51 protein-coding genes are annotated in these 57671 nt (G+C 55.4%); 17 read left to right on the forward strand and 34 right to left on the reverse strand.

The features are described 5' to 3' along the window. Positions 1 to 230, forward strand: a 230-nt coding sequence (locus EDF82_RS25525; RefSeq protein WP_227540156.1) for a hypothetical protein, incomplete at its 5' end; no start/stop codon positions are given. 3 nt (positions 231 to 233) lie between these two features. Here the strand turns inward: EDF82_RS25525 and gmhB are convergent. Then, positions 234 to 800, reverse strand: coding sequence for a D-glycero-beta-D-manno-heptose 1,7-bisphosphate 7-phosphatase (gmhB, locus tag EDF82_RS20705; RefSeq protein ID WP_123757389.1), 567 nt, complete (start codon positions 798 to 800; stop codon positions 234 to 236). Positions 801 to 989: 189 nt separating this feature from the next. On the opposite strand from gmhB, the gene metN reads away from it, so the two are divergent. The 6 genes from metN to proS all read left to right on the forward strand — a co-directional run bounded on the left by metN (position 990) and on the right by proS (position 6615). Next, positions 990 to 2021 carry a methionine ABC transporter ATP-binding protein MetN gene (gene metN, locus EDF82_RS20710; RefSeq protein WP_123757390.1) on the forward strand — a complete coding sequence of 344 codons (1032 nt, stop codon included), beginning with the start codon at positions 990 to 992 and terminating at the stop codon, positions 2019 to 2021. Continuing rightward, positions 2014 to 2667: a methionine ABC transporter permease MetI gene (locus EDF82_RS20715; RefSeq protein ID WP_041144154.1), complete on the forward strand. Its 654-nt coding sequence runs from the start codon at positions 2014 to 2016 to the stop codon at positions 2665 to 2667. Before metN ends, EDF82_RS20715 begins: the two co-directional genes overlap by 8 nt. Before the next feature lie 82 nt (positions 2668 to 2749). Then, positions 2750 to 3565 carry a methionine ABC transporter substrate-binding lipoprotein MetQ gene (metQ, locus tag EDF82_RS20720; RefSeq protein ID WP_123757391.1) on the forward strand — a complete coding sequence of 272 codons (816 nt, stop codon included), beginning with the start codon at positions 2750 to 2752 and terminating at the stop codon, positions 3563 to 3565. A 108-nt stretch (positions 3566 to 3673) separates the two neighbouring features. After that, positions 3674 to 4081: an Rcs stress response system protein RcsF gene (gene rcsF, locus EDF82_RS20725; RefSeq protein ID WP_123757392.1), complete on the forward strand. Its 408-nt coding sequence runs from the start codon at positions 3674 to 3676 to the stop codon at positions 4079 to 4081. Continuing rightward, entirely contained in the window at positions 4078 to 4785 is a 708-nt protein-coding gene (gene tsaA / locus EDF82_RS20730; RefSeq protein ID WP_123757393.1) for a tRNA (N6-threonylcarbamoyladenosine(37)-N6)-methyltransferase TrmO, read from the forward strand. The genes rcsF and tsaA overlap by 4 nt, the downstream gene beginning before the upstream one ends. 111 nt (positions 4786 to 4896) lie before the next feature. Continuing rightward, the gene (proS, locus tag EDF82_RS20735; RefSeq protein ID WP_123757394.1) at positions 4897 to 6615 is read left to right on the forward strand and encodes a proline--tRNA ligase; all 1719 of its coding nucleotides are present in this window, start codon (positions 4897 to 4899) and stop codon (positions 6613 to 6615) included. 80 nt (positions 6616 to 6695) lie between these two features. Here proS and nlpE read toward each other — a convergent pair whose 3' ends face one another. The 3 genes from nlpE to EDF82_RS20750 are packed head-to-tail and all read right to left on the reverse strand — an operon-like array spanning position 6696 to position 8392. Further along, positions 6696 to 7394 (reverse strand): envelope stress response activation lipoprotein NlpE, encoded by a 699-nt coding sequence (nlpE, locus tag EDF82_RS20740; RefSeq protein WP_123757395.1) that lies wholly within the window; start codon positions 7392 to 7394, stop codon positions 6696 to 6698. A gap of 42 nt (positions 7395 to 7436) precedes the next feature. Further along, a complete protein-coding gene (arfB, locus tag EDF82_RS20745) occupies positions 7437 to 7850 on the reverse strand; it encodes an alternative ribosome rescue aminoacyl-tRNA hydrolase ArfB (RefSeq protein WP_123757396.1) in 414 nt (137 codons plus the stop codon). Next, positions 7847 to 8392 carry a YaeQ family protein gene (locus tag EDF82_RS20750; protein WP_123757694.1) on the reverse strand — a complete coding sequence of 182 codons (546 nt, stop codon included), beginning with the start codon at positions 8390 to 8392 and terminating at the stop codon, positions 7847 to 7849. The genes arfB and EDF82_RS20750 overlap by 4 nt, the downstream gene beginning before the upstream one ends. Before the next feature lie 196 nt (positions 8393 to 8588). On the opposite strand from EDF82_RS20750, the gene EDF82_RS20755 reads away from it, so the two are divergent. Both EDF82_RS20755 and rof read left to right on the forward strand, forming a co-directional pair. Then, positions 8589 to 8789, forward strand: a complete 201-nt coding sequence (locus EDF82_RS20755) for a YaeP family protein (protein WP_123757397.1) — start codon at positions 8589 to 8591, stop codon at positions 8787 to 8789. Then, complete coding sequence (gene rof / locus EDF82_RS20760) at positions 8776 to 9036, forward strand: Rho-binding antiterminator (RefSeq protein ID WP_123757398.1); 261 nt, start codon at positions 8776 to 8778, stop codon at positions 9034 to 9036. Before EDF82_RS20755 ends, rof begins: the two co-directional genes overlap by 14 nt. A 15-nt stretch (positions 9037 to 9051) precedes the next feature. Here the strand turns inward: rof and tilS are convergent, their stop codons facing one another. From tilS to rpsB, 20 genes are all read right to left on the reverse strand, one after another. Beyond that, positions 9052 to 10353 carry a tRNA lysidine(34) synthetase TilS gene (gene tilS / locus EDF82_RS20765; protein ID WP_123757695.1) on the reverse strand — a complete coding sequence of 434 codons (1302 nt, stop codon included), beginning with the start codon at positions 10351 to 10353 and terminating at the stop codon, positions 9052 to 9054. Between the two features lie 69 nt (positions 10354 to 10422). Next, a complete protein-coding gene (locus tag EDF82_RS20770; RefSeq protein ID WP_123757399.1) occupies positions 10423 to 10812 on the reverse strand; it encodes a VOC family protein in 390 nt (129 codons plus the stop codon). A 60-nt stretch (positions 10813 to 10872) separates the two neighbouring features. Further along, positions 10873 to 13011, reverse strand: coding sequence for a lysine decarboxylase LdcC (locus EDF82_RS20775; RefSeq protein WP_123757400.1), 2139 nt, complete (start codon positions 13009 to 13011; stop codon positions 10873 to 10875). 113 nt (positions 13012 to 13124) lie between these two features. Continuing rightward, complete coding sequence (gene accA, locus EDF82_RS20780; protein WP_045859732.1) at positions 13125 to 14084, reverse strand: acetyl-CoA carboxylase carboxyl transferase subunit alpha; 960 nt, start codon at positions 14082 to 14084, stop codon at positions 13125 to 13127. A gap of 12 nt (positions 14085 to 14096) precedes the next feature. After that, complete coding sequence (dnaE, locus tag EDF82_RS20785) at positions 14097 to 17579, reverse strand: DNA polymerase III subunit alpha (protein ID WP_123757401.1); 3483 nt, start codon at positions 17577 to 17579, stop codon at positions 14097 to 14099. Positions 17580 to 17616: 37 nt separating this feature from the next. Next, positions 17617 to 18213 carry a ribonuclease HII gene (gene rnhB, locus EDF82_RS20790; RefSeq protein ID WP_123757402.1) on the reverse strand — a complete coding sequence of 199 codons (597 nt, stop codon included), beginning with the start codon at positions 18211 to 18213 and terminating at the stop codon, positions 17617 to 17619. After that, positions 18210 to 19358: a lipid-A-disaccharide synthase gene (lpxB, locus tag EDF82_RS20795; RefSeq protein ID WP_123757403.1), complete on the reverse strand. Its 1149-nt coding sequence runs from the start codon at positions 19356 to 19358 to the stop codon at positions 18210 to 18212. The genes rnhB and lpxB overlap by 4 nt, the downstream gene beginning before the upstream one ends. Continuing rightward, positions 19358 to 20146 carry an acyl-ACP--UDP-N-acetylglucosamine O-acyltransferase gene (lpxA, locus tag EDF82_RS20800; RefSeq protein ID WP_123757404.1) on the reverse strand — a complete coding sequence of 263 codons (789 nt, stop codon included), beginning with the start codon at positions 20144 to 20146 and terminating at the stop codon, positions 19358 to 19360. The genes lpxB and lpxA overlap by 1 nt, the downstream gene beginning before the upstream one ends. Positions 20147 to 20149: 3 nt before the next feature. Then, positions 20150 to 20605: a 3-hydroxyacyl-ACP dehydratase FabZ gene (gene fabZ / locus EDF82_RS20805; protein ID WP_004858132.1), complete on the reverse strand. Its 456-nt coding sequence runs from the start codon at positions 20603 to 20605 to the stop codon at positions 20150 to 20152. A gap of 170 nt (positions 20606 to 20775) precedes the next feature. Next, positions 20776 to 21801: a UDP-3-O-(3-hydroxymyristoyl)glucosamine N-acyltransferase gene (lpxD, locus tag EDF82_RS20810; protein ID WP_123757405.1), complete on the reverse strand. Its 1026-nt coding sequence runs from the start codon at positions 21799 to 21801 to the stop codon at positions 20776 to 20778. Between the two features lie 3 nt (positions 21802 to 21804). Beyond that, entirely contained in the window at positions 21805 to 22290 is a 486-nt protein-coding gene (gene skp, locus EDF82_RS20815; protein ID WP_123757406.1) for a molecular chaperone Skp, read from the reverse strand. Between the two features lie 122 nt (positions 22291 to 22412). Further along, a complete protein-coding gene (gene bamA, locus EDF82_RS20820; protein WP_123757407.1) occupies positions 22413 to 24842 on the reverse strand; it encodes an outer membrane protein assembly factor BamA in 2430 nt (809 codons plus the stop codon). Between the two features lie 31 nt (positions 24843 to 24873). Continuing rightward, positions 24874 to 26226 carry a sigma E protease regulator RseP gene (gene rseP, locus EDF82_RS20825; protein ID WP_123757408.1) on the reverse strand — a complete coding sequence of 451 codons (1353 nt, stop codon included), beginning with the start codon at positions 26224 to 26226 and terminating at the stop codon, positions 24874 to 24876. Positions 26227 to 26237: 11 nt separating this feature from the next. Next, positions 26238 to 27095, reverse strand: coding sequence for a phosphatidate cytidylyltransferase (cdsA, locus tag EDF82_RS20830; RefSeq protein WP_123757409.1), 858 nt, complete (start codon positions 27093 to 27095; stop codon positions 26238 to 26240). 12 nt (positions 27096 to 27107) lie between these two features. Next, entirely contained in the window at positions 27108 to 27866 is a 759-nt protein-coding gene (gene ispU, locus EDF82_RS20835; protein ID WP_123757410.1) for a (2E,6E)-farnesyl-diphosphate-specific ditrans,polycis-undecaprenyl-diphosphate synthase, read from the reverse strand. A 251-nt stretch (positions 27867 to 28117) separates the two neighbouring features. Further along, positions 28118 to 29320 carry a 1-deoxy-D-xylulose-5-phosphate reductoisomerase gene (gene ispC / locus EDF82_RS20840; RefSeq protein WP_123757411.1) on the reverse strand — a complete coding sequence of 401 codons (1203 nt, stop codon included), beginning with the start codon at positions 29318 to 29320 and terminating at the stop codon, positions 28118 to 28120. 228 nt (positions 29321 to 29548) lie between these two features. Continuing rightward, a complete protein-coding gene (gene frr / locus EDF82_RS20845; RefSeq protein ID WP_004858114.1) occupies positions 29549 to 30106 on the reverse strand; it encodes a ribosome recycling factor in 558 nt (185 codons plus the stop codon). Positions 30107 to 30256: 150 nt separating this feature from the next. Further along, positions 30257 to 30982, reverse strand: coding sequence for a UMP kinase (pyrH, locus tag EDF82_RS20850; protein ID WP_123757412.1), 726 nt, complete (start codon positions 30980 to 30982; stop codon positions 30257 to 30259). Between the two features lie 146 nt (positions 30983 to 31128). After that, on the reverse strand, positions 31129 to 31980 hold the full coding sequence (tsf, locus tag EDF82_RS20855) for a translation elongation factor Ts (protein ID WP_123757413.1): 852 nt from the start codon (positions 31978 to 31980) through the stop codon (positions 31129 to 31131). Positions 31981 to 32100: 120 nt separating this feature from the next. Then, positions 32101 to 32826: a 30S ribosomal protein S2 gene (gene rpsB, locus EDF82_RS20860; protein WP_100682499.1), complete on the reverse strand. Its 726-nt coding sequence runs from the start codon at positions 32824 to 32826 to the stop codon at positions 32101 to 32103. A 325-nt stretch (positions 32827 to 33151) separates the two neighbouring features. Between rpsB and map the strand changes: the two genes are divergently transcribed. From map to EDF82_RS20880, 4 genes are all read left to right on the forward strand, one after another. After that, positions 33152 to 33946 carry a type I methionyl aminopeptidase gene (map, locus tag EDF82_RS20865; protein WP_123757414.1) on the forward strand — a complete coding sequence of 265 codons (795 nt, stop codon included), beginning with the start codon at positions 33152 to 33154 and terminating at the stop codon, positions 33944 to 33946. Between the two features lie 201 nt (positions 33947 to 34147). Then, positions 34148 to 36811, forward strand: coding sequence for a bifunctional uridylyltransferase/uridylyl-removing protein GlnD (gene glnD, locus EDF82_RS20870; protein WP_123757415.1), 2664 nt, complete (start codon positions 34148 to 34150; stop codon positions 36809 to 36811). A 34-nt stretch (positions 36812 to 36845) separates the two neighbouring features. Beyond that, the gene (gene dapD / locus EDF82_RS20875; RefSeq protein ID WP_004872026.1) at positions 36846 to 37670 is read left to right on the forward strand and encodes a 2,3,4,5-tetrahydropyridine-2,6-dicarboxylate N-succinyltransferase; all 825 of its coding nucleotides are present in this window, start codon (positions 36846 to 36848) and stop codon (positions 37668 to 37670) included. 111 nt (positions 37671 to 37781) lie between these two features. Further along, a complete protein-coding gene (locus EDF82_RS20880) occupies positions 37782 to 38171 on the forward strand; it encodes a DUF3461 family protein (RefSeq protein ID WP_004858100.1) in 390 nt (129 codons plus the stop codon). A gap of 68 nt (positions 38172 to 38239) precedes the next feature. Here the strand turns inward: EDF82_RS20880 and cdaR are convergent, their stop codons facing one another. From cdaR to dgt, 3 genes are all read right to left on the reverse strand, one after another. Beyond that, positions 38240 to 39397 (reverse strand): DNA-binding transcriptional regulator CdaR, encoded by a 1158-nt coding sequence (cdaR, locus tag EDF82_RS20885; protein WP_123757416.1) that lies wholly within the window; start codon positions 39395 to 39397, stop codon positions 38240 to 38242. Positions 39398 to 39586: 189 nt separating this feature from the next. Continuing rightward, positions 39587 to 41026 carry a serine endoprotease DegP gene (gene degP / locus EDF82_RS20890; RefSeq protein WP_123757417.1) on the reverse strand — a complete coding sequence of 480 codons (1440 nt, stop codon included), beginning with the start codon at positions 41024 to 41026 and terminating at the stop codon, positions 39587 to 39589. A 134-nt stretch (positions 41027 to 41160) separates the two neighbouring features. Beyond that, positions 41161 to 42675 carry a dGTPase gene (dgt, locus tag EDF82_RS20895; protein WP_123757418.1) on the reverse strand — a complete coding sequence of 505 codons (1515 nt, stop codon included), beginning with the start codon at positions 42673 to 42675 and terminating at the stop codon, positions 41161 to 41163. Positions 42676 to 42759: 84 nt separating this feature from the next. Between dgt and mtnN the strand changes: the two genes are divergently transcribed. The 3 genes from mtnN to EDF82_RS20910 all read left to right on the forward strand — a co-directional run bounded on the left by mtnN (position 42760) and on the right by EDF82_RS20910 (position 45005). Then, positions 42760 to 43458 (forward strand): 5'-methylthioadenosine/S-adenosylhomocysteine nucleosidase, encoded by a 699-nt coding sequence (gene mtnN, locus EDF82_RS20900; RefSeq protein ID WP_123757419.1) that lies wholly within the window; start codon positions 42760 to 42762, stop codon positions 43456 to 43458. Then, positions 43451 to 44251, forward strand: a complete 801-nt coding sequence (btuF, locus tag EDF82_RS20905) for a vitamin B12 ABC transporter substrate-binding protein BtuF (RefSeq protein ID WP_123757420.1) — start codon at positions 43451 to 43453, stop codon at positions 44249 to 44251. Before mtnN ends, btuF begins: the two co-directional genes overlap by 8 nt. 130 nt (positions 44252 to 44381) lie before the next feature. Further along, positions 44382 to 45005, forward strand: coding sequence for a TRIC cation channel family protein (locus EDF82_RS20910; RefSeq protein WP_123757421.1), 624 nt, complete (start codon positions 44382 to 44384; stop codon positions 45003 to 45005). A gap of 57 nt (positions 45006 to 45062) precedes the next feature. Here the strand turns inward: EDF82_RS20910 and erpA are convergent, their stop codons facing one another. Together erpA and clcA are read right to left on the reverse strand one after the other, a co-directional pair. Continuing rightward, a complete protein-coding gene (gene erpA / locus EDF82_RS20915; protein ID WP_123757422.1) occupies positions 45063 to 45407 on the reverse strand; it encodes an iron-sulfur cluster insertion protein ErpA in 345 nt (114 codons plus the stop codon). An 81-nt stretch (positions 45408 to 45488) separates the two neighbouring features. Then, positions 45489 to 46907, reverse strand: a complete 1419-nt coding sequence (gene clcA, locus EDF82_RS20920; RefSeq protein ID WP_123757696.1) for a H(+)/Cl(-) exchange transporter ClcA — start codon at positions 46905 to 46907, stop codon at positions 45489 to 45491. A gap of 178 nt (positions 46908 to 47085) precedes the next feature. Between clcA and hemL the strand changes: the two genes are divergently transcribed. Beyond that, positions 47086 to 48366, forward strand: coding sequence for a glutamate-1-semialdehyde 2,1-aminomutase (gene hemL / locus EDF82_RS20925; protein WP_123757423.1), 1281 nt, complete (start codon positions 47086 to 47088; stop codon positions 48364 to 48366). A 45-nt stretch (positions 48367 to 48411) separates the two neighbouring features. On the opposite strand, the gene fhuB is transcribed toward hemL, so the two are convergent. The 5 genes from fhuB to mrcB form a co-directional block, all read right to left on the reverse strand. Further along, positions 48412 to 50394 carry a Fe(3+)-hydroxamate ABC transporter permease FhuB gene (fhuB, locus tag EDF82_RS20930; protein ID WP_123757424.1) on the reverse strand — a complete coding sequence of 661 codons (1983 nt, stop codon included), beginning with the start codon at positions 50392 to 50394 and terminating at the stop codon, positions 48412 to 48414. Next, a complete protein-coding gene (gene fhuD, locus EDF82_RS20935; RefSeq protein ID WP_123757425.1) occupies positions 50391 to 51281 on the reverse strand; it encodes a Fe(3+)-hydroxamate ABC transporter substrate-binding protein FhuD in 891 nt (296 codons plus the stop codon). Before fhuD ends, fhuB begins: the two co-directional genes overlap by 4 nt. After that, on the reverse strand, positions 51281 to 52078 hold the full coding sequence (fhuC, locus tag EDF82_RS20940; RefSeq protein WP_123757697.1) for a Fe3+-hydroxamate ABC transporter ATP-binding protein FhuC: 798 nt from the start codon (positions 52076 to 52078) through the stop codon (positions 51281 to 51283). Before fhuC ends, fhuD begins: the two co-directional genes overlap by 1 nt. 46 nt (positions 52079 to 52124) lie before the next feature. Continuing rightward, positions 52125 to 54332: a ferrichrome porin FhuA gene (gene fhuA / locus EDF82_RS20945; RefSeq protein ID WP_123757426.1), complete on the reverse strand. Its 2208-nt coding sequence runs from the start codon at positions 54330 to 54332 to the stop codon at positions 52125 to 52127. A 231-nt stretch (positions 54333 to 54563) separates the two neighbouring features. Next, the gene (gene mrcB / locus EDF82_RS20950; RefSeq protein ID WP_123757427.1) at positions 54564 to 57116 is read right to left on the reverse strand and encodes a bifunctional glycosyl transferase/transpeptidase; all 2553 of its coding nucleotides are present in this window, start codon (positions 57114 to 57116) and stop codon (positions 54564 to 54566) included. Between the last annotated feature and the right edge of the window lie 555 nt (positions 57117 to 57671).

The raw sequence follows: 57671 nt of genomic DNA on the forward strand, positions 1-57671 counted from the left end.
CTGATAAATTGTTAAAGAGCAGTGCGACGGCGCTTAGCGCTCTGTCGCGAGGTGGCGTATATTACGCTTTCCTCTTTCAGAGTCAACCTCATTTTCAGAAGTTTTCTCTTTCAACCCGGCGGCTTGTTTGCCGTTGTTCCGTGTCGATGGAGGCGCATTATAGGGAGCCAGCCGGGAATGACAAGCGGAAAAATGCATTTTTATTTCAACCGCTCATCTTTTATACGTAACGCTTATTTTTGCTGCTTTTTGATAGCTTCAGGCAGGTCTGCCAGGCTATTCAGTACCCAATCAGCGGCATTTTCCGCTTCTGGCGTGACGGGCTTGCCGGTACGAACCAGCACTTTAGTCCCTATAGAAGCAGCAGCTGCAGCCTGCATATCTTCAATTTTATCGCCAACCATATAAGAAGCGGCCATATCAATATGAAGGTAGTCACGCGCAGAGACGAACATCCCCGGGTGCGGCTTACGGCAATCACAGGTCTGGCGATACTCTTCCACCGTCCCCTGCGGGTGATGCGGACAATAATAGATACCGTCCAGGTCAACACCGCGATCGGCCAGTGACCAGTCCATCCATTCCGTCAGCGTTTCAAACTGCGCTTCCGTAAACTTTCCGCGCGCGATGCCGGATTGATTGGTGACCACCACCAGGGCGAATCCCATCTCCTTTAATTGACGCATCGCATCAATGACGCCATCGATAAACTCAAAGTTGTCGATTTCGTGGACATAGCCATGATCGACATTAATTGTGCCGTCACGGTCGAGAAAAATTGCGGGTACTGACTTTGCCACCGTAATGCTCCTGATAAAGGCTAGTCTGATTAGTATCGCATGTTTCGCTATGCAAGAAAGTGCTCATTATTCAGCAGCTGGATTGATTTAGACGTCTGGATGCCTTAACATCCATTTCATTGACAGGCATCGCCTGGACACGGCAGAAGAAAATGCCACGGCAAACGGCTAAACGATAATAAATAACTGATGATTAAACTTTCGAATATCACCAAAGTGTTCCAGCAAGGGAATCGCACCATACAGGCGCTGAACGATGTCAGCCTGCATGTCCCTGCCGGACAAATTTATGGCGTCATCGGCGCATCTGGTGCTGGTAAAAGTACGCTCATTCGCTGCGTTAACCTGCTTGAACGCCCGACAGAAGGTAGCGTTCAGGTTGGCGGCCAGGAACTGACTGCGCTTTCTGAAAAAGAACTGACCCGCGCACGTCGCCAGATTGGCATGATTTTCCAGCACTTTAACCTGCTGGCTTCCCGTACCGTTTTTGGCAACGTCGCGCTGCCGCTGGAGCTGGACAACACCCCGCAGGCAGAAATTAAACGTCGCGTGACCGAACTGTTGGATCTCGTCGGCCTTGCCGATAAACATGACAGCTACCCGGCCAACCTTTCCGGCGGGCAGAAACAACGTGTCGCGATTGCACGCGCCCTGGCAAGCAACCCGAAGGTGCTGCTGTGTGACGAAGCCACCAGCGCCCTGGATCCGGCAACCACGCGTTCCATCCTTGAACTGTTGAAAGATATCAACCGTCGCCTTGGCCTGACGATTCTGCTGATCACCCACGAGATGGACGTCGTCAAACGCATCTGCGATTGCGTCGCGGTCATCAGTAACGGTCAGCTGATCGAGCAGGATACGGTGAGTGAAGTCTTCTCTCATCCGAAGACCCCGCTGGCACAGCAGTTTATTCAGTCCACGCTGCATCTGGATATTCCGGACGATTATCAGGCCCGCCTGAAGCCAACCGCGCAACCGGATAGCGTACCAATGCTGCGCATGGAGTTTACCGGCCATTCTGTTGATGCCCCGTTGCTCTCTGAAACCGCCCGTCGCTTTAATGTGAATAACAACATTATTAGCGCGCAGATGGATTACGCCGGCGGCGTGAAGTTCGGCATTATGCTGACCGAGATGCACGGCACGCAGGAAGATACCCAGGCCGCTATCGCCTGGTTGCAGGAACACCATGTAAAAGTAGAGGTACTGGGCTATGTCTGAGGCAATGATTTGGCTGCTGTTGCGCGGCGTATGGGAAACGCTGGCCATGACGTTTGTCTCCGGCTTCTTCGGTTTTGTCCTCGGCCTGCCTGTCGGCGTGCTGCTGTACGTGACCCGTCCAGGACAGATTGCGGCCAACGCGAAGCTTTACCGGACGCTCTCCGCGCTGGTTAACATCTTCCGTTCTATTCCTTTCATTATCTTGCTGGTGTGGATGATCCCATTCACCCGCGTGATTGTCGGTACCTCAATCGGCCTGCAGGCGGCGATTGTGCCGCTGACGGTTGGCGCCGCGCCGTTTATCGCCCGTATGGTGGAAAACGCGCTGCTCGAAATCCCGACCGGGTTGATTGAAGCTTCCCGCGCAATGGGCGCAACACCGATGCAGATCGTTCGCAAGGTGCTGCTGCCAGAAGCGCTGCCGGGGCTGGTGAACGCCGCCACCATCACCCTGATTACCCTGGTAGGTTATTCCGCCATGGGCGGTGCGGTGGGTGCCGGTGGTCTTGGGCAGATTGGCTATCAGTACGGCTACATCGGCTACAACGCAACGGTAATGAATACGGTACTGGTATTACTGGTTATTCTGGTTTATTTAATCCAATTCTCTGGCGATCGTATCGTCCGGGCTGTGACTCACAAATAACACACAACACACCATCATTCGGGCCGTCTCTGGGCGGTCTGATGACTCGTGTACACAAAGACTCTTACAGAAAGGAAATAACATGGCCTTTAATTTCAAAACCTTTGCGGCGGTCGGCGCGTTAATCGGTTCTCTGGCTCTGGTGGGTTGTGGTCAGGACGAGAAAGACCCGAACCATATTAAAGTCGGCGTCATTGTGGGTGCAGAGCAGCAGGTTGCTGAAGTTGCCCAGAAAGTGGCGAAAGAGAAATACGGTCTCGACGTAGAGCTGGTGACCTTTAACGATTACGTTCTGCCAAACGAAGCGCTGAGCAAGGGCGACATCGACGTCAACGCCTTCCAGCATAAGCCGTACCTCGATCAGCAAATTAAAGACCGTGGTTACAAGCTGGTTGCCGTCGGCAACTCCTTTGTCTACCCGATTGCCGGTTACTCTAAGAAAATCAAATCTCTGGACGAACTGCAGCCGGGCTCTCAGATTGCGATTCCTAACGACCCGACCAACCTCGGCCGCTCCCTGCTGCTGCTGCAGCAAGTGGGTCTGATCAAACTGAAAGAAGGCGTTGGCTTGCTGCCGACCTCTCTGGATATCGTTGAAAACCCGAAAAACCTGAAGATTGTTGAGCTGGAAGCACCGCAGCTGCCGCGCTCTCTGGATGATGCGCAGATCTCTCTGGCGGTGATCAACACCACCTACGCCAGCCAGATCGGTCTGACTCCGGCGAAAGATGGTATCTTCGTTGAAGATAAAGACTCTCCGTACGTGAACCTGATTGTTGCTCGCGAAGACAACAAAGATGCCGAAAATGTGAAGAAATTTGTTCAGGCATACCAGAGCGATGAAGTTTACGAAGCGGCGAACAAAATCTTTAACGGCGGTGCTGTGAAAGGCTGGTAATCTTTTTTCACCGTAATATCATTCAGGACGGGCTTTATGCCCGTCTTGTCATTTATGCAAGCGCCTGATTCAATAGCGCCCTGTTTGATTATTTTTTGAGGAATTCCTATGCGTGCTTTACCGGTCTGTTTGTTAGCGCTCATGTTAAGCGGCTGTTCAATGCTAAGCAGATCTCCCGTCGAACCTGTACAAAGCACCGCAACGGCACCCGCTAAAACGGAAACGGCAAAACCGAAAGCACCGCGTCCGGCGCCGGTAAGAATCTATACCGATGCATCCGCACTGGTCGGCAAGCCTTTCCGCGATCTGGGTGAAGTGACTGGCGAATCATGCCAGGCCAGCAACCAGGATTCGCCGCCAAATATCCCGACCGCCCGCAAGCGTCTGCAAATTAACGCCGCTAAAATGAAAGCTAACGCGGTCCTTCTGCACAGCTGTGAAGTCACCAGCGGTACACCGGGATGCTATCGTCAGGCCGTTTGTCTGGGTTCCGCGCTTAACGTTTCGGCGCAATGAGTGCTTTCCAGTTCGCGCAGATAGGCGTGATTCGTTCGCCCTATAAAGAAAAGTTTGCCGTGCCGCGCCAGCCAGGGCTGGTCAAAAATGGTGGTGGCGAACTGCATTTGCTGCCGCCCTATAATCAGGCGGACGCCGTTCGCGGTCTGGAAGACTTTAGCCATCTGTGGGTGCTGTTTGTCTTCCATCAAACAATGGAAGGTGGCTGGCGCCCTACCGTGCGCCCTCCCCGTCTCGGCGGGAATGCGCGGATGGGCGTGTTCGCCACGCGTTCAACGTTCCGCCCGAATCCCATCGGGATGTCGCTGGTCGAACTCAAAGGCATCCGCTGCCAGAAAGAGCAGGTTATCCTGCAGCTCGGGAGCCTGGACCTGGTGGATGGCACCCCGGTGGTGGATATCAAACCCTATCTGCCGTTTGCCGAAGCGCTGCCGGATGCCAGCGCCAGCTATGCCCAGCAGGCGCCGCTGGCGGAAATGACAGTAAGCTTTACGCCTGAACTGGACACGCAGCTTGTCGCACTGGAAAAGCGCTATCCACACCTGAAAGCGTTTATCCGTGAGGTGCTGGCGCAGGATCCGCGTCCTGCCTATCGTAAAGAGGAAGAAGCAGGAAAAACCTATGCCGTCTGGCTGCTTGATTTCAACGTCCGCTGGCGTGTTATCCCGTCGGGTTTTGAAGTCTTTGCCCTTGAACCACGGTAATTTTATTTTCCTCTCTTTTGGCATCTTTGCCACACTGGTAAACTAAACCACTTTTTTTGTTTCAGGCTGGTCCCCAGCCTGTTCCGATCGTCCAAATGGAACCGTAACAACATGCGTACTAGCCAATACCTGCTCTCCACACAAAAGGAGACACCTGCCGACGCCGAAGTCATCAGCCATCAGTTGATGCTGCGCGCCGGGATGATCCGTAAGCTGGCCTCCGGGTTGTACACCTGGCTGCCGACCGGCGTGCGCGTCCTGAAAAAAGTCGAAAACATCGTGCGTGAAGAGATGAACAACGCCGGTGCAATCGAGGTGTTAATGCCGGTAGTTCAGCCCTCTGAACTGTGGCAAGAGAGTGGTCGTTGGGAACAGTACGGCCCGGAACTGCTGCGTATTGCTGACCGTGGCGACCGTCCGTTTGTCCTCGGTCCGACGCATGAAGAAGTGATCACTGACCTGATCCGTAACGAGCTGAACTCATACAAGCAGCTGCCGCTGAACTTCTTCCAGATTCAGACCAAGTTCCGTGACGAAGTCCGTCCGCGTTTCGGCGTAATGCGTTCCCGTGAATTCCTGATGAAAGATGCTTACTCTTTCCATACCTCTCAGGAATCTCTGCAGGAAACCTACGACGCGATGTACGCCGCCTACAGCAAAATCTTCAGCCGTATGGGCCTGGATTTCCGCGCGGTACAGGCTGACACCGGTTCTATCGGCGGTAGCGCATCGCACGAATTCCAGGTGCTGGCGCAGAGCGGCGAAGATGACGTGATCTTCTCCGACAGCTCTGATTTCGCCGCTAACATCGAGTTCGCAGAAGCCGTCGCGCCAAAAGCGCCGCGCGCCGCTGCTACCCAGGAGATGACCCTGGTCGATACGCCGAATGCGAAAACCATCGCCGAGCTGGTCGAACAGTTCAATCTGCCGATTGAAAAAACCGTCAAAACGCTGCTGGTTAAAGCAGTTGAAGGCGGCAGCTACCCGCTGGTTGCGCTGCTGGTTCGCGGTGACCACGAGCTGAACGAAGTCAAAGCGGAAAAACTGCCGCAGGTTGCCAGCCCGCTGACCTTCGCGACCGAAGAAGAGATCCGCGCCATCGTTAAAGCCGGTCCAGGTTCTCTGGGTCCGGTGAATATGCCGATTCCCGTGGTTATCGACCGTACCGTTGCCGTCATGAGCGATTTCGCTGCCGGCGCCAATATCGATGGTAAACACTACTTTGGCATCAACTGGGATCGCGATGTCACCACGCCGGAAGTCGCAGACATCCGTAACGTCGTCGCAGGCGATCCGAGCCCGGATGGTCAGGGCACGCTGCTGATTAAGCGCGGCATCGAAGTCGGTCACATCTTCCAGCTGGGGACCAAGTACTCCCAGGCGATGAACGCCTCCGTACAGGGCGAAGATGGCCGTAACCAGGTCCTGACCATGGGTTGTTACGGTATTGGGGTGACGCGTGTCGTTGCGGCAGCCATTGAGCAGAACTTTGACGATCGTGGAATCATCTGGCCTGACGCAATTGCACCGTTCCAGGTCGCGATCCTGCCGATGAACATGCACAAGTCTTACCGTGTGCAGGAACTGGCAGAGAAACTGTATGCCGAACTGCGCGCGCAGGGCATTGAAGTGCTGATGGACGACCGTAAAGAGCGTCCGGGCGTCATGTTTGCTGATATGGAGCTGATTGGTATTCCGCATACCATCGTGCTCGGCGATCGTAACCTCGACAACGACGATATCGAATATAAATATCGCCGTAATGGCGAGAAGCAGCTGATTAAAACCGGTGACATCGTGGACTATCTGGTTCGCGCTATCAAAGGCTAATCCCGCTGATGAATGTAAAAGGCCCCGCATCTGCGGGGCCTTTTTTATATCCGTGCTACCGGTATTACAGCCATGACCGGTTACTGATTACAGTCTTTACCCGGGACAAATTTAATATCTTTATCCGCCTTCAGGGTTTTCACCATTTCGCCGCTGTCAGGATTGGCTTCCAGGGTAAAGTGCCCGTCCACCACCAGCAGTACCGGACGCGTTTGTGTGCCGCGAGCCGCTGCATAATCACGTTCCAGCTGCGCATTGTTCGCCACCGCAACCCGTTTTCCGGTCGCACAATCAGTGAAGGTCGCCGCATCCGCCATATAGAAATACATGCCGCGCATGGTCATCGGCGTGGTCGGCAGGCTGGCTTTGACTGATGTCAGGGTATAGTTCAGCGTCGACTCAATCGGATTGCCTTCACGATCGAGCATATCCAGCGAGTCTCCCTTCGCACGGTAATAGGATTTCTCGCCTTTGCTGTCGGTCAGTACCAGCTTATCCGCGGTACGCGCCCAGGTGCCGTATGAGGCAAATGATGACGGCTCACGGCTGACCCCTTGATAGCGTTCGTTCATCACCCAGCTACCGTCTTTTTCGAGGAACAGCGTGGTTTCGATGCCTTCACAATCAGCGCAGGGCAAAACACCGCGCCAGCTTTGCTGCATCGGCTTCAGCTCTTCCATCGGTGCGGGCTGCAGCATCTCGACATCCGAACGATGGTTACAGCCAAATAGCGCAAAGAGCGAACACGCTGCTACCACTGAGAGTACGATTTTCTTCACTGTTAATTCCTTATAATCCATTCCACCGGTTCGCCATAGCGCTTACTGACGAACTTTCCCACGCAGTGCTTTGACTGAGGATTTTTGCGCTTTCGAGGCAAGGCGCCGCTCTTTTGACGCCCGAGTCGGCCGGGTCTCACGGCGGCTTTTTTGCACTACGGTTAATTCTTTAATTAACGCAACCAGGCGAGACAGCGCCGCTTCGCGATTCATTTCCTGACTGCGGTATTCCTGAGCCTTAATAATAACCACACCGTCGGCAGAAATTAAGTGGTGACTGGCGGCCAGCAGGCGTTCTTTATAATACTCAGGCAGGCTTGAAGCTTTAATGTCAAACCGCAGATGGATGGCGGTTGACGCCTTATTGACGTGCTGACCGCCCGCGCCCTGCGCGCGGATCCCCGACAGGGTCACCTCTTCGTCGGGAATAGCAACGCTGCGGCTAATCATAATCATGCTGGCGGTTGCCACGCCGTTAAATTAATTTCCAGATTATTCTTAGCGTCCGATAACCAGATGCTGCCGTCCTGGATCGTGGCCTGTAATACCATCGAGCGATCGGCAAATGCGCTGAGCTGGGCCAGCTGAGCATCATCCAGATACCATACCGTCAGCTTGCTGAACTGCGCCATTTTACTCTTATTTTGCTGCCACCAGATTTCCGCCGCCCGGCTATTGTAGGTAAACAACACCACTTCCTGCGAACGCGAGCAGGCTTTTTTAATCCGCCGCTCATCCGGTAAACCGAGTTCAATCCACAGGTCAACGCCGAGATGATCGTTGAGCAACCATAGCTCCGCCTCATCATCAGACGACAAACCGCGGGTAAACTGCAGACGCTCGTCGGCGTATTTGATCCACGCCAGCAGGCGTAACATCATGCGCTCCTGGGTTTCCGACGGATGCTGTGCCAGCGTCAGGCTGGCATCCAGAAACTGGTTGCGATCCAGATCGGCGACGTTCACCGTTGCCTTATAAATTGTCGCTTTCAGCGCCATGAATAAACTCCCGAAAAAAATGGCGTACATTGTAGCGAAACTCACGACAAAAGGCTGCCGACAATCCGCGGTCCCCTTTTCATCCTGCTGATATTGCTTAAATGACTATGGTATAGTCACCTTGCTAAACAGAGTGTATCTTCGTAGGCTTAAACTTGCATCCCACGGTTGAGTCAGCATACTGACAGGAGGGAATGTGGAGCAATATTGTGAGTTAATACGCAAGCGATATGCGGAAATAGCCAGCGGAGACCTGGGGTATATCCCGAATGCGCTGGGTTGCGTGTTGAAAGTATTGAATGAAATTGCGGCGGATGAGGCCCTTTCGGAGTCAGTCAGGGAAAAGGCCGCGTATGCGGCAGCAAACTTACTGGTGAGCGATTATGTCAATGAATGATACTTATCAACCCATCAACTGTGATGATTATGACAATCTCGAGCTTGCCTGCCAGCACCATCTGGTGCTTGTTCTGACGCTCAAAGACGGCGAGCAGTTGCAGGCTAAGGCCACCGATCTTATCTCGCGCAAAAATATCGAGTATCTGGTGGTGGAGCTGAGCGGGAATGCTCGTGAGCTACGTCTGGATAAAATCGCCAGCTTCAGCCACCCGGAAATCGGTACCGTGGTGGTGAGTGAGTCCTGAATAAAAACGGGTGGCTCAGCCGCCCGTTTTCCTCCACATCAGTTGCATCCCCTCGCCTTCCCTCACTTCCCCTTCACGGGTGACAAACAGTGCATCCGCCGCGGCAATCAGCGTATCGCCGTAAAACAGCAGCGGCGTAGTATCGCGACGCCAGGGAGCAACACCCAACTCCTGCCAGATTTTCTTCAGCTTGCGCCCACCGTGACGACCAACAATATGCAGATGGCCGCTGGCACGAAAGCGCACCGTCACCACCTCTTCCGGGCGCGGCCTACGCAATGGCCCGCCGCCTGGCAATGCCAGCTCGCCCAGGCCTTCCGGCAGCGCTAATGGCTGACGATAATCGGGCCACGGCACGATGAGATCGGCCTGACCAGGCAGGTATCTCACCCACCACAGACGCTGCTGATAGCGACGTACGCAAAAGTCCCCAAGCCGCAGGCAGGGAAACGCATCTTCGCGCGCCAGGGCCACTTCACGCCAGATACGCTCCGGAACCTCGCGGGAGGGCATCGGCGCGTGCTGTCCTGCCAGCCATCGCCGCAGCAGCGCCGCGCGCCGTGGCGCGCTCATGGCGGCCAGCGGTTCGATAGCCAGCGAGCCGTCAGCGGCCACCAGCCTGGCCAGATCTTCGGCCAGCAGTTCATCCAGCAGCTGTTCCTGCTCGCCGCACAGCCCGGCGCTGCGGGCCACCGCTTCGCTAAAGTGAGGCCAACGGGCGTTTAGCTGCGGGACCACCCGCAGACGAAGAAAGTTACGATCGTAGGCATCATCCTGATTGCTCTCATCCTCAATCCACTGGAGCTGATGGCTTAGGGCCCACTCTAGCAGCGCCTCACGGCGGCTGTTCAGCAGCGGACGCAGCAGCCGGGTATCGGCAAATTCAGAGGATGCCGCCATCGCCGCCAGCCCGGTCGGGCCGCTGCCTCGTTTGAGCGCCAGCAGGAAGGTTTCACACTGGTCGTCGAGATGCTGAGCCGTCACCAGCACCTCGCCCGGCAGCAACGCCGCCCGGAAAGCCTGATAACGCGCCTGTCGGGCATGCGCCTCCACGCCGAGCCCCTCATCTGTCAGGGTCACACGCTCAACCACCAGCGGCACCTGCCACTGCTGACAAACCTGCTGGCAGTGCGCCACCCAGCTGTCGGCATTGGCGCTCAGACCATGGTGGATATGGATAGCCCGGAGCTGCAGCGTCGGGTCCCGCTCACGCCAGCAGACCAGCTGATGTAAAAGTACCGTCGAATCCAGGCCGCCGCTGAAGGCGACTAAAAACTGGCGGTACGGTTGAAGGCGTTGCGCAATATCGGGCGTCATCATCATGATAGTGCTGGCTGGGGAGAGATAGTCCGGCACGTTACCGGGCAGGACTTACTCTGACAAGGGTTACTGTTGATAAATCTCGAGCGGCAGACCGTCGGGATCGCTAAAAAAGGTAAAGCGTTTACCGGTAAAGGGATCGATACGCACCGCTTCACAGGCCACGCCGTGTGCCTCCAGATGGGCAACCGCCGCATCGATGTCATCCACGCTAAACGCCAGATGACGCAGGCCGCAGGCTTCCGGGCGGCTGGGTCGGGCCGGCGGGAACGGGAAAGAGAACAGCTCAATCACATATTCGCCGTTCAACGCCAGATCGCCCTTCCAGGAATCACGCGCTTCGCGGTAGAACTCGCTCTGCAACGTAAAACCCAGGATATCGCAGTAGAAGGCTTTGCTCTGCGCATAGTTGGTGGCGATGATGGCAATATGGTGAACCCGTTTTAAACCCAGCATGTCTACTCCTTCTGTTATTGCAGACCAGGTTACTCGCGCCGCTCATCGCGGCGCAAGCCGTTAGTCATTTTTTAAGACTCGTACCCGGTATACGCCATCCTCGTCACGCTTCGCCCCGTGGATATCGGTTTCAAAGCCGGGATAATGGCGGCCAATCGAGCAGAGCATCAGCAGGAAATCGAGTACCGTCCGGCTTTCTTCGGTAATCATCTCGCCTGGCATCAGCAACGGCACGCCCGGCGGATACGGCAGGATCATATTTGCCGAGATCCGCCCGACCAGATTTTCCAGCTCAATGGTTTCCACTTCACCTTTAATTTGCCGCTGCCAGGCCTTATTCGGCGTCATCTTCATTTCCGGCAGAACATCAAAGGCGCTGAGCATCAATTGCGGCAGCTGGTGCTGACGGATCAGACGGTGGATCCCCTGCGCCAGATCCTGAATCCGCATATTGCGGTAGAAGTCAGGATCTTCTGCGTAGAGATCCGGCAGCATATTCTTCACCCGCAGGTTAAGATCGTAGGCACGCTTAAACTCGGTCAGGCCGCGTAGCAGCCCCATTGCCCGGGTTTTATCGATGCCGATACTGAACAGAAACAGCAGGTTATAGGGGCCGGTTTTCTCCACCACCACGCCGCGCTCATCGAGGAATTTCGCCACCAGCGCGGCGGGAATACCTTCATCATCCATCTTGCCTTGTTCATCCATACCCGGCGTCAGGATCGTCACCTTCACCGGGTCGAGGAACATATGATCGTCGTCAGCATCGCTAAAACCGTGCCAGCGCTCACCGCTTGCCACCGGCCAGCACTGCGCCTGTTCAATATCTTCCGGCTGCCAGATATCAAAGAACCAGCCGTCAGACTCTTCGCGCAGGCGCTGAACCTCTTTGCGGAAGTCGAGCGCCCGCTCGATCGAACGCTGGATCAAGCGTTTACCGGAGTTGCCACGCAGCATCGCCGCCGCGGTTTCTATCGAGGCGACAATGGGATAGCTCGGGGACGTTGAGGTATGCATCATAAAGGCTTCATTAAAGGTATCTTCGTCGTAACTACCTTTAATGTGAATAAGCGACGCCTGCGACAGCGCTGCCAGCATTTTGTGCGTGGATTGCGTTTCGAAGATCACCTTGCCGGGAATGCGATCGCCGCTCATTCCGCTCTTCCCCTGGTAGATCGGGTGGAAGTGGGTATAGGGCACCCAGGCAGAATCAAAATGGATCGACGGCACATCAAGCGTCTCTTTGATCCAGGTGGTGTTATAGAGCAGGCCGTCATAGGTGGAGTTGGTGATCACCGCATGCACCGGCCACGCTGCGCCCCCCGTCCCGTTGACCTTTTGCTGAATGCTGTCGCGGGTAAATTCACGTTTCGGTATCCCACCGAGAATACCCAGCGCATTGCGAGTCGGTTTCAGCCACAGCGGAACGACGTCGCTCATCATCAGCAGATGCGCCAGTGACTTATGGCAGTTACGGTCGATAAGCAGCGTGCTGCCAGCCGGCGCTGAGTACATGCCAACAATTTTGTTCGAGGTCGAGGTCCCGTTGGTCACCATGTAGCTCTGTTCCGCGCCAAAAGCGCGAGCGATATACTCTTCCGCTTCCAGATGCGGGCCGGTGTGATCCAGCAACGACCCCAGCTCGGTCACCGAAATAGAGACATCGGCTTTGAGCGTATTGCCACCGAAGAAGTCATAAAACAGGCAGCCAACCGGGCTTTTCTGGTATGCGCTTCCCCCCATATGCCCTGGCGTACAGAAGGTATATTTCCCCTCCTCCACATAATTGAACAGCGCTTTGGTAAACGGCGGCGTGATGTTATCCAGATATTCGCGGGTGTACTGGGCGATGCGGGTGGCTATCTCTTGCGCCAGACCCAGCGCATATTCGAAGAACCACAGCGTCATGCGCAGATCCTGGCTGCTGACGTCCATCGTCGAGTGCGCGTTGATAAAGGCATAAAGCGGGAGGTATTCGTTCAGTTGATTGATATCGCTGCACAGATCGACGTTGTACTCATCCCAGTCAAAGATGACTCCGCAGATCCGAGGATTATGTTCAATAAACTGCAGCAGGTCGGCGCTGTTTTGCGGCCAGATGGTCTGAAAGCCTTGCCGTTGCAGGGCAGCTTCCAGCTCTTTGATCGGTTCGTCTTTATGGTAGACGCCGTGTGGCCCCATGATGGCGATGATATTCACGCTTTCCTCCTGGAATTAACCTAAGTCAGGCATCATATCAATCGCGCTGGCGTATCGCACATAAAAAAGGGGCCGGAAAATCCGACCCCTGATCGCGTTAAGCCTGGCGATTATCAGGCGTAACCGTAGCTCATCAGACGCTGGTAGCGACGGTTTAACAGCTCTTCTTCGCTCAGCGTATCGAGATCCGCCAGATCGGCCAGCAGCTGCGCCTTCAGGCTTGCCGCGATGGCTTCCGGGTTGCGATGTGCGCCGCCCAGAGGTTCCGGAATAATGGAGTCGATAAGCTTCAGCTCTTTCAGACGCGGGGCTACGATCCCCATCGCTTCGGCAGCCAGCGGGGCTTTATCGGCGCTTTTCCACAGAATGGATGCGCAGCCTTCCGGTGAAATAACCGAGTAGGTGCTGTACTGCAGCATGTTGACCTTGTCGCCAACGCCGATCGCCAGTGCGCCACCGGAGCCACCTTCACCAATAACGGTACAGATGACCGGCACGCTCAGACGTGACATTTCGCGCAGGTTACGGGCAATCGCTTCAGACTGGCCGCGCTCTTCTGCACCGACGCCCGGGTAAGCCCCTGGGGTGTCGATAAAGGTGATGATCGGCATTTTAAAACGCTCGGCCATCTCCATCAGACGCAGCGCTTTACGGTAGCCTTCCGGTGCCGGCATCCCGAAGTTGCGACGAATTTTTTCTTTCGTTTCGCGCCCTTTCTGATGGCCGATAATCATCACCGGACGCCCGTCCAGACGCGCAATACCACCGACAATAGCTTTGTCGTCAGCGTAAGCACGGTCACCAGCCAGCTCGTCAAACTCGTCGAAAGCCAGGCGGACATAATCCAGGGTGTACGGGCGACGTGGATGGCGAGCCAGTTGAGCAACCTGCCATGCACCAAGATCGGCGAAGATTTTACGCGTCAGTTCTACGCTTTTTTCACGCAGACGATGCACTTCTTCGTCGATGTTAATATCGAGTTTCTCATCCTGACGGCTTACGGCAGTCAGGGAATCGATTTTCGCTTCCAGCTCTGCAATCGGCTGTTCAAAATCAAGGAAATTCAGACTCATAGTATTCCTGTATTAGTCAAACTCCAGTTCCACCTGCTCCGAGCCGATAAGGCCACGCAGATCGTTGAGTAAACGATCGCTCGGAGAGACGCGCCATGTTGCGCCAAAACGCAACCGCGCGCGTGCATCCGCCCTCTGATAATAGAGGTGTACTGGAATAGTTCCCGAACGGTGGGGTTCCAGAGACTGACGGAGTCGGTTTAAAAGCTGGTCATCAATTTGCCTGTCCGTCAGCGAGATAGCAAGCCCGCGAGCATATTTTTCCCGGGCTTCGTCAATGTCCATCACTTCACGGGCGGTCATTTTAAGCCCCCCGCTGAAGTCATCAAAGCTGACCTGTCCGCTGACGATAAGTATGCGGTCTTTTTCCAGCAATTGCTGATATTTATCCAGCGCGTCGGTGAATAACATCACCTCCAGACGCCCGGAACGGTCATCCAACGTACAGATGCCGATACGATTACCACGCTTGGTGACCATTACCCGCGCGGCAATCACGAGCCCCGCCGCCGTGGTCACTTTACCACGATCGGTCGGATGCATGTCTTTGAGTCTCACGCCACCCACGTAGCGCTCAATCTCTTTCAAATACTGGTTGATGGGGTGTCCCGTCAGATACAGACCGAGCGTTTCCCTTTCCCCGTCCAGCACCACCTGCTCCGGCCACGGCTGGCAGTTGGCATAAGACTGCTCGATCTGTTCTGGCTCTTCTGCCAGCACCCCAAACATATCTGCCTGGCCAATCGCCTCGGCTTTCGCATGTTGATCGGCGGCCTTGAGCGCATCACTCAGCGAATTCATTAACGCTGCACGATGCGGGCCGAGGCGGTCAAATGCCCCGGACATAATCAGTTTTTCCAGGATCCGACGGTTCAGTTTTTTGATGTCGGTACGGGCGCACAAGTCGAACAGCTCGCGGAAATAGCCGCCCTCGTTACGCGCTTCAATAATCGCTTCAATGGGGCCTTCGCCGACGCCTTTAATCGCGCCGATGCCATAGACTATCTCACCGTCATCATTGACGTGGAAATGGTACAGCCCGGAGTTAATGTCCGGCGGCAGGATTTTCAGCCCCATGCGCCAGCATTCATCCACCAGCCCGACCACTTTCTCGGTGTTATCCATATCCGCGGTCATTACCGCCGCCATAAATTCCGCCGGATAGTGCGCCTTTAACCACAGCGTCTGGTAAGAAACCAGCGCGTAGGCAGCCGAGTGCGATTTGTTAAACCCATAACCGGCAAATTTCTCTACCAGGTCGAAGATTTTCATCGCCAGCTCGCCGTCGACGCCGTTTTTCTTCGCCCCATCCTCGAAGGTCCCGCGCTGCTTGGCCATCTCTTCGGGTTTTTTCTTACCCATTGCACGACGCAGCATATCCGCGCCGCCCAGCGTGTAGCCGGAAAGCTCCTGGGCGATCTGCATGACCTGTTCCTGGTACAAGATGATGCCATAGGTTGGCTCAAGTACCGGTTTCAGGCATTCGTGTTGCCACTGCACGTCAGGGTAAGAGATCTCTTCGCGGCCATGCTTACGGTCGATAAAGTTATCTACCATCCCCGATTGCAGGGGGCCGGGGCGGAACAGCGCCACCAGAGCGATCATATCTTCAAAACAGTCAGGCTGCAGGCGCTTGATCAGGTCTTTCATGCCGCGCGATTCAAGCTGGAATACCGCGGTGGTTTCCGAACGCTGCAGCATATCGAAGCTTTTCTTGTCATCCAGCGGGATCGCTGCAATATCCAGCGGCGCTTCGCCTTGCTTCTCCCGCCGCTTGTTGATCATCTCCAGTGCCCAGTTGATGATGGTCAACGTACGCAGGCCGAGGAAGTCGAACTTGACCAGTCCGGCGTATTCCACGTCGTTTTTGTCAAACTGGGTCACCGGATGCAGCCCGGCTTCATCGCAATACAGCGGGGCGAAATCGGTAATTTTGGTCGGCGCGATAACCACGCCCCCGGCATGTTTACCGGCGTTACGCGTGACGCCTTCCAGTTTTCGCGCCATGTCGATCAGCGCTTTAACTTCTTCGTCAGCTTCGTAGATTTCCGGCAGCTGCGGCTCGGCTTCAAAGGCTTTCGCCAGCGTCATGCCCGGATCTGGCGGCACCAGTTTTGAAATACGGTCTACAAACCCGTACGGGTGGCCAAGCACGCGCCCCACGTCACGGATAACCGCTTTCGCCGCCATCGTACCGAAGGTGATGATCTGCGATACCGCGTCGCGGCCGTACATGTCCGCCACGTGCTCGATAACCTGGTCGCGTTTCTCCATGCAGAAGTCGACGTCAAAGTCGGGCATCGAGACACGTTCCGGGTTGAGGAAACGTTCGAACAGCAGATCGAATTCCAGCGGGTCGAGATCGGTAATTTTTAAGGCGTAAGCAACTAATGAACCGGCACCAGAACCACGGCCTGGCCCGACCGGCACGCCGTTATCCTTCGACCACTGGATAAACTCCATGACGATCAGGAAGTAGCCGGGGAAGCCCATCTGGTTAATCACCTGGAGCTCAATGTCCAGACGCTCATCATAGGCGGGACGCTTCTCCGCGCGGACAGCCGGATCCGGGAACAGGAATTCCAGACGCTCTTCCAGACCTTCTTTCGATTTCAGGACCAGAAAATCTTCCGTCGTCATCTCCCCGGTCGGGAACTGCGGCAGGAAGTATTCGCCTAAACGCACGGTCACGTTGCAGCGCTTGGCTATTTCGACGGTATTTTCCAGCGCCTCGGGAATATCGGAGAACAGCTCGCACATTTCGTCTTCGCTGCGCATATATTGCTGCGGCGAATAGTTACGTGGGCGTTTCGGATCATCGAGGGTAAAACCGTCATGGATCGCAACGCGGATCTCATGGGCATCGAAGTCGCCGGTTTCCAGAAAGCGTACGTCATTGGTGGCAACAACCGGCAACCCGCGCGCTTCGGCGAGTTGCACAGCGGCATGCAGGTAGGCTTCTTCATCGGCACGGCCGGTGCGGATCAGCTCCAGATAGTAGCGGTCCGGGAAATGTTCTTCGTAGAAAGCGACGCACTGTTCGACCAGCGGCATGTTGCCACGCATCAGACTGATGCCGACGTCACCTTTGCGGGCGCCGGAAAGCAGAATCAGCCCTTCCTGGTGTTCAATCAGCCAGTCGCGATCGATACAGGGCCCCAGCGCGCCGTAGCCGCGCTGGTAGGCACGGGAAATCAGCAGCGTCAGGTTTTGATAACCGGTATTGTTGGCCGCCAGAACCGTTAATTCGGTGAGCTCATCACCCATCAGCTCGCTCTGGACGTGAAAATCTGCCCCGACGATCGGTTTCAGCCCTGCGCCATGTCCCGCGCCGTAGAACTTCACCAGACCACAGAGGTTAGTAAAATCGGTGATCGCCAGCGCAGGCATACCCAGTGAGGCCGCCTTTTTTACCAGCGGCCCGGTTTTTGCCAGCCCATCGATCATGGAATAGTCGCTATGCACCCGTAGGTGGACGAAACGTGGTTCAGACATCTTCAGATTCCGGTTTACTTATTTCTCGACACAAGAATCAGGACGCAAGGCCCAGCGCGCGTTTTACCGGGCCAAAACTACGCCGATGGTGTTCGGTTGCGCCATGTTCGATCAGTTTTTCCAGATGGAAAGCGGTAGGATAGCCTTTATGCTGCGCAAAGCCATATTGCGGAAATTCGAGATCCAGAGCGGTCATTTCCGCATCGCGCACGACTTTAGCCAGAATAGACGCTGCACTGATTTCTGCCACCCGGCTATCGCCTTTGACTACCGCCTGAGCAGGCACAGGCAGCGACGGGCAGCGGTTGCCATCAATCAGCACAAACTCCGGCACCACAGTCAGGCCAGCAACGGCACGCTGCATTGCCAGCATCGTCGCATGGAGAATATTCAGCTCATCAATTTCATGGGGTTCCGCGCGTCCCAGACTCCAGCACAGCGCCTTTTCTTTGATTTCGTCGAACAGCGCCAGTCGACGCTTTTCGCTTAATTTTTTCGAGTCGTTGAGGCCCACAATCGGCTTTTCCGGGTCAAGGATCACCGCGGCGGTGACCACCGCGCCAACCAGCGGCCCACGGCCTACTTCGTCAACGCCGGCCACCAGGTGGGTATGCGGGTAAACAAACTCAATCATTTTGCTAACTCCAGTACTGCGTCCGCTGCCTGCTCATCCGCATTGCAACGAATCTGTTGATGCAGCGCCCGGAAGGTGTCGTGCATATCATGGCTGGTCTTGCCGTCAGCCAGCAATGGCCGCAGCGCATCGGCAAGCAACTGCGGCTGGCACTCGTCCTGCAGCAGCTCTTTCACCAGTTCCCGCCCGGCCAGCAGATTCGGTAAGGAGACATAGTCAGTTTTCACCAGCCGTTTCGCCAGCCAGAAGGTAAATGGCTTCATGCGATAGCCCACTACCATCGGGCACTTGGCCAGCATGCACTCCAGCGCCGCGGTGCCGGAGGCCAGCAGCGCCGCATCGCTGGCAATCATTGCATCGCGCGCCTGCCCATCCAGCAGATGGACCGTGAGCTCCGGGGCCGTTTCCGCTTTAATGCGTTCAAACTGCTCCCGGCGTTTCGCATTCACCAGCGGCACCAGTACCTGCAGGTCAGGGTAATCCTGACGTAAAATTTGCGCGGTTTTCAGGAAGTCAGCGCTGAGCATTTCCACTTCAGCGCCACGGCTTCCCGGCAGCAGCGCCAGGCAGTGGACATCCCGCGCAATACCTAAGCGGTCACGTGCGGCGTCTTTGTCCGGATCCAGCGGCATCGCATCGGCCATCGTGTGGCCGATAAACCGGCAGGGAACGTTAAACCGGTCATAAAACGCTTTTTCGAAAGGCAGAAATGCCAGCACCAGATCGGTCGATCTGCCAATTTTGAAAACACGTTTTTGTCGCCATGCCCACACCGACGGGCTGACGTAATGAATCGTCCTGATACCCTGCTTTTTCAGGTTACCCTCAAGGGTAATGTTAAAATCAGGGGCATCAATTCCAACGAATACATCGGGCTGCAGCTCGGTAAATCGTCGGGTCAGATCGGCACGAATATGCAGCAGGCGGCGCAGCCGTCCGAGCACTTCAACAATGCCCATCACGGCCAGCTCTTCCATTTCGTACCAGGCTTCACAGCCTTCGGCCTGCATAAGCGGTCCCGCCACGCCAACAAAGCGAGCATCGGGGATACGAGCTTTGAGCGCGCGGATCAGACCTGCACCAAGAATATCGCCGGAGGTTTCTCCGGCGACAAGGGCAATCGTCAGGGGACGCTGTGCAGACATTAACGAATCAGGCCGCGTGTAGAACGGGCAAAGAAATCGAAAAATGGCTGTACTTCAGGATGCTGAACTGCCAGTTCGGCGATTTCCGGTTTGACTTCGTCCAGCGTTTTGCCGCTGCGATACAGCAGTTTATAGGCGTTACGAATCGCGGTAATCGCTTCGCGGCTAAAGCCACGGCGCTTCAGGCCTTCAATATTGACGCCATATGGCGTCGCGTGGTTGCCCTGAGCAATCACGAACGGCGGTACGTCCTGTGCGACGCCGGAGCAGCCGCCAACCATGACGTGCGCGCCGATGATGCAGAACTGATGCACGGCGGTCATGCCACCGATGATAACGAAATCATCCAGTGAAACATGCCCGGCCAGCGTGGCGTTATTCGCCAGAATACAGCGGTCGCCGACCGTGCAATCGTGTGCAACGTGCGCGTTGATCATCAGCAGGTTATCGCTGCCCACCTTCGTTAATCCACCGCCCTGTACTGTACCGCGATGAATGGTGACGCTTTCGCGGATGCGGTTGCGATCGCCAATTTCCACTCGAGTCGGTTCACCAGCGTATTTCAAATCCTGGTTAACTTCACCGATGGAAGCGAACTGATAGATCTCGTTATCACGGCCAATTTTGGTGTGGCCATTAACAACAACATGAGACTTCAGTACGGTGCCTTCACCAATTTCGACGTGAGCACCAACAATACAAAACGGGCCAATGTGAGCGTTAGCACCAATAACGGCGCCCTCTTCCACAATAGCAGTAGGATGAATAAAGGCGGTTTTATCAATCACGTATCAGGCCTCCCGGCTACGCGCACACATCATCGTTGCTTCGCAAACCACTTTACCGTCAACCAGCGCCACACCTTTGAAACGCGTCAGGCCACGGCGGGTTTTCTCGAAAGTGACTTCCATAATCATCTGATCGCCAGGTACTACCGGACGTTTGAAACGCGCTTCATCGATCCCTGCGAAGTAATACAGTTCGCCAGGTTCGAGTTTACCCACGCTTTTAAATGCCAGAATACCCGTGGCCTGCGCCATCGCTTCCAGAATTAACACGCCAGGTAAAATCGGCTTACCAGGGAAGTGCCCCTGGAAAAACGGCTCGTTAACAGAAACATTTTTTACTGCGCGCAGAAAACGGCCTTCTTCAAAATCCAGCACACGGTCTACCAGCAGGAACGGGTAACGGTGAGGCAGAAGTTCCAGAATCTCTTCAATATGCAGAGTATGAGTTTCAGTAGTCAAAATACTCTTCCTGTCTAAATATACTAAAAGGCAATAATAACACGGCCTGCTGCAATCTTATGAATGCAACAGGCCGAAAATTTTTACACGCCACCTCTTAAGCCACATCGTTGTCAGCCGTAGCAGCCGCCCCGATGCTGCTTGCATGATGGTGTGTGGTAACAGAGGCGTTAATCTTGCTGATTAACCTTCCGTTCAATTGATTTGAGGCGTTTGCTTATCTCGTCAATGTTCATCACCAACGCTGCGGTTTTACGCCAGACTTTGTTCGGCTGCAGCGGAATACCTGATGAATAGACGCCAGGCTCGGTAATAGGACGCATCACCATACCCATTCCGGTGACGGTGACTTTATCGCAGATTTCCATATGCCCGTTAATGACGCTCGCGCCGCCAATCATGCAGTAACGGCCAATTTTCAGGCTGCCTGCCATGATCACACCGCCAGCAACGGCCGTATTGTCACCAATCACAACGTTATGCGCAATCTGGCACTGATTATCAATAATCACGCCATTACCGATGACGGTATCATCCAGCGCACCACGGTCAATGGTCGTACAGGCACCAATCTCCACGCGATCGCCAATAATCACGCGACCTAACTGTGGGATCTTCACCCAGTTACCACGATCGTTGGCATAGCCGAAGCCATCTGCGCCAATCACCGTACTGGACTGGATCAGGCAATTCTCACCGATCTCAATCTCATGGTAAACGCTCACGTTGGCCCACAAATGGGAGCCAGCGCCAATTTTGGTCTTTTTACCGACGAAGCACCCGGCACCAATCACGACGTTATCGCCAAGCTCAACATCAGATTCGATAACGGCATTCGGGCCGATGGCAACGTTTTTACCGAGCTTCGCCGTGCTATCAATCACCGCACTGGGTGCGATATTCTGCGCCGGCTGCGGCGTAGTATCCAGAATTTGAGCCATGCGCGCGTAGGTCAGGTAGGGGTTACGCACTACCAGCGCGGCGCCTTGGGCAAAGGGTAAATCGTCCTGCGTCATCACGACGGCAGAAGCCTGGCATGCGGCCAGGTGTTCACGGTATTTAGGATTAACCATGAACGTAATATGGCCTGCTTTGGCAGTCTGCATGGACGCAACACCGGTGATGACGATATCGCCATCACCGTGTAATTCTGCATCCAACTGCTGCGCAAGATCAGCCAGTCGAATTGAAGGCATTACTTATTTAACCTGTTTCAGCACATCAGCGGTGATGTCTTTCACATCGCTGCTGTTGTATGCAACGGCATTAGAATCAACAACCAGGTCGATGCTCTGGCTGCTCGCTACGCTTTTCACAGCGGTCTGGATACGGTTAACCAGTTTGCCACGTTCTTCGTTGGAACGACGTGAACGATCCTGCTCAAAAGACTGTGCTTTTTGAGAGAAAGTCTGGCGCTGAGCCATAACGTCTTTTTCCAGCTTGGTACGGTCGGCACCCGGCTTCATAGACTGCAGACGCTGCATTTTGGACTGCAGGTCGCCTTCCATACGCTGCAGCTCGCTTGCGCGGCCTTTGAACTCATTTTCCAGCGTATTAGAAACACCCGTTTTCTGGGCTACCTGTTGGAACAGGCTGTTCATGTTAACCATTGCAATTTTATCTGCCGCCTGCGCGGAAGTTACCATTGCCAAACCCAGACCTGCAGCTAATAACCACTTTTTCACAATTAACTCCTTACCATCCCATGAGTACCCAGGGGTACCGTTATTTGCGTGGCCAGGCGATAACCGCGGTTATCGCCTAAAGTCAGCGCTATACTGCACTTACATTCCTTTGCTGCCGACAATTACCAGGTTTTACCAATGTTAAACTGGAACTGCTCGGCCTTGTCTCCATCGTACTTTTTGAACGGTTGGGCGTAGGAGAAGACCAACGGCCCCAACGGCGACATCCACTGTACCGCAATACCGGCGGACATACGGATGTTGCTCGGGTCACCGTAATCCGGATAACCCGCATAAGCGCTTGAATCCCAGTGTGTATCCCACACGGTACCCATATCCCAGAAGAACGAGGTACGGACCGAGTTAGCATATTTATCACTGATAAACGGTGTCGGGGTGATCAGCTCAAGGCTGGCCACGGCCATGGCGTTACCGCCCACCGCATCATCCGATTTACACGGCGCAGATTCAGTGCTCTTACAGTTGCTGTCATAGTTGTCATCGTCATCATGACGATTGCTGGCCGGGAAATATACCGCTTTCGGGCCAATGGTGTTCGACTGGAACCCACGTACGGTGCTTGAACCACCGGCGTAGAAGTTCTCGTAGAACGGCATTTCTTTACCGCCAATACCGTCGCCATAACCGAAGCGGGTACGTCCCAGAACAACCCACTTGTGGTCGTTATCGATCGGCACGTAGGTCGCGGTATCCAGCGTGGCTTTGTAGTATTCGTTATCAGAACCTGGAATGGTCACTTTACCATTCAGGTTGACTCGCGAACCTTCCGTCGGGAAGAAGCCGCGGTCGAGTTTGTTATAGGTCCACCCGTAGTTGAAGGTGAAGTCGTTCGCGCTGAATGAGTTGTTATCATCCGTCGTGCCCGGGTTCTGACCCATTGAGTTCAGGTAACGCCACATCGACACCTGCGGTTGCATGTTGGACAAGGAGTTATGGACATAACCCAGGCCTGCACGCAGGGTGTTGTATTCGTTAACCGGGAAGCCCAGCGTGACGTCTGTACCATAGCTTTTGTTGGTATAGTCAGACAGGTCCGCATCGTTCGCGTCGAAGTCGTTATAGAAGATACGACCACCGAGGCTCACGCCATCCACGGTGAAATACGGGTTGGTTACCGACAGTTCAGTATAGGTCTGATAATCGTTTTTGGTGCCGTTAATTCCAACGGAATAGCCGGTACCTAACCAGTTGTCCTGCTGAACGCCAGCCTGGAAGCTTACGCCACTTTCCGTACCGTAACCGATACCGAAGTTGAAGCTACCGGTGTTACGTTCTTTGACCTTATAGACAACATCAACCTGATCCGGGCTACCTGGTACGCGCTGCGTATCGGTATCTACCGTTTCAAAGTAGCCTAAGCGATTCAGACGATCTTTACCCTGATCGACCATATCGCTACCCAGCCAGGCCCCTTCCATCTGACGCATTTCGCGACGCAGAACGGAGTCTTTTGAAGTGTCGTTGCCTTCGAAGCGAATTTTACGCACGTAGTAGCGGTTGCCCGCGTCAACATTGACGTGCAGCTTCACGGTCTTATCGGTGTCGTTGATTTCCGGCTGAGACTGTACGCGCGGATAGGCGTAACCGTAGCGACCGAGGAGTTTCTTAATATCATTCTCCATTTTGGTCACTTTGGCGCCGTTATACAGCTCGCCCGGCTCCACCTTGGTCAAGGCTTCGATTTCCGCCGAATGGCCTGCCAGATCGCCCGTCACCTGCACACCAGAAAGCTTGTACTGCTCGCCTTCTGTAATGTTGACGGTGATGTAGATGCCTTTTTTATCTGGCGTCAGGCTCACCTGCGTGGAGTCGATGTTGAAACGTGCGTAACCGCGATCCAGGTAGTAGCTGCGCAGAGTTTCGAGATCCCCTGCCAGTTTCTGTTTCTGGTATTTACGGTCGCCGACCACGTTCCACCACGGTACTTCATCACGCAGCTGGAATGTTGAGATCAGTTCATCGGTGCTGAATGCATGGTTACCGACAATGTTAATCTGCTGGATTTTCGCCGAAACGCCTTCCTGGAACACCAGTTTCAGGTCGACACGGTTACGTGGCAGCGGCGTGACGACAGCTTTTACGCTGGCGCTGTATTTACCGACGCTGTAGTAGAAATCTTCCAGCCCTTTCTCGATATCAGCAAGCGTCGTGCGGTCAAGAGATTCCCCGACGCGAACACCGGATGCCTCAAGGTTTTGCTTGAGCATGTCATCCTTCACCGACTTGTTACCGGAGAAAGTGATGCTGGCAATCGTTGGGCGCTCTTTCACCTGCACCAACAGGGTATCACCATCGCGCAGGACGCGGACGTCCTCAAAGTTGCCAGTGGCAAACAGAGCACGGATGGTGTTACTGATATCATCATCGGTTACCGTATCGCCAGGACGCACTGGCATACTGAGGAGGGCCGCACCAACAGCGACACGCTGCAAGCCTTCGAAATGAATGTCCTTCACCACGAACCCTTCAGCACCGTATACGGTTGCGCTGCTAAACAGCAGCGACGCTATGAGCAACTTTTTCATCGCCATCGTTATTATGCGTTCTTCCTAACAAACTCTCTTACAACCGAGAGAAATCATTGAAAAGTGCAAGCCCCATTAACAACACCAGCAGTATTGAGCCAATGCGATAACTAAAGTCTTGAACTCGCTCGGATACCGGCCCGCCCTTCAGTTTTTCAATTGCCAAAAACAGCAGGTGTCCCCCGTCCAGGACGGGAAGCGGGAACAGATTGATTATCCCGAGGTTCACGCTAATCAGCGCGAGGAACATCAGATAATAAATCAACCCAAACTCCGCTGACATTCCAGCCCCCTGGGCGATAGAAATCGGCCCGCTGAGGTTGTTCAGTTTGACATCACCGGTTATCAATTTACCCAACATCCTGACCGTCAACGACATCAGTTGCCAGGTTTTATCCGTGGCTTCAGCAATGGCCGCAAACGGCCCATACTGACGCACTGTCTTATATTCATCGGGCAGCGGAATGACCTTTGGTACCACTCCTGCAAACCCTTCAGCCTTACCTTTTGCGGACTTCGTATCAGGCGTCAGCGTAACAGATAAGGGGGTCCCCTGTCGCTCAATGTCCAACACCAGCGCCTTGCCTGGGTTGTCACGCACCAGATTAACAAACGTCATCCACTGCGTTAACGGCTGGCCATCGACTTTAACGATCCTGTCGCCCGCTTGCAAACCAGCCTTCTTCGCAGCCGAGTTTGCCTGTACTTCCGCCAGAACCGTATCAATCTGCGCGCTGCGAGGCTGAATACCTAACGACGCTACCGGATCTTGTTTATCCGGCTCGAAAGCCCAGTGCCGCAGATCGAGGATTTTATCCTGACGCTGGCTGCTGCCGAAAGGGGCGACCGAAACTATTGTTTGCTCATCGCCAATCTTCGTCACCAGCGCCATACGCACGGCATCCCAATCAGGCGTTTCGATGCCATCTATCGCTTTAAGTTCCGTTCCTTTTGCAATTTGTGCGTGTGCAGCAATCGAATCGGGTACTATTTCGCCAACGACAGGGCGAACGCCGGGGACGCCTATAATGAAGACCAGCCAGTAGGCAAAGATGGCAAAAATGAAGTTGGCGATAGGCCCGGCGGCGATTACTGCCGCCCGCTGGCCCACGGTTTTGTTGTTAAACGCGTAGTGGCGCATCTCTGGCGCCACCGGCTCGACGCGTTCGTCGAGCATCTTGACGTAGCCACCGAGTGGGATAAGCGCGATGACGAATTCCGTCCCCTGCTTGTCGCTGCGTCGCCATAACGCTTTACCAAAACCAATGGAGAAGCGTTCAACGCGGATGCCACAGCGACGAGCCACCCAGAAATGACCAAACTCATGCACGGTGATCAATACGCCCAGCGCAATGATAAAGGCAGCCAAATTCCAGAGTACGCTTAGCATAAAACCTTCCGTCAAATCGTCCTGAAGACCAACAATAGCAGACAGGCAAACACCGGTACCGCCGCCGTCAGGCTGTCGATACGATCCAGTATTCCACCGTGTCCGGGAATCAGATGACCGCTATCCTTAATGCCGGCCTCTCGCTTAAACATACTCTCTGTCAGGTCACCCAGTACTGATGCCAGCGCGGCGACCACAGAACAAATCAGCAGTACCGTTGGGGTCACATCGAGATTTGCCCACAGACCGTAGGCCCAGGAGATCACCGCGGCGGTCACCAGGCCACCGAAGAAGCCCTGCCAGGTTTTCCCCGGAGAGACCTTAGGTGCCAGCTTGTGCTTACCGAACAGCTTGCCAAACATATAGGCACCGGAATCGGCACCCCAGACAAGAATCATCACGTACAGCAACCACAGTGCGCCGCTGTAGTGGTTATCGGCATAGTGCCATGCGCGTAACGCCAGCATGCCCCAGAAAAAGGGAACGATGGTCAGAATGCCGAAGATCAGGCGCAGAACTTTAGAGTTCCGCCAGAACGCGGCAGATGCCGGGTAAGACAGCACCAGCAGCAGCGCCACAATCCACCAGCCAAACGACGCCCACAGCGCCCCCTCAACCAAAGGCTGATGTACGTCATAGTGGTATTCTGGCATCAGGAAAAGCATCAACGCTAACAGCAGGCCGCAAAGCAGCGCCAGCCAGATGCGTTGTGAGGTAGAAGTGAAACCGCTAAATTGTCCCCACTCCCAGGCAGCGAGCATGCAGACAACCAGCGTGACAATAGCAAACCCCGCCGGCGGCAACAGAAAAAGCGCCGCAATTACCGCGGGAATTAAGACCAAAGCCGATATCAGGCGATACTTCAGCAAAAGTGACCCCCATCAGGCATGATTGCCACCCGGCTCAGTGCCGCCGAAACGACGCTCTCGATTAACAAAGGCATGAAGTGCACCTTCAAAGTCCTGTTCAGCAAAATCGGGCCAAAGAACATCGGTAAAGTAAAGTTCGGCATAGGCAATTTGCCAAATCAAAAAATTACTGATGCGATGCTCTCCCCCGGTCCTAATAACTAAATCTACAGGTGCCAGCTCATGCATGCAGACCTGCTGACTCAGCATGTCTTCGGTGATCTGTGCGGGCTGAAGTAACCCTTTCTGTACCTGTTCAGCCAGATGGCGGACACCCTGAGTAATATCCCAGCGCCCACCATAGTTCGCGGCAATATTCAGCGTTAAGCCTGTATTGTTTTCCGTCAACGCTTCCGCTTTGCGGATACGCTCCTGTAGACGGGAATTAAAACGCGTTGTATCGCCGATAATCCGCAGACGGACGTTGTGCCGGTGCAGACTTTTGACTTCGCTATCCAGTGCCCAGACAAACAGTTCCATCAATGCAGTAACTTCCTGCGCGGGGCGGTTCCAGTTCTCACTGCTGAATGCGTATAGCGTTAACGCTTCAATACCATTGTTCGCCGCGAAAGAAACGGCACGACGAACCGATTTCGCCCCGGCTTTATGGCCGAATGCGCGAATTTTTCCTTGTTGCTTAGCCCAGCGACCGTTGCCATCCATAATAATGGCGACATGACGGCAGCCATGAGCAAGCGACCCTTCGCTGACAGTGTGATTAGCAGACAACATATATGCGTTTTAAGTCCATAATAAGGATTAGCCAAGCCACTAAACGCAAGCAACAGGTCAGCGCTGTATACGCATTTTTATCCAGTGCCGAAGCTGCAGCTAATCGCAGAGAACAACCAAAAGCTTTACGCAAAAAAGCCGTGTTTTTCCACGGCCACCGAAATCTATTACATCAATATGTAACGATTGGGTGGCGCAGACTATATCACTGAAGCCCAGCGCCCACAAATATCACAGCGTGTCGCTGAGGTTCAGACCCGCGTTATCAGACGTTTAATCTGTTGCTGTGCGGTCACCCTGGCATGGGCGTCGATCGCCAGTACTTCCTCAATGCTTTGAGGCTCATCCAGCGCCAGTTGATCCAGCACGCCCTGGTTGATCGCGGCAATGTCGGTGAAGCGAATCTCTTGCGCCAGGAAGGCAGCGACGGAGATTTCGTTTGCCGCATTCAGCGCCGTGGTTGCCGCCTGACCATGCTCAAATGCATCCATCGCCAGTTTCAGACAGGGGTAACGTCCATAATCCGGCGCGGAAAAGCTCAGGTGACTCAACTGACAGAAATCTAACGCCGGCACACCGGAATTGAGGCGCTCTGGCCACCCCATCGTATGGGCGATAGGCGTGCGCATGTCTGGTTCGCCAAGCTGCGCAATCACGCTACCGTCAAGATAACGCACCATCGAATGGATCACGGATTGCGGGTGGATCAGTACTTCCATCTGCCGGGCCGAGGCGTTGAACAACCAGCGGGCTTCGATATATTCCAGCCCCTTGTTCATCATGGTGGCGGAATCCACGGAAATTTTGCGTCCCATTGACCAGTTAGGATGGCGGCAGGCCTGATCCGGCGTCATTGCAGCCAGATCGGCTATTGCCGTCTCCCGGAAAGGACCACCCGAACCGGTCAGCAGAATCGACGAAACGCCATTCTGCGTTAAATCAGCGTATCCAAGATTATGTTGAACAGTTACCGGCATACTCTGAAAAATAGCGTTATGTTCGCTATCAACGGGCAACAAACGCGCGCCGGACTGCTGCACCGCATCCATAAACAGACGCCCGCAGGTCACCAGAGATTCTTTATTTGCCAGCAGCACCGTTTTACCGGCACGAATTGCCGCCAGCGTCGGCACCAGCCCTGCGGCGCCTACGATCGCAGCCATCACCTGATCGACATGGTCCATCGCCGCAACGTCAGCGGCAGCCTGCTGGCCGCTCAATACTTCAGTCTGGCTACCGCTTTCACGCAGCCGAATGCGCAACGTATCCGCGCTTTGCGCATCGTCCATGACCGCGTAGCCAGGGGAGAATTCCAGACACTGTTCAACCATACGGTCGACATTTTTCCCCGCGACCAGCGCGGCGACGGAAAAGCGATCGGGGTTATGGCGCACCACATCCAGCGTGCTGCATCCAATTGAACCGGTCGAACCGAGAACGGTTAATTGCTTCATGAGATGTCCAGAAGAATTGAGACAGGATAAAAAGAAAAACGCCGCCAGCAAGCCCTTGCGCATCAGTAACATGGGAACGGTTTTGCACAAGATCGGCTTTAATAAGCGTCAAATGCACCCCGTTTAACACAATCCCAGGAACTGCGCGTTCGGTCTTCTGTACGGCGTTTCAGACTTGACGACCGCAGCCCATCAGCAGCGATGCGCGGCGGTCGCTTCAGCAGAGAATCAGAACTGCATCAGTTCCGCTTCTTTATCTGCCAGCGCCGCATCAACTTTCTTAATGGCGGCGTCAGTCATTTTCTGCACGTCGTCCTGAGAACGGCGATCGTCATCTTCGCTGATCTCTTTGTCTTTCAGCAGCGCTTTTACTTTGTCGTTGGCATCACGACGAACGTTACGTACTGACACGCGAGCCTGCTCGGCTTCGGCGCGTACGATCTTCGTCAGATCTTTACGACGTTCTTCCGTCAGCGGCGGCAGCGGAACGCGAATGTCGGTACCCGCTGAGCTTGGGTTCAGGCCGAGGTCGGAAGCCATGATGGCTTTCTCAACGGCCGGGCTCATAGAGCGGTCGAACACGTTGATTTTCAGAGTACGTGAGTCTTCTACCGTTACGCTTGCCAGCTGACGCAGCGGCGTCGGCGTGCCGTAGTATTCCACGACGATGCCATCCAGCAGGCTGGGAGAAGCACGACCCGTGCGTATTTTGCTGATTTGGGTTTTGAACGCTTCGACGCATTTTTCCATGCGTACTTCAGCATCTTTTCTGATATCGCTAATCACGTTACGAATCCTTGAAAACTTGTCTCAGACAGACCAGACGGTCGCTCACCGCAAAAGTGAGCTAAGTATAGTCAGGTTTAATGCAAATCACCGGGCAATGCACCCGCGAAAGTAAAGCGGAATATTACCCGGATTTGGCGCTGACGGGAATTATTCCGTAATCAAAGTGCCTTCTTTTTCGCCCATCACCACGCGACGCAGTGCGCCAGGTTTATTCATGTTGAAGACGCGAATCGGCAATTTGTGGTCACGCGCCAGGGTAAAGGCGGCCAGATCCATAACTTTCAGTTCTTTATCAAGCACTTCGCTGTAGCTCAGTTGCTCGTACATCGTTGCGGTCGGATCTTTGGCCGGGTCAGCGGTAAATACGCCGTCGACTTTGGTGGCTTTCAGCACCACATCGGCTTCGATTTCAATACCGCGCAGGCAGGCTGCAGAGTCGGTAGTGAAGAACGGGTTACCGGTACCCGCAGCCAGGATAACAACGCGGTTGTTACGCAGCAGGCTGATCGCTTCCGCCCAGCTGTAGTTATCACACACGCCATTCAGCGGAATCGCTGACATCAGGCGAGCGTTCACATAGGCGCGATGGAGAGAATCTCGCATTGCAAGGCCGTTCATCACCGTTGCCAGCATGCCCATGTGGTCGCCCACAACGCGGTTCATACCCGCTTTCGCCAGACCAGCACCACGGAACAGGTTACCACCACCAATCACGACGCCGACCTGAATACCCAGTTCAACCAGTTCTTTGATTTCCTGAGCCATACGGTCAAGTATGCTTGCATCAATACCGAAGCCTTCCGAACCCTGCAGAGCTTCGCCACTTAACTTAAGCAGAATACGTTTGTAGACAGGTTTTGCATTGGTAGCCATGTTTCTTTCCTGAGACGGTGACAAGTGAGATGAGTTAATTCTGGCGACATTGTATGTCGCTTTTCAGCACAGCCACTATAAGCATTGCGCTGAATTTACAAAACGGGCACAAAAAGAAGCCGCCCTCAGGCGGCTCCTTGTGAAAATTAAGACTGCTTGGACATCGCAGCAACTTCTGCTGCAAAGTCGGTCTCAACTTTCTCGATGCCTTCGCCCACTTCAAAGCGGATGAAGCCAGTTACGTCAGCGTTGTGCTCTTTCAGCAGCTGAGCAACAGATTTGCTCGGGTCCATTACGAACGGCTGGCCAGTCAGAGAAACTTCGCCGGTGAATTTCTTCATGCGGCCTTCAACCATTTTCTCTGCGATTTCTTTCGGCTTACCAGACTGCATCGCGATGTCCAGCTGAACCTGGTACTCTTTCTCAACGACTTCAGCAGAAACGTCTTCCGGCTTAACGAATTCAGGCTTGCTTGCAGCGATGTGCATTGCCAGCTGTTTAACCAGCTCCTGATCGGCGCCTTTAGCAGCAACCAGAACACCGATACGTGCACCGTGCTGGTATGAACCCAGAACGTCGCCTTCCAGAGCAGAAACGCGACGAATGTTGATGTTCTCACCGATTTTAGCAACCAGCGCAACACGCTCTTCTTCGAACTGTGCTTTCAGAACGTCAACATCAGTGATTTTGCCAGCAACAGCTGCATCCAGAACTTTGTTAGCAAATGCCTGGAAACCACCATCTTTAGCAACGAAGTCAGTCTGGCAGTTAACTTCCAGAATGATGCCGTAGGTGCCATCGATTTTAGTGATGATCACGCCGTCAGCAGCAACGTTGCCTGCTTTCTTCGCTGCTTTGATCGCGCCGGATTTACGCATGTTTTCGATTGCCAGCTCGATGTCGCCGTTAGCTTCAGTCAGCGCTTTTTTGCAATCCATCATGCCTGCGCCAGTACGTTCGCGCAGCTCTTTTACCAGGGATGCGGTAATTTCAGCCATTCTTTAATCCTCGGGAGAGATGACCTGCCCGGTTCGCAGAACCAGACAGGTTTAAAAGTGAAAAAGGGGCCAAATATAGGCCCCTATTTATACACGGTACTAAATAAGGGATAGACCTTATTATTCAGCTTCTACGAAGCTTTCTTCAGCCTGAGAAGCCAGATCCTGAGAACGACCTTCACGCACGGTAGTCGCAACAGCACCCAGGTACAGGCTTACTGCGCGGATTGCGTCGTCGTTACCCGGGATAACGAAGTCTACGCCGTCCGGATCGGAGTTAGTATCAACGATAGCAAATACCGGGATACCCAGGTTGTTTGCTTCTTTGATAGCGATGTGTTCGTGGTCTGCATCGATAACAAACAGTGCGTCCGGCAGGCCGCCCATGTCTTTGATACCGCCCAGGCTGTTTTCCAGCTTGTCCAGCTCACGAGTACGCATCAGCGCTTCTTTCTTGGTCAGCTTCTCGAAAGTACCGTCCTGGGACTGAGTTTCCAGGTCTTTCAGACGTTTGATGGACTGACGAACGGTTTTCCAGTTAGTCAGCATGCCGCCCAACCAGCGATGGTTCACGAAGAACTGGTCGCAGCTGTTAGCAGCTTCTTTTACCGCTTCGCTTGCAGCGCGTTTAGTACCGACGAAAAGGATTTTACCTTTACGTGCAGAGATTTTGTTCAGTTCAGCCAGAGCTTCGTTGAACATCGGTACAGTTTTCTCAAGGTTGATGATGTGAACTTTGTTACGTGCGCCGAAGATGAAAGGCTTCATTTTCGGGTTCCAGTAACGGGTCTGGTGACCAAAGTGAACACCAGCCTTGAGCATGTCGCGCATGGAAACAGTTGCCATGTTTAAAACCTCTATAGATAAAGTTGGGGTTATGCCTCCACGTATCCCATATTACCGACCCCAAAGGGCACCCCGGAATATGTGCCGATACGTGTGTGTTATTTACACAAAATGAGATTTGTCGCTTCAGTCCATCCTGTGTAGTTCGAATGGAACGGAAGTCCGGCGCGCTTTATACCACAAAACCAGACCGGACACCAACTCTTGTTGACGTCACGTGCTGTTAATGATTCTCAATTTGGCACCAGGTCGCCCGGACTGTTAACATTGACAGGACTTACTCTATTATTGTCGAAAAAATCGGCGCAGCTGGACAGAATCCACCATGGCTATATCTATTAAAACACCTGAAGACATCGAAAAAATGCGCGTGGCCGGCCGCCTGGCCGCTGAAGTGCTGGAAATGATCGAACCTTACGTGAAACCGGGCGTCAGCACCGGCGAACTGGACCGTATCTGTAACGATTATATCGTCAACAACCAGCAAGCAATCTCAGCCTGCCTCGGCTACCACGGCTACCCGAAATCCGTGTGCATCTCTATTAATGAGGTCGTTTGTCACGGCATCCCTGATGACGAAAAACTGCTGAAAGACGGCGACATCGTCAACATTGATGTGACGGTGATTAAGGATGAATTCCACGGCGATACCTCGAAGATGTTTATCGTCGGCAAACCGACCATCCTCGGCGAGCGCCTGTGCCGCATCACCCAGGAAAGCCTGTATCTGGCCCTGAAGATGGTCAAGCCGGGAATCAACCTGCGCGCGATTGGCGCCGCTATCCAGAAATTCGTTGAAGCCGAAGGTTTCTCGGTCGTACGCGAATACTGCGGTCACGGCATCGGCCGCGGCTTCCATGAAGAGCCGCAGGTGCTGCACTACGACTCCCCGGAAACCAATGTGGTGCTCAAACCTGGCATGACCTTCACCATCGAGCCGATGGTCAACGCCGGCAAAAAAGAGATCCGCAGCATGAAAGACGGCTGGACGGTGAAAACCAAAGACCGGAGCTTGTCTGCGCAGTACGAGCATACTATTGTGGTGACAGAGAACGGCTGTGAGATTCTGACGTTACGCAAGGATGACACCATCCCGGCGATAATCTCGCACGACGCATAACGAAAAGCCGGCGCCCGCCGGCTTTTTTATGACAAGCGTCCTGCCGTCACCCTTCGGGCCGCCGCAAGCGACGTTAAAAATCGCTCCCGGCGTTTATTATGACGGGCTTCCTGCCCGTCACCCTTCGGGCCGCCGCAAGCGACGTTAAAAATCGCTCCCGGCGATTTTTTATGGGCGATAGTTTTTTCATATGGTGACGCAATGAGCAACCCTTTACCTGACACTGTCTCCCCTCCCCTTTCCGGTCAGCCGGCGAATCCCGGCAGTTGGCCACAGGCGGATTTACACTGTGCCGCCATCAAGGCACACCTTGATAGCTTCCAGCGCTGGCTGGGCGAGGCGTTTGATAGCGGCATCGCCGCCGAACAGCTAATCGAAGCGCGGACCGAATTTATCGACCAGTTGCTTCAGCGGCTGTGGGTTGATTACGGCTTTGGTTCGGTCAACGACCTGGCGCTGGTAGCGGTTGGCGGATACGGTCGTGGCGAACTGCATCCGCTCTCCGACGTCGACCTTCTGATCCTCAGTCGCAAAAAACTCGCCGATGACCAGGCGCAGAAAGTGGGGGAACTGCTGACGCTGCTGTGGGACATCAAGCTGGAGGTCGGTCACAGCGTCCGTACGCTGGAAGAGTGTCTTCTCGAAGGGCTATCCGACCTTAGCGTCGCCACCAACCTGATTGAATCACGCCTGCTGATCGGCGACGTCGCTCTGTTCCTGGAACTCCAGAAGCATATCTTCAGCGATGGCTTCTGGCCCTCGGAGAAGTTCTTTGCCGCCAAGGTCGAAGAGCAGCAGATCCGCCACCAGCGTTATCATGGCACCAGCTATAACCTCGAGCCGGATGTGAAAAGCAGCCCCGGTGGGCTGCGCGATATTCACACCCTGCAGTGGGTTGCCCGTCGCCACTTTGGCGCCACCTCGCTGGATGAAATGGTCGGTTTCGGCTTTATTACTGAAGCGGAGCGCAACGAACTTAACGAGTGTCTGCACCAGCTCTGGCGGATCCGCTTTGCTCTGCATCTGGAGCTCACCCGCTACGACAACCGTCTGCTGTTTGACCGCCAGCTCAGCGTGGCCCGTCGACTGCGCTACGAAGGCGAGGGAAACCAGCCGATCGAGTACATGATGAAGGATTTCTTCCGCGTCACCCGACGGGTCGGCGAGCTGAATCACATGCTGCTCCAGCTGTTCGATGAAGCAATCCTCGCCCTCACGGAAGATGAAAAGCCGCGGCCCATTGATGATGATTTCCAGTTGCGCGGCACGCTCATCGATCTGCGCGACGACACGCTGTTTATCCGTGAGCCGCAGGCCATCCTGCGCATGTTCTATATCATGGTGCGAAACAGCAACATCACCGGGATCTACTCCACAACCCTGCGCCATCTGCGCCATGCCCGGCGCCACCTGACCCAGCCTCTGTGCTATATCCCGGAAGCGCGCAGCATTTTCCTCAGCATGTTGCGCCATCAGGGCGCTGTCAGCCGTGGCCTGTTGCCGATGCACCGCCACAGCGTGCTGTGGGCCTACATGCCGCAGTGGTCGCATATTGTCGGCCAGATGCAGTTTGACCTGTTCCATGCCTATACCGTCGATGAGCATACGATCCGCGTGCTGCTGAAGCTGGAAAGCTTCGCCAAAGAAGAAACCCGCAGTCGTCACCCGCTGTGCGTCGAGCTGTGGCCTCGCCTGACCCACCCGGAACTGATTCTGATTGCGGCGCTGTTTCATGACATTGCCAAAGGCCGTGGGGGCGATCACTCGGTGCTCGGCGCGCAGGACGTACTGAAATTTGCCGAGCTGCACGGGCTCAACTCCAGAGAGACCCAACTGGTCGCCTGGCTGGTGCGCCATCATCTTCTGATGTCGGTCACCGCGCAGCGCCGCGATATTCAGGATCCCGAAGTCATCAAGCAGTTCGCCGAAGAGGTGCAGACGGAAAACCGCCTGCGCTACCTGGTGTGCCTGACCGTCGCCGATATCTGTGCAACCAACGAAACCCTGTGGAACAGCTGGAAACAGAGCCTGCTGCGCGAGCTTTACTTCGCGACGGAAAAACAGCTGCGTCGGGGTATGCAAAGCACGCCGGATATGCGCGAACGAGTTCGCCACCATCAGCTACAGGCGCTGGCGCTCCTGCGGATGGAAAACATTAACGAAGAGGCGCTGCATCAAATCTGGAACCGCTGTCGCGCCAACTACTTCGTTCGCCATACGCCAAACCAGCTCGCCTGGCACGCCCGCAATTTGCTCAAGCACGATCTCAGTAAACCGATGATCCTGCTCAGCTCGCAGGCAACCCGCGGCGGGACAGAAATCTTTATCTGGAGCCCGGACCGGCCTTATCTTTTCGCCGCCGTCTGTGGCGAGCTGGATCGCCGCAACCTGAGCGTCCACGATGCGCAGGTCTTTACCACCCGTGACGGGATGGCGATGGACACCTTCATCGTCCTGGAGCCGGACGGCAGCCCGCTTTCCGCCGATCGCCATGAGATGATTCGACTTGGCCTCGAGCAGACCATTACCCAACGCAGCTGGCAGCCACCGGCGCCACGCCGACAGGCCGCAAAACTGCGTCATTTCTCCGTGGCCACCGAAGTCAATTTCTTGCCAACGCACACCGACAGAAAATCATTCCTTGAACTGATTGCCCTCGATCAGCCCGGACTGCTGGCGCGCGTCGGTCAGGTGTTCGCCGACCTCAATATTTCACTCCATGGGGCCAGAATTACGACAATTGGTGAGCGAGTAGAAGATTTATTTATAATCGCGACGGCAGACCGGCGTGGGCTTAATAATGAGCTACAACAAGAAGTACAACAACGGTTGACAGAGGCCCTCAATCCAAACGATAAAGGGTGACGAACTTTTAATGTGTAAAGAGAAAGAGTAAACAATGCAGCAATTACAGAATGTTATTGAGTCCGCCTTTGAGCGTCGCGCCGACATCACGCCGGCAAATGTGGATACCGTAACCCGCGAAGCGGTTAACCAGGTGATTTCTCTGCTTGATTCCGGCGCGCTGCGTGTCGCTGAAAAAATCGATGGCCAGTGGGTCACCCATCAATGGCTGAAGAAAGCGGTTCTGCTCTCTTTCCGTATTAACGATAACCAGGTTATCGACGGTGCGGAAAGCCGCTACTTCGATAAAGTACCGATGAAATTCGCTGACTACGACGAAGCGCGTTTCCAGAAAGAAGGTTTCCGCGTGGTGCCACCGGCTGCGGTGCGTCAGGGTGCATTCATTGCCCGCAACACCGTCCTGATGCCGTCCTACGTTAACATCGGCGCCTACGTTGATGAAGGCTCCATGGTTGATACCTGGGCGACCGTCGGTTCCTGCGCGCAGATTGGTAAAAACGTTCACCTGTCCGGCGGCGTCGGCATCGGTGGCGTTCTGGAGCCGCTGCAGGCTAACCCGACCATCATCGAGGATAACTGCTTCATCGGCGCACGCTCTGAAGTGGTTGAAGGCGTCATCGTCGAAGAAGGCTCCGTTATCTCCATGGGCGTATACCTGGGCCAGAGCACCAAAATTTACGACCGCGAAACCGGCGAAGTGTTCTACGGTCGCGTTCCGGCGGGTTCCGTAGTGGTTTCCGGCAACCTGCCGTCTAAAGATGGCAAATACAGCCTGTACTGCGCGGTGATTGTGAAGAAAGTCGATGCGAAGACCCGCGGTAAGGTCGGCATCAACGAACTGCTGCGCACCATCGACTAAGCAAGTCGTTTAAAAAGCGGGGGCAACCCCGCTTTTTTTGTATCTGCCGCTGGCGAAAAGACATTTTATCGTTAATTATTCAAAGGTTATGTTTAATTCAAGGATACCGCTATGTACGACAATCTGAAAAGTTTGGGCATTACCAATCCTGATGAAATCGATCGTTACAGCCTCCGGCAAGAAGCCAACAACGACATTCTGAAAATCTATTTTCAGAAGGACAAAGGCGAATTCTTCGCTAAAAGCGTTAAGTTTAAATACCCGCGTCAGCGTAAAACCGTGGTCGCCGATGGCGTCGGCCAGGGGTATAAAGAAGTCCAGGAAATCAGCCCGAACCTGCGCTACGTGATTGATGAGCTGGACCAGATCTGCCAGCGCGATCGCACCGAAGTCGATCTTAAACGCAAGATCCTCGACGATCTGCGTCATCTGGAAAGCGTCGTTACCCATAAGATCAGCGAAATTGAAGCCGATCTGGAAAAACTGACCCGCAACAAATAACGCCCTTTCTCTCCCCGGCCGGTCATGCCCGCCGGGGCAATTCCAACGACAGCCGGGCAGATTATCGTCTAGCGCTGCTCATCCAGCTGCAGCGAAATATACAGCAGCAGGCGGTCGTCGAAGTTTCCCAGATCCAGTCCGGTCAACTCCGAAATACGGTTCAGTCGATATTCCAGGGTATTGCGATGAATAAACAGCGCCTTTGAGGTAGCCAGCGGCTGCACGTTATGGCGGAACCACGCCTGCAGCGTCCGACGCAGCAGGCCGTTATTATCCATCGCCTTCAGCCGGACCAGCGGACGGGCCAGCTCATTGGCCTGCCAGCCGCCGCGCAGGCTATCGAGCAACACCGGCAGCATCAGATCCTGGTAAAAATAGCTGCGGCTTTCAGGCATCCGCTGCTTGCCGACCATCATGGTGGTGCGGGCGGTACGGTACGACCGGGCAATACTCCCGGGGCCGGTGAAAAAGTTACCCAGCGCGACGCGAAACCGCAGCTGCCCGTTCTCTTTCATCCTCGCGATAAGCTGCTCAACCCGCTTGCCATGATCGTCTGCGTCCCAGCGGCCAAAAGCATTGAGCGCCGGCTTGAGAACTACCATCTCCGTCAAAGAGACGATAGCGACCAGATTGTTACGATCGGGGGTGGTCAGCGCGGTCTGGAGCTGCTGCAATTCGGCCATGGCGCTGTCGACGCCAAGCTGGCCGCTGTCCACTTCAATCATCGCGACAACCCGCGGCTGGTTCAGATCGATCCCCAAACGCTGGGCCCACTCCGTTAGCGCCGGCGTATTCTCTTCCGCCTGAATCAGGTTCATCACCAGCTCTTCACGCAGGCGACTGTCCTGCGCCAGCAGGTGCATCAGTCGCGACTGCTCGAGCATCATCTCGGCGGTCATGCACACCAGCTCGCCATACTTACGCAGCGTTTCGGGTTCGCCGGTCAGGCCAATAACGCCGACAATCTCCCCTTCCAGGCGCAAAGGCAGGTTGATCCCCTGACGAACGCCGTGCAGATGGCGGGCAACTGCATCATCGATATCCACCACCCGGCCCTGAGAAAGCACCAGCAGCGCTCCTTCGTGCAATTCCCCAATTCGCTCACGATCGCCGCTGCCGATAATCCGCCCACGGGCATCCATTACGTTGATATTGGTATCAATGATGCGCATCGTGCGTGCCACAATATCCTGCGCCATTTTGGTATCAAGATGCCAGCCAGCCATGTAACCCTCCCGTAAGCAGGGCACCAGCATAAAAGAGTTCAGTGTGCGTCGCATTGTGCATATGCATAAAGCAGGACGGAGAAGTGTGGAGTTGCGGGTGGGGTCACAGAATGAAAACGCAGGGTAAATGCGGGCAAAAAAAAGCCCCTTCCCTCAACGAGGAGAAGGGGCCGGTTTCACGGTGAGCGATTACTGCATCAGCAGATAAATCGTCGCGTCGCCACGTTGGATATTCAGCGCCAGCACCGAAGGTTTGGCATCGAAGATTTTGCGCAAATCTGCGATATTTTTCACCGGCTGCTGGTTAGCGCCGACGATAATGTCACCTTTCTTGAGGCCAATTTGCGCCGCCGGAGTCCCCGCCTTCACGTTATTGACCGTCACACCTTTATCCTGACCTTTGTTGCTCATCTCCGCACCTTCAATACCATTGAAGATGCTGCTGGAGTCAACCTGAGTCTGGTTGCTCTGCTGCAGCTCGACGGTGACGTTCACCGGCTTGCCATCGCGTACCAGGCCCAGCTGGACTTTGCTACCAATCGGCATCGTACCGACCTGAGCACGCAGCGCGGCGAAGCTGCTGATCGGTTTACCGTTCAGCGAGGTAATCACATCACCCGCTTTAATGCCGGCTTTCGCTGCCGCAGACCCTGGCATCACCTGGCTGACGAACGCCCCGCGCTGGGCATCAACTTTCATCGCTTTCGCCAGTTCAGAGTTCAGCTCGGTGCCCATGATACCCAGCTCACCGCGTTTCACCTGGCCATACTTGACCATCTGTTCGGTCAGGTTTTTCACCATGTTGCTCGGGATGGCAAAACCGATACCAATGTTGCCACCGTCCGGCGCCAGGATCGCGGTGTTAATGCCGATCAGCTCGCCGTTCAGGTTAACCAGCGCCCCGCCGGAGTTACCGCGGTTAATGGCGGCATCAGTCTGGATAAAGTTTTCGTAGTTTTCGACGTTAAGTCCGCTACGGCCCAGGGCAGAAACGATACCCGAGGTCACCGTTTCACCGAGGCCAAACGGGTTACCGATCGCGACGGTGTAATCACCCACGCGCAGCGCATCGGAGTCCGCCAGCTTGATCGCCGTCAGCTCTTTCGGATCCTGAATCTGGATCAGCGCGATATCGGAACGCGGATCTTTACCAACGACTTTCGCATCAAACTTACGGCCATCGCTCAGCTGTACTTTGATGGTGGTGGCATTGTCGACAACGTGGTTGTTGGTCACGACATAGCCTTTCGCTGCGTCGATAATAACCCCGGAACCTAACGCCATAAATTTCTGCTGCTGACCACCGTCACCCTGCGCTCCGCCGCCCTGTGCACCACCCTGACAGAATGGTGAGCTCTGGAACGGCGAACCATCCTGGCAGAACGGCGAGTTGTCGCCGAAGAACTGCTGGAAGTTACGCGGCATCCGCGGGGTATTTACCGTCGTGCTGCCCTCAACATTAATGCTCACAACTGATGGCATTACTTTTTCCAGCATAGGCGCCAGACTCGGCATCTGCTGCGCGTTGGGGGCTGAAGAGGACGTTTCTGCCGCGCTCGCAGAGAGCGGGGATAACGCCAGACCTAAACTCAGAGCCAGTGCACTCATTGCTAACGTGGTTTTTTTCATCATGTCTCAATCTCGATTTTGGATAACGCAATTGCTATGTAAGTGACTATCAGAGTCATTTTATCGCGCTAAGTTCCGGAATTAAGCGTCGGCAAAAAGTAAAAATTTATTGTCCGTCTTTACAAAACCTGTACCTATTCTACCGCCATTAAGCGACGATATTCATCCCACGCATACAAGTCCGTCATGCCGCTGATATAGTCCTGAATCAGCCGGCAGCGATAATAATATTCCATTATCGGAAACGCCTCATCATCGCGAGAAATCTTATTCACCGCCTCAACATAGGCCAGCCGATGACGCGTCGAAAGTTTCTGGAACAAGCGCGAAGCAATGGGGAAAATTCTTACCCGCTCTTTTTCCACTAATAAACTAAAGTCTTCCAGTGACAAATTGAGTAACGGCGCATAGATATCCAGAAGACCGCTAATAACGCGATAGCCCTGTAATTCCAGCTGCTCGACATCCTGATGACTAAATACATGTTTTATCGCGACGTTTTTATATAATTCCAGCAGTTGACTACAGTCGCTATCATCTTCAAGCAGCGCATGATTAAAATCACCGGTAAAGATCTTCGGCAAATTATCGATAAACCGCCGCGCCGCATACGGCACCAGTTTATTCAACGTATTGACCCGCAAATACATAAAGAACTGATCTTCAGTGCTTCGACTGAGAGAATTCGAGCGCGATTTCTCCCACGCATTTTCGACCACCTGCGAAAACAGCGAGCCTTTTTCATGCTGGCCCCAGGCCTCGTACAGCAACTGATAAAGCTGTTCGACGCTGAAAATTCGTTTTTCTACTGCATCTTCAAGATCGGCCACGCAATATGAAATATCGTCTGCGGCTTCCATAATCCATGTCAATGGAAAACGATTGTAAGGCGCCAGATCAAGTTCTTTACGTAACCGCGCAATATAGCCCTCTTCGGCTAAATAATAACCAGGTTTTTTCATTAAATAACTGTGGCTGTAGGGCAGTTCACCGCGCCACCAGGCCGGGCGCGTGTACTTTAAAATGCAGCCAACCTGCGCCCAGGTCAGATTCATACGCATCAGCGTATGGACCAAACGAATACCCTGGGCGTTGCCCTCAAACCAGCACAGATCCTGGCGAACTTTGCTCCGTAGCGTATTCAGTTCCGTCTGCCCCGCCTGCAAACGCAGCGCTTCAACCGTGCAACGATCCTGCGCTAACGGTTCTCCCGCCGCGTCATCGGGCACAAGCCGCTGTCCGAACCAGTCATTAATTGCCGCTTCGCCAAAATGGCCAAACGGCGGGTTGCCGATGTCGTGCATGAGACAGGCCATCTCGACGACGCTCTCAAACGGCCCGGTCAGCTCATCCAGCCCGTAGCTTTCCAGCAGGTGCTGCTCTTTCAGCCGACTCAGGATCTCTTTGGCGATATAGCGGCCAACCTGCTGAACTTCAAGGGAGTGGGTTAAACGAGTGCGCACCGCCGCATTACGTTCCAGCGGAAAAACCTGCGTTTTTTGCTGCAGACGGCGGATCGCCGGCGAGTTAATAATCCGCCCGCGGTCGCTTTCGAAAATGCGCAGAATTTCACGTTCCGTTTCGACGCCCTGAGGTGAGCGGTAGCGCCGACGCCAGTTAATCTTGTTGCGAAAATCAATTTTTGCCATGGCCTCTCCCGCGCGAGCAATAACGTTTCCTTCTGAGTGCATGATAGACTATGCAACTAAACCTGACACATCGCGAGTAAATCTATGAAAATCGGCATTATTGGCGCTATGGAAGAAGAAGTTACCCTTCTGCGCGACAAAATCGAAAACCGCCAGACCCTGGCGCTTGGCGGCAGCGAAATCTACACCGGTCAGCTGAACGGCACCGATGTTGCCCTGTTAAAATCAGGAATTGGCAAAGTGGCGGCCGCCATGGGTGCCGCACTGCTGCTGGAAATTTGTAAGCCGGACGTGATCATCAACACCGGTTCTGCTGGCGGCCTCGCGCCAACGCTGAAAGTGGGCGATATCGTCATCTCCGACGAAACCCGCTACCACGATGCCGACGTCACCGCATTTGGCTACGAATATGGCCAGCTGCCGGGCTGCCCGGCCGGCTTCAAAGCCGACGATAAGCTCATCGCCGCCGCGCAAACCTGCATCGAAGCACTGAATCTTAACGCGGTACGCGGCCTGATCGTCAGCGGCGACGCCTTCATTAACGGTTCCGTCGGGCTGGCGAAAATTCGTCACAACTTCCCGCAGGCCGTCGCGGTCGAGATGGAAGCTACCGCCATTGCGCATGTCTGCCATAACTTCGGCGTCCCCTTTGTGGTCGTGCGTGCCATTTCCGATGTCGCCGACCAGCAGTCTCATCTGAGCTTCGATGAGTTCCTGGCCGTCGCCGCGAAACAGTCCACCCTGATGGTGGAAAAGCTGGTGCAGAATCTGGCACGTGGCTAAGTCGCTCACCCTGGCGCTTAGCGCCCTGCTGTTGCTTGTCCCGGCGTGGCTCCTCGCCGCGCCGCGGGTCATCACGCTATCACCGTCCAATACCGAGCTGGCCTTTGCTGCCGGGATCACCCCGGTTGCCGTCAGCAGCTATTCCGATTATCCGCCGCAGGCCAGCGCTATCGAACAGGTCGCCAGCTGGCAGGGAATGAATCTGGAACGGATCGTCGCGCTGAAGCCCGATCTGATTCTTGCCTGGCGCGGCGGCAACGCGGAGCGGCAGGTGAATCAACTGCAGGCGTTAGGCATCAAAGTGCTGTGGGTCAACACCTCGACGATCGAAGAGATAATCGCGACGATCCGTCAGCTGGCGCAGTGGAGCCCGCAGCCGGAAAAAGCTCGTGAAGCCGCCCGGCAAATGCAGGACGACTACGAGGCCCTCAAAACGCGCTACGCCAACACGCCAAAGAAGCGCGTCTTCATGCAGTTTGGCTCCAACCCGCTGTTTACCAGCAGCCGGGGCTCCATTCAGGATCAGGTCCTGACCCTCTGCGGTGGTGAGAATATTTTCGCCTCCAGTACCGTCCCCTGGCCACAGGTCAGTCGCGAACAGGTTCTGGCAAGGCAGCCCCAGGCGATTGTCATCGCCGGTGACGACAGCCGTCTCCCCGACGTCGAGCGTTACTGGCATAATCAGTTAAAAATTACCCCAATTGCAGTGCATGGCGACTGGTTTGAACGCGCAAGCCCGCGTATTATCCTCGCCGCTAAACAGCTCTGCACTGCGCTCGAACAGGTCAAATAGCACCGTTTACGCAGTACAACAGCGTCATCCCGGCAGCGTTACGCCTTATCGGTACGGTAGGCGGACGCCGCCGGATTCACCATGATGAATAAAATAGCCTAAGGAACCGGGCGCGAAACGAGAACTGACGATGCTTGTCTATTGGCTGGATATTATTGGCACCGCCGTATTTGCAATCTCGGGCGTACTGCTGGCCGGTAAACTCCGTATGGACCCTTTTGGCGTACTGGTGCTTGGCGTGGTGACCGCCGTGGGTGGCGGAACGATTCGTGATATGGCCCTCGCCAACGGCCCGGTATTCTGGGTCAAAGACCCCACCGACCTGGTGGTCGCTATGGTCACCAGCATGATGACTATTTTGCTGGTCCGTCAGCCGCGCCGCCTGCCGAAATGGATCCTACCGGTGCTGGATGCCGTTGGCCTGGCGGTGTTTGTGGGCATTGGCGTGAATAAAGCCTTTCTGGCGCATAGCGGACCGCTGGTGGCGATCTGTATGGGTGTCGTGACCGGCGTGGGCGGCGGGATCATTCGCGACGTGCTGGCTCGCGAAATTCCCATGATTCTACGTACGGAAATCTACGCCACGGCCTGTATTGCTGGTGGGATCGTTCATGCTACCGCTTATGATACGTTTCATGTTCCGCTGGAAAACGCGGCGATGATGGGGATGGGGGTCACGCTGATCATTCGCCTTGCGGCTATCCGCTGGCACCTGAAGCTGCCGACGTTTGCTCTCGACGAGAACGGACGATAAACGCGAACTTTCTCCCCCGGCAGCAACCTGTGCCGGGGCGAGAATCAGACTCCGGGATCAGACGCTGAATGAAGACCCGCAGCCGCAGGTGCTCTTCGCATTCGGGTTGGTCACGATAAACCGCGAACCTTCCAGACCTTCAGTGTAATCGACGGCGCCGCCGACCAGATACTGCAGGCTCATCGGATCGACCACCAGGCCAACGCCCTGTTTTTCAATGGTCATATCACCTTCGTTAACCTGATCGTCAAAGGTGAAGCCGTACTGGAAACCACTGCAACCGCCACCGGTGATATAAACACGCAGCTTCAGGTTCGGGTTGTCTTCATCGGCAATCAGGAATTTTACTTTTTTGGCTGCGGCTTCAGTAAACTCCAGCGGCAACGCGATGTCATCACTCATTTTATGCTCCCATTGATACTTCTGGTCGGTTAAAGAATAACCCGACCTTTTGAGCCATTATCTAATACCCTGGTAAATCGTTCAAGTATTCTCCCCGGCAACCTGCTGCGCTTTCGCCGCTTGCTCCGCGGCCTGCTTTTCCAGAGTTCGTTCAAGGATAGTGGAATACAAAGGCTTACCACCAAGGAATTGCGCCAGTAGTGTTGCGCCAAGACAGGTAATAATCATTGGCAAAATGAGCTGATAGTTATCCGTCATCTCCAGCACCAGCACGATGCCGGTCAGCGGCGCACGAATGGAAGCCGCCAGCAGCGCGCCCATACCGGCAATCGCAAAGGTCCCGGCATCCAGATGATAGGCCGGCAGCAGCGGCGTAACCGCCATACCGAAGGCCGTTCCCAGCAGAGTTCCCAACGCCAGCATCGGCGCAAAAATACCGCCAGGAGCGCCGGAAGAGAAGCAGAGCAACGTGGTAATCACGCGGGCAACAAAGATAAATAACAGCAGGCCAACGGAGAAATTACCCGCCGCGGCGATAGGAATCAGGTTAAATCCACCTCCCGACGCCGCCGGCTGAATCAGCCCGAGCACGCCGCACAGCCCACCGATGGCGCCACCGATCAGCACCCACTTTTTGGTGTCGCCGCCGTGGAAGCGCTGGAACATATCCTGGGTACTCAACACCAGACGGTTAAACAGCGGCCCGATGCAGCCAAAAATCATCCCCAGAATCAGGTACAGCCACAGGGTATTGACCGGCGCATCACTCAGCTTGCCGACTTCGATGAGCGCCGACTCGCCATTAAACACCCGAAATACGATGCTCGACATAATCACGCCGGTAAAGACGGCTTTAATCGAAATCAGGTTGTAGCGGAACTGCGGGCGCATCTCTTCAATAATGAACAGGATCCCCGCCAGCGGCGCGTTAAAGGCGGCGGACAAACCTGCCGCTGCCCCGGTTGCCAGCAGCGTATGGCGAGCTTCGGGACTGCGCATGCGGAAGATATCCAGCACCATGCGCCCGACGTTACCGCCCAACTGCACCGTCGGCCCTTCGCGACCCAGAACCATCCCGGCGCCCAGGGTCCCCATGCCGCCGATAAATTTAACCGGCAGCACGCGCCACCAGCGAACCGGACGCAGCTCTTCCAGCGCCCCTTCGATCTCCGGAATCCCGGAGCCTCCCGCTTCCGGCGCGAAACGCCGCACCAGGAAATAGCCGACCATGGCCAACAGCGCCGAAAAAATAAAGGCCAGCGGCCAAATCAGGAACCAGTGATCGGCAACCTGCACCAGGGTACCGATACGCATGTTCTGCACCCAGGTGACGCTCTTTTCAAACGCGACCCCCACCAGCCCTGCCAGGGTTCCGACCACCGCGGCCATCAATAATACGGCCAGCGGCGTCTTGTCGCGCTGAACTAATCGACGGACCATATCGCCACGACGCAAGCGCACGATTTGTTTTGCTTCAAAAGTTGAGGCTGCTAGTTTCATACTCTTATCGTCAATAGTCATACAAATACGAGGTGGATATTTTAGCCTTCCGCACGTCTCGCGTCGCGGAAAAATTTCATCGGCTGCGCTTTGTTTCAATTGGGCAAAACTTTCATAACTATCCTGGAATAACTTAGAATAACCAGCAAAACATTTATCACGAACCAGGATCATCGCAATGAGCAAATCTGAAACACTCTATAGCGCCGCACGTGAACTCATCCCCGGCGGCGTGAACTCGCCGGTACGCGCCTTTAGCGGCGTTGGTGGCACCCCGCTGTTTATCGAACGCGCTGACGGCGCCAGACTGTATGATGTCGATGGTAAAGCTTATATCGATTATGTCGGTTCCTGGGGACCGATGGTGCTGGGCCACAACCATCCGGCGATTCGCAACGCGGTAATTGAAGCGGCAGAACGCGGTCTGAGCTTCGGCGCCCCGACCGAGATGGAAGTCAAAATGGCGGAGCTGGTGACGGAACTGGTCCCGACCATGGATATGGTGCGTATGGTGAACTCCGGCACCGAAGCGACAATGAGCGCCATTCGCCTGGCCCGCGGTTTTACCGGCCGCGATAAGATCATCAAATTTGAAGGCTGCTACCACGGCCACGCCGACTGCCTGCTGGTTAAAGCGGGATCTGGCGCTTTGACGCTGGGTCAGCCGAACTCTCCAGGCGTACCGGCCGATTTCGCCAAACATACCCTGACCTGCACCTACAACGATCTGGCATCCGTGCGCACCGCGTTCGAGCAGTATCCGCAAGAGATCGCCTGCATTATCGTGGAGCCGGTTGCCGGTAACATGAACTGCATCCCGCCGCTGCCTGAGTTCCTGCCGGGTCTGCGCGCGCTGTGCGATGAATTTGGCGCGCTGTTGATTATCGATGAAGTGATGACCGGTTTCCGCGTCGCGCTGGCGGGAGCCCAGTCGCACTATAACGTGGTGCCGGACCTGACCTGCCTGGGCAAAATCATCGGTGGCGGCATGCCGGTCGGCGCATTTGGCGGCCGTCGCGACGTTATGGATGCCCTGGCCCCGACCGGTCCGGTTTATCAGGCCGGGACCCTCTCCGGTAACCCGATTGCCATGGCCGCCGGCTTTGCCTGCTTAAGCGAAGTGGCGCAGCCGGGCGTTCACGAAACGCTGACGGATTTGACCAACCAGCTGGCTCAGGGACTGCTGGATGCAGCTCGCGACGCGGGTATTCCGCTGGTGGTCAACAACGTAGGCGGGATGTTCGGCATCTTCTTCACCGATGCCGAAACGGTCACCAGCTATCAGGATGTGCTGAAATGCGACGTTGAGCGCTTTAAGCGTTTCTTCCATCTGATGCTGGAAGAAGGGGTCTATCTGGCGCCGTCGGCGTTTGAAGCGGGCTTTATGTCCGTGGCTCACAGCGTCGAAGATATCAACGATACCATCGCCGCCGCACGCCGCGCTTTCGCGCAGCTGTAATCGTGTTTTATCCCCGGCGCACGGAACCCGGCGCCGGGGAATATCTTAGCGGCTCTGCTTTCTCAGCAAATAGATAAAGTACGGCGCACCGATAAAGGTCGACAGCAGACCGGCCGGGATCTGATACGGGAACATCATCATCCGCCCGCACCAATCGGCAAAGACCAGCAGCAGACCCCCAATCAATCCGGATACCACCATCTGCGGCATCGTGCGGCGGAATCCCATCATGCGCGCAATATGCGGCGCCATCAGGCCGACAAAACTCAACGGGCCGATCGTCAGCGTAGCGGTTGCCGTCAGGCACGCGGCCAGCATCAGCAGGCCAATGCGTGACGGGGTCAGCGCCATGCCCACCGCACGCGCCGCTTCACCGCCTAACGGTAGAATGGTCATCCAGCGTCGGCACAGCGGCGCCAGCGCCAGCAGCACGACCATCGCGATACCGCTGCGCAGCACCATCTCCGGCGTAGCGCTGTAGGTCGACCCGGAGATCCACGTCAGGATCTGCGCCATCCGCGGATCGCCGCTGGCCTGCAGCATCATCAACAGCATGGTGAAGGCGGTGCTGAGCGCCATCCCCGCCAGCAGCATCCGGTGCGGCGAGAAGCCACCGCGTCCGGCGGCAATCAGGATCACCAGCAGCGTCACCGCCGCTCCCAGGCTCCCGGCGGGCAGCAGCCAGCCAAACGCGTTGCCAGGGACAAAAAACAGCATCATGACAATCCCGAACGCCGCGCCGGAGCTGATCCCCAGCACTTCCGGGCTTGCCATCGGGTTGCCGGTCAGGCGCTGGATAATACAGCCGGCGACCGCCAGCATCACCCCGGCGAACAGCGCGGCAAACACCCGCGGCCAGCGCCACGGCATCAGCTGATCCAACAGTGAACCGCTCGCCCAGTGCCAGCTCTGCGCATCCCGGCCAAATGTCAGGGCAACGACGATCGCCAGCAGCAGAATCACCAGGCCACCGAGAGCAAACCACTGCACGTTTTGCCGTTCGACCAGCGCCTTGTCGCCGACATTCATCACCGGCGCGCTGATGCTGCGCAGTCGCGGCAGCAGCCACAGCAGCAACGGCGCACCGATCAGCGCCGTCACCGAACCGGTTGAGACTTCCATCCACACCCGGGTCAGCCACAGAATGAGCTGGTCCGACAGCCACAGAATGAGGGCGCCAATCAGCGCCGCCAGCAGTAGACGCGACAGCAGGCGACGGGCGCCGAGCATTTTCGCCAGCAGCGGCGCAAACAGGCCGATAAAGCCGATAATCCCCACCGCGTTCACCAGCAAGGCGCTGATGACAATCGCCAGCGTCAGCGTTGCCAGACGCGCCAGCGACAGCGCCAGCCCGAGGTTACGCGCCACGCCATCATCCAGCCCCATCAGCGTCAGCGGGCGCAGCAGCAACAGGGTTAAAATGGCGCCGCCGAGCAATTGCGGCCACAGCCGTTGCACCACGCTCCAGTCGGTTTGCGTCAGCGTACCCGTGCTCCACAGGAACATACTCTGCAGCTGATCGTGATGGAAAATCACCATCAGTTGATTCAGCGCCCCGCAGTAAAGGCTGACCACCAGGCCGGCAAGAATCAGGGTCACCGGCGAGAGCCGCTTGCCCCAGGAGACGCCGAACACCAGCGCCCCGACCAGGCAGGCCCCCGCCAGCGCGGCAAACTGCGACGCCAGTACGCCGGGGATCGCCCAGAGCGTCGTCACCGTCATCCCCAGTTGAGCGCCGGTGGCCACCCCGAGAGTGGTCGGTTCCGCCAGCGGGTTGCGCAGCACCTGCTGGAACAATACGCCGACCAGCCCCAGCCCGGCGCCAACCAGCAGCGATACCGCCAGCCTCGGCAGCAGGCTATAGTGGAACAGCATCTGGGCAATATTATCGATATCCGGCTGCCGTAACGCCTGCCACCACTGGCTTTGCGGCAACGCAGCATGAAGATTGAACAGGCTGAGGCTGAAAGCCGCAACCACCAGTACCGCCAGCAGCAGCGCCGTCAGAGGAGAAATTCGCGATCTCACGCCGCGCCTCCCTGGGCATCCGCCAGCACGCGGGCGAAATGCATCGCCGACAGCGTTGCGCCATAGAACCAGACCGCCGGTACGCGCTGGAAACGTCCTTCGCGGACAAACGGCATCGCCCGCCACAGCGGCGTAGCCATCAGTTGCGCCATCTCGGCCTGATTACCATGGTCAAAGCAGATCACATCCGCCTCTTTGTAAGCCGCCAGCCGATCGATCCCGACGCTGACGCTCCCCCAGAAGGTGGTCTCGCCGCGCCAGGCGTTTTTAATGCCAAAGCGATCGAGTACCTCCTGGAACAGGCAGTTGTCCCCGAAAACCAGCACGTGGCGAGGATCCAGCAAGGTGATCATCAGCAGCGGGCGATCGCCGCGCTGAGCAAACCGCGGACGCAGGCTCTCCATCAGCGCATCAAATTCAGCCAGGTGGCGTTTCGCCTCCTGCTGTCGGCCAATCAGTTCGGCCATCTCGTTAAGGGATTTCTGGGCCATCAGCAGCGGGCGTTTGCCGTCGCTGAAGGTGAAGCCTTGCCCCGGAGCGATACGCGCCAGCTTCTCCGCCGACGGCCCGTAGCCTGCCGACCAGAAGATAAACGACGGTTTCATCTGCGTCAGCAGCTCAAGGTTCGGCTCCGTGCGCAAACCAACATCGATCACCGAGGCAGGTAACGCGGGCTCGTTCACCCACAGGTTATAGTTCGGAATATCGGCCACGCCGTAGGGCGTCACGCCGAGCGCCAGCAGCAGCTCTACCGGCAGCCACTCCAGCGCCACTATGCGCTGCGGGTCGATAGCCGTAGCCTGCGCGTGCCGCATCTGCCACAGCAGGGGCGACAGGGCCATCGCCGTCAACAGCCGACGGCGCGTGTGGAAATGGGTCTTATCCATCAATACACAAAACTTACCGGCGCGTTACCCGCCGGATGCGGCAGAATGCCCATAGGGATACCGTAGATTTGCTCCAGCGTTTCGCTACGCATCAGCTCCGCCGGCGTGCCCTGGGCAATCATCTCACCACCGCGTAAGGCGACCAGATAATCGCAATACCGGGCGGCCATATTAATATCATGCAGAACCGCAATCACCGTTAAGCCGCGCTGCTGGCTCAGACGGTGCACCAGCGCGAGCACATCAACCTGATGGGCAATATCCAGCGCTGAGGTAGGTTCATCCAGCAACAAACAACGGCTGTCCTGGGCTACCAGCATGGCAATCCACGCACGTTGGCGTTCGCCTCCGGAGAGGCTGTCCACCAGCCGGTGCGCCAGCGGTTTGAGACCTACCAGCGCAATCGCTTCTTCCACCTTCTCCCGATCGGCGCTGCCGAAACGCCCCAACGCGCCGTGCCACGGATAGCGACCAATAGCCACCAGCTCACGTACCGTCATCCCTTCTGCCGGCGGCAGCTGCTGCGGTAAGTAGGCGACTTTGCGGGCAAAGGCTTTGCTGCTCCAGCTATCCAGCGGTTGCCCGTCCAGCAGCACATCCCCTTCCGAAGGCGGCTGATGGCGACCCAGCATTTTCAGCAGTGTGGATTTGCCGGATCCGTTATGGCCAATCAGGCCCGTCACTTTTCCAGCCGGGAACGTTAAGGAGAGAGGATGCAGCAGCGTACGGCCTGGTACGCGAAAGGTGACGCGGTTCAGTGAGAACGTGGTATCGGTGTGCGGAGTCTGTTCCTGCATAGCGGCGACCTGGTGAAAGGCGCGGCGAACCGCGCCCATTAAGTGATTAGAAACGGAAGGTTCCGGTCGCAACGACCTGACGACCTGCGCCCCAGTAGCATGCATACTCGCTGTAGCAGCTGGAGACGTATTCACGATCGAACAGGTTGGCCACATTCACACCGATGGACGATCCCGGCAGGCCAAAACGGGCCAGATCGTATTTCACCGTCGCATCTGCCAGCATATAACCCGCTACGTTGAACGATTCATACGCTTTCGGCGAGTTCGCCGAGTAGTAGCTGACGGTGTTGCCAATGTAGCGGGTGCCTGCGCCAATGGTCAAACCGCTGAGCGCTGTTTCGTGGAAGGTGTAATCCGCCCACAGAGAAGCCATGTTGCGTGGGATTTCTGCCGGGCGTTTGCCTTCATACCAAGTATCATGCGTGTATTTGGCATCTGTGAAAGTGTACGACGCAGTTACGTTAACGTTGGCGTTCACCGCCGCTTTTGCTTCCAGCTCAACACCACGAGAGCGGATTTCGCCACCCTGAACACTGAAGCCACTGGTCGGTGCGCTTGGGTCAGCCGTCAGGTTGCCATCTTTGGTCAGTTGATACACAGCGGCAGTTAGCACAACTGGCATATCTTTCGGCACGTACTTCACGCCAGCTTCGTACTGTTTGCCCATAGATGGGTCAAACGGTTTTCCCTCTTTTGTCGCGCCAGAAACAGGCTCAAAAGATTCGCTGTAGCTGAAGTAAGGGGATATCCCGTTGTCGAACAGGTAGTTCAGACCACCGCGCCAAGTGAACTTATGGTCGTTCACTTCAGCAGTCGTGTTGGTTGAACGGGTCAGCGTAGAAGATTTAGCGTAATCATAACGACCGCCGAGGGTGAGTACCCACTTATCCCACTCCGCTTGATCCTGAACGTACGCCCCGGTTTGCTCCTGGCGATTCAGCACCGCATACGGGAAGGTCACATTGATGTTCGGATTACCATACTGAGGGTTCTGCATGTCGATCGAGCTGGCAGAACCGTAGTCTGCGTCTATGTCGTTACGCATACGCATGTAATCGACACCGGTCAGCAGCGTGTGATCGACCGGGCCTGTCGCGAATTTGGACTGCAGCTGATTATCCACTGTGAAAGTGTTCAGGTTTTCATCCGAACGCACATAGGCACGGCTGATCTGACCCGGCGCGACGTAGCCGTTACCATAGACTGAGCGATACAGAGTATTCACTTCCGCATAGCGCAGGTTCTGACGTACGGTGAAGGTGTCATCAAACTGATGCGAGAAGCTGTAGCCGACCATCTTCTGGCGGCGGGACATCTTGTTATCCGGCTCACCTTCGTTGTAATCCGTCGGCAGTTTATGCGCATTGCCGTTGGCGTCGTAATACGGCACCACGGTCCCTTCGCGAGGCAACCAGCCGTAGTAACCCGCATCCGGATCGTTCTGGAAGTTGCTCAGGAAGGTGAAATCGGTTTTATCATCCGGACGCCAGCTAAAGGACGGCGCGACCGCGTAGCGGGTCGATTTTGCCATCTGCTGCTGCGCATCCTGGCTGCGGCCTAAACCGGTCAGGCGGTAGGACCACACGCCGTCGTCATCGATGGCATCGCTGAAGTCAAAGCCGGTCTGCCACAGATTATCGGTGCCCATTTTGAACTGCACTTCTTTCAGCGGTTCAGTGGTCGGGCGCTTGCTCACCATGCTGACGATGCCGCCCGGGTTGCTCTTTCCATAAAGAACGGAGGTCGGACCGCGCATCAGTTCCACGCGCTCGAGGAAGTAAGGGTCCATCGACATTTCAGAGTAGTTATCACCCTGCAGCTTCATGCCATCCAGATACTGGTTGGTGTTGACCGTTGAAGATGTGGTGAAACCACGAATAGAGACCACGTCATAGGTGGTGGAGCTGCCGCGGGTGGAGAACACGCCTGGCGTATAGGCCAGCGCTTCTTTTACCGTCGTCGGCTGCTTCATATCCATCTCAGCACGGGTCACCACGGAGACAGACTGCGGTGTTTTTTCGATTGGGGTATCGGTTTTGGTGGCAGTTGCTGAACGTTTAGCCGCGATCGTCGGTGCCGGACCCCAGGCACTTTCCTGGTCAACAGGAGCTGCGATAACGGTGATTGTTTCTTCTTTATTCGGTTCAACTGCCGCCTGTGCGTAGACAGACATGCCGCTAACCGCCGTGGCTACTACGACTGCGATTTTACGCAGCGAGTGATTTGGCTGAGCAGTTTTTGGACGCGCCATTGGTATATCTCTGATGAAAGTGAATGATAACGTAAACGAGAATTATTATTATGACCAATGCAATAATAGGCGAAACGCCGAATGCAAGGCAAGCAATATGGCCGCTCTGAATACCGAAGGATGAAATAATAACCAGGCAGTTATTGTGGGGTTAAGTGACTGTTAACTAATGTGCGGAAATAAAAAAACCCTCTGATACTTTCGCATCAGAGGGCCTGGTCAGGCGGACAATCAGTTGCTGCCGAACATGTCCTTAATCCAGCCCGCTACACCATCGCTCTTTTCCTGCTTCGGCGGCTGTTGCTGCTGCTGTGTTGCCGGCTGCTGCTGTTGCTGCTGTCCGGACTGATTAAACGGATTGTTCTGCTGCTGTTGCTCCAGCTGCTGCTGTTGCATCTGCTCGCCCTGGCGGCACAACGCATCCGGCGTAGTGGTCCAGACCGGAAGCGAACGGACCCCACCGCTGCACAGGAAGTTACCGCTGCTGTCGACACCCATATCAACCACATCTTCCGGCGCCGTCAGCGTCAACGGCGTCGGCGTCTGATTGGCCAGATAGCGCTGGTAAATCGACATTGCGCCGCTGGCGCCGTACAGCTTGGTCGGCTGGTTGTTATCGCGTCCCACCCAGGTAATCGTCACCTGACTTCCGTCGATGCCGGCAAACCAGGTATCGACGTTATTGTTGGTGGTCCCGGTTTTCCCTGCCAGGTGCAGGCCAGGATACTTCGCGCCAAGTTGACGACCGGTCCCGCGCTGGACAACCTGCTGCATGGTCCACAGCGTCATGTACGCCGCCTGAGCCGGTACCGCGCGTTCTGCCTGCGGATAGCTCTGGTACAGTACGGTGCCGTCTTCCGCGATGACCGAACGCAGCGCTGAAAGCGTCGCGCGGTTACCGCCGCTGGCGATCGTCTGGAACGCCTGGGCGACTTCGATTGGCGTCAGGTTCAGCGCCCCCAGAATCATCGCCGGTACCGGGTTAAGCTGCTCTTTCGGTACCCCCAGTTTGACCCAGGTATCGGTGATCGCCGGTAAGCCCAGCGCCATCCCCAGATTCACGGTCGGGACGTTCATCGAGCGCGTCAGCGCGTCCACCAGCATGACCTGGCCGCTGAAACGACGATCGTCGTTCTGCGGAGACCAGGTCTGGCCGTTTGGCAGACGAATGGTAATCGGCGCATCAGCAATCGAGGTGTTCAGACGATACTGATTCGGCTGGCTTAATGCCGTCAGATAGGTCGCCGGCTTCGCCAGAGAACCGATCGAACGACGCGCCTGCATCGCACGGTTATAGCCGGCAAACTGCGGCTCCGCACCGCCGACCATCGCCCGGACTTCACCGGTAAAGCGGTCAACCACCACCATCGCGGTTTCCAGATCCGGCAGCTTACGCTGCTTTTTCAATGCCGGAATACCGTCGATCGCCGCTTTTTCTGCCGCATCCTGCGCCACCGAGTCAAAGGTGGTAAAGATCTTCACGCCGGAGAGATCTTTCACCTTATCGCCCAGCTTCGCCTGCAGCTCCTGACGCACCATCTGCATAAAGGCCGGCTGCGGAGAGATCACCCCGCCACGCGGCTGCACGCCCAACGGACGCGCGCTCAGCATGTCATACAGTTCCTGGTCGATAACATTCTGCTGCTGCAGTAAACGCAGGACCAGATTGCGTCGTTCCAGCGCCAGCTTTGGATTACGCCATGGGTTGTAAATCGACGCCCCTTTCACCATCCCTACCAGCAGCGCCTGCTGATCGAGGCTCAGCTCTTCGACCGGACGGCCAAAGTAGTAGAGGCTCGCCAGCGGGAAACCACGGATTTCGTTGTCGCCGCTCTGACCGAGGTAGACCTCGTTCATATACAGTTCAAGGATGCGGTCCTTGCTGTAACGGGCATCGACGATCAGCGCCATGTAGGCTTCGTTGGCCTTACGCCAGTACGAACGTTCGCTGGAGAGGAACAGGTTTTTCACCAGCTGCTGGGTCAGGGTACTTGCCCCCTGCACCGTCCGTCCTGCGGTCAGGTTCGCCAGCACTGCACGACCGATCGAGTACAGGCTAATCCCGTCATGCTCATAGAAATGACGGTCTTCGGTCGCCAGCAGCGTATCCACCAGCAGGTCCGGGAAGCCGCTGCGCTTCACGAACAGGCGCTGTTCGCCATTGGCCGACTGCAGCATGGTGATCAGACGCGGATCGAGACGGAAGAAACCGAACTGGCGGTTGTTCTCCATATTCTCGATTTTTTCCAGGCGATCGCCGTCAAAGGTCAGACGCGCGCGCACCTGCCCTTCTTTACTGTCAGGGAAATCAAACGGACGGCGGATCATCTCAATGCTGTTGGCCTGCACGGTATATTCACCCGGGCGGGTCATGGCACTGACCTGACGATACTGCGTTGCATTCAGCAGACGCACCATCTCGTTTTTGCTGACCTGCATATCCGGTTCGAGGTTAACCATCCGGCCATACACTGCTGCCGGAAGCTCCCAGACTTTACCGTCGATGCGGCTACGGATTTTCTGATCGAGATAGACGCCATAAGCCGCAACCAGTACCGCCACGACGATACCCAGCTTGAACAACAGCCACAGCCAGGTATGTTTACGGCGAGGCTTGTTACCTTTGCCTTTTGCTTTCTTTGGCATTGGCTCTTCGTCCTCATAATCATCATCGTAATCGTCGTCATAGTCCTCATCCCGAACCCGACGACGAGTCACTTTTTGTTTTGCCGGACGCGGGGCTTTTCCCTTACGTCCGATAGGCTCGCGGTCATCTCCCGCCATGCTTTTTCTCCGCAACTTTCAGGCGTAAAAGCCTGATTCTCAATGCTTCCTCTTGAGAGAGGAAGAAGATATCTCTCAAATTCACGCCCGGGGGTGCTTACACCTGCAGGCGACCAGCTCAGTATCGCGGCGTGGTCATGATGTAAGCTTAAGCCTTAATTTCATTATTCATAAAATAAATCATCATGTTACGCACAACGCCTGACAAAAATTTAGGGCCATAGCACGAATAGTCCAGGCCACACAGGATAGCACTAAACCGGAGCTGGCTTAACCAGCATTTTACGCCCTCATAGCGTGACAAAATCGAAAATATTATGTTTTTTAATAACATAAAAATATTACAGGCAGTACATCATCGCGGCATACCACCCGGACGCTGCCGGTCGCTAAAAACGGCGCCGCCGTTAAATATTATATTCAGATAGTCGCCGGTAATATTCGGCCAGAAGTAAAGCGAAACTTTAAGCCATTCAGGGATAAAAATGAGAGCGCCTTAACAAATATATATAATAATATTTCCTGATGACAGCCTGGAAATATTTGTTAAACTGT

Source organism: Klebsiella sp. BIGb0399, assembly GCF_003752615.1.
Classification (GTDB): Bacteria; Pseudomonadota; Gammaproteobacteria; order Enterobacterales; family Enterobacteriaceae; genus Klebsiella; species Klebsiella lignicola.

What these genes read in the sequence shown, in the direction of transcription:
- fhuA (WP_123757426.1), bottom strand. Translation starts at nt 54,332, where the DNA reads ATGGCGCGTCCAAAAACTGCTCAGCCAAATCACTCGCTGCGTAAAATC.
- dgt (WP_123757418.1), bottom strand. Translation starts at nt 42,675, where the DNA reads ATGGCAAAAATTGATTTTCGCAACAAGATTAACTGGCGTCGGCGCTAC.
- lpxD (WP_123757405.1), bottom strand. Translation starts at nt 21,801, where the DNA reads ATGCCTTCAATTCGACTGGCTGATCTTGCGCAGCAGTTGGATGCAGAA.
- fhuC (WP_123757697.1), bottom strand. Translation starts at nt 52,078, where the DNA reads ATGCAGGAACAGACTCCGCACACCGATACCACGTTCTCACTGAACCGC.
- ispC (WP_123757411.1), bottom strand. Translation starts at nt 29,320, where the DNA reads ATGAAGCAATTAACCGTTCTCGGTTCGACCGGTTCAATTGGATGCAGC.
- mrcB (WP_123757427.1), bottom strand. Translation starts at nt 57,116, where the DNA reads ATGGCGGGAGATGACCGCGAGCCTATCGGACGTAAGGGAAAAGCCCCG.
- metN (WP_123757390.1), top strand. Translation starts at nt 990, where the DNA reads ATGATTAAACTTTCGAATATCACCAAAGTGTTCCAGCAAGGGAATCGC.
- rpsB (WP_100682499.1), bottom strand. Translation starts at nt 32,826, where the DNA reads ATGGCAACTGTTTCCATGCGCGACATGCTCAAGGCTGGTGTTCACTTT.
- degP (WP_123757417.1), bottom strand. Translation starts at nt 41,026, where the DNA reads ATGAAAAAAACCACGTTAGCAATGAGTGCACTGGCTCTGAGTTTAGGT.
- EDF82_RS20910 (WP_123757421.1), top strand. Translation starts at nt 44,382, where the DNA reads ATGCTTGTCTATTGGCTGGATATTATTGGCACCGCCGTATTTGCAATC.
- lpxB (WP_123757403.1), bottom strand. Translation starts at nt 19,358, where the DNA reads ATGTCTGCACAGCGTCCCCTGACGATTGCCCTTGTCGCCGGAGAAACC.
- rcsF (WP_123757392.1), top strand. Translation starts at nt 3,674, where the DNA reads ATGCGTGCTTTACCGGTCTGTTTGTTAGCGCTCATGTTAAGCGGCTGT.
- mtnN (WP_123757419.1), top strand. Translation starts at nt 42,760, where the DNA reads ATGAAAATCGGCATTATTGGCGCTATGGAAGAAGAAGTTACCCTTCTG.
- map (WP_123757414.1), top strand. Translation starts at nt 33,152, where the DNA reads ATGGCTATATCTATTAAAACACCTGAAGACATCGAAAAAATGCGCGTG.
- rof (WP_123757398.1), top strand. Translation starts at nt 8,776, where the DNA reads ATGTCAATGAATGATACTTATCAACCCATCAACTGTGATGATTATGAC.
- EDF82_RS20880 (WP_004858100.1), top strand. Translation starts at nt 37,782, where the DNA reads ATGTACGACAATCTGAAAAGTTTGGGCATTACCAATCCTGATGAAATC.
- rseP (WP_123757408.1), bottom strand. Translation starts at nt 26,226, where the DNA reads ATGCTAAGCGTACTCTGGAATTTGGCTGCCTTTATCATTGCGCTGGGC.
- rnhB (WP_123757402.1), bottom strand. Translation starts at nt 18,213, where the DNA reads ATGATTGAGTTTGTTTACCCGCATACCCACCTGGTGGCCGGCGTTGAC.
- tilS (WP_123757695.1), bottom strand. Translation starts at nt 10,353, where the DNA reads ATGACGCCCGATATTGCGCAACGCCTTCAACCGTACCGCCAGTTTTTA.
- arfB (WP_123757396.1), bottom strand. Translation starts at nt 7,850, where the DNA reads ATGATTATGATTAGCCGCAGCGTTGCTATTCCCGACGAAGAGGTGACC.
- tsf (WP_123757413.1), bottom strand. Translation starts at nt 31,980, where the DNA reads ATGGCTGAAATTACCGCATCCCTGGTAAAAGAGCTGCGCGAACGTACT.
- proS (WP_123757394.1), top strand. Translation starts at nt 4,897, where the DNA reads ATGCGTACTAGCCAATACCTGCTCTCCACACAAAAGGAGACACCTGCC.
- tsaA (WP_123757393.1), top strand. Translation starts at nt 4,078, where the DNA reads ATGAGTGCTTTCCAGTTCGCGCAGATAGGCGTGATTCGTTCGCCCTAT.
- glnD (WP_123757415.1), top strand. Translation starts at nt 34,148, where the DNA reads ATGAGCAACCCTTTACCTGACACTGTCTCCCCTCCCCTTTCCGGTCAG.
- erpA (WP_123757422.1), bottom strand. Translation starts at nt 45,407, where the DNA reads ATGAGTGATGACATCGCGTTGCCGCTGGAGTTTACTGAAGCCGCAGCC.
- dapD (WP_004872026.1), top strand. Translation starts at nt 36,846, where the DNA reads ATGCAGCAATTACAGAATGTTATTGAGTCCGCCTTTGAGCGTCGCGCC.
- clcA (WP_123757696.1), bottom strand. Translation starts at nt 46,907, where the DNA reads ATGAAACTAGCAGCCTCAACTTTTGAAGCAAAACAAATCGTGCGCTTG.
- hemL (WP_123757423.1), top strand. Translation starts at nt 47,086, where the DNA reads ATGAGCAAATCTGAAACACTCTATAGCGCCGCACGTGAACTCATCCCC.
- fhuD (WP_123757425.1), bottom strand. Translation starts at nt 51,281, where the DNA reads ATGGATAAGACCCATTTCCACACGCGCCGTCGGCTGTTGACGGCGATG.
- cdaR (WP_123757416.1), bottom strand. Translation starts at nt 39,397, where the DNA reads ATGGCTGGCTGGCATCTTGATACCAAAATGGCGCAGGATATTGTGGCA.
- EDF82_RS20750 (WP_123757694.1), bottom strand. Translation starts at nt 8,392, where the DNA reads ATGGCGCTGAAAGCGACAATTTATAAGGCAACGGTGAACGTCGCCGAT.
- bamA (WP_123757407.1), bottom strand. Translation starts at nt 24,842, where the DNA reads ATGGCGATGAAAAAGTTGCTCATAGCGTCGCTGCTGTTTAGCAGCGCA.
- ispU (WP_123757410.1), bottom strand. Translation starts at nt 27,866, where the DNA reads ATGTTGTCTGCTAATCACACTGTCAGCGAAGGGTCGCTTGCTCATGGC.
- EDF82_RS20715 (WP_041144154.1), top strand. Translation starts at nt 2,014, where the DNA reads ATGTCTGAGGCAATGATTTGGCTGCTGTTGCGCGGCGTATGGGAAACG.
- pyrH (WP_123757412.1), bottom strand. Translation starts at nt 30,982, where the DNA reads ATGGCTACCAATGCAAAACCTGTCTACAAACGTATTCTGCTTAAGTTA.
- metQ (WP_123757391.1), top strand. Translation starts at nt 2,750, where the DNA reads ATGGCCTTTAATTTCAAAACCTTTGCGGCGGTCGGCGCGTTAATCGGT.
- dnaE (WP_123757401.1), bottom strand. Translation starts at nt 17,579, where the DNA reads ATGTCTGAACCACGTTTCGTCCACCTACGGGTGCATAGCGACTATTCC.
- accA (WP_045859732.1), bottom strand. Translation starts at nt 14,084, where the DNA reads ATGAGTCTGAATTTCCTTGATTTTGAACAGCCGATTGCAGAGCTGGAA.
- EDF82_RS20770 (WP_123757399.1), bottom strand. Translation starts at nt 10,812, where the DNA reads ATGCTGGGTTTAAAACGGGTTCACCATATTGCCATCATCGCCACCAAC.